At 68.0% G+C, this 53,349-nt stretch carries 57 protein-coding genes (2 of these 57 cut by a window edge); 30 read left to right on the top strand and 27 right to left on the bottom strand.

The annotated features are described in order from the left end of the window. Positions 1–199: the 5' portion of an SRPBCC family protein gene (locus tag ACP7AZ_RS13620; protein WP_426039173.1), read on the bottom strand. 305 nt of this gene lie to the left of the window's left edge; the window shows 199 of its 504 coding nt (coding positions 1–199); its start codon is at positions 197–199; its stop codon lies beyond the left edge, outside the window. Continuing rightward, on the bottom strand, positions 183–530 hold the full coding sequence (locus tag ACP7AZ_RS13625; RefSeq protein ID WP_426039174.1) for an ArsR/SmtB family transcription factor: 348 nt from the start codon (positions 528–530) through the stop codon (positions 183–185). Before ACP7AZ_RS13625 ends, ACP7AZ_RS13620 begins: the two co-directional genes overlap by 17 nt. 131 nt (positions 531–661) lie before the next feature. On the opposite strand from ACP7AZ_RS13625, the gene ACP7AZ_RS13630 reads away from it, so the two are divergent. The 3 genes from ACP7AZ_RS13630 to recO are packed head-to-tail and all read left to right on the top strand — an operon-like array spanning position 662 to position 2,537. Then, a complete protein-coding gene (locus tag ACP7AZ_RS13630; RefSeq protein WP_426039175.1) occupies positions 662–1,279 on the top strand; it encodes a flavodoxin family protein in 618 nt (205 codons plus the stop codon). Positions 1,280–1,311: 32 nt separating this feature from the next. Next, complete coding sequence (locus ACP7AZ_RS13635) at positions 1,312–1,806, top strand: nuclear transport factor 2 family protein (RefSeq protein ID WP_426039176.1); 495 nt, start codon at positions 1,312–1,314, stop codon at positions 1,804–1,806. Beyond that, a complete protein-coding gene (gene recO / locus ACP7AZ_RS13640) occupies positions 1,806–2,537 on the top strand; it encodes a DNA repair protein RecO (protein WP_426039177.1) in 732 nt (243 codons plus the stop codon). Before ACP7AZ_RS13635 ends, recO begins: the two co-directional genes overlap by 1 nt. 59 nt (positions 2,538–2,596) lie before the next feature. Here recO and ACP7AZ_RS13645 read toward each other — a convergent pair whose 3' ends face one another. Continuing rightward, positions 2,597–2,881, bottom strand: a complete 285-nt coding sequence (locus ACP7AZ_RS13645) for a VOC family protein (RefSeq protein WP_426039178.1) — start codon at positions 2,879–2,881, stop codon at positions 2,597–2,599. Between the two features lie 86 nt (positions 2,882–2,967). Here ACP7AZ_RS13645 and ACP7AZ_RS13650 point away from each other — a divergent pair, with 86 nt between their 5' ends. The 3 genes from ACP7AZ_RS13650 to ACP7AZ_RS13660 all read left to right on the top strand — a co-directional run bounded on the left by ACP7AZ_RS13650 (position 2,968) and on the right by ACP7AZ_RS13660 (position 5,761). After that, positions 2,968–4,500 carry an acyl-CoA carboxylase subunit beta gene (locus ACP7AZ_RS13650; RefSeq protein ID WP_426039179.1) on the top strand — a complete coding sequence of 511 codons (1,533 nt, stop codon included), beginning with the start codon at positions 2,968–2,970 and terminating at the stop codon, positions 4,498–4,500. Positions 4,501–4,746: 246 nt separating this feature from the next. Next, on the top strand, positions 4,747–5,094 hold the full coding sequence (locus ACP7AZ_RS13655; protein WP_426039181.1) for an endonuclease domain-containing protein: 348 nt from the start codon (positions 4,747–4,749) through the stop codon (positions 5,092–5,094). 151 nt (positions 5,095–5,245) lie between these two features. After that, positions 5,246–5,761, top strand: coding sequence for a hypothetical protein (locus ACP7AZ_RS13660; protein ID WP_426039182.1), 516 nt, complete (start codon positions 5,246–5,248; stop codon positions 5,759–5,761). A gap of 334 nt (positions 5,762–6,095) precedes the next feature. Here the strand turns inward: ACP7AZ_RS13660 and topA are convergent, their stop codons facing one another. After that, a complete protein-coding gene (topA, locus tag ACP7AZ_RS13665) occupies positions 6,096–8,741 on the bottom strand; it encodes a type I DNA topoisomerase (RefSeq protein ID WP_426039183.1) in 2,646 nt (881 codons plus the stop codon). A gap of 229 nt (positions 8,742–8,970) precedes the next feature. Here topA and ACP7AZ_RS13670 point away from each other — a divergent pair, with 229 nt between their 5' ends. Further along, positions 8,971–9,096, top strand: a complete 126-nt coding sequence (locus tag ACP7AZ_RS13670) for a hypothetical protein (RefSeq protein ID WP_426039185.1) — start codon at positions 8,971–8,973, stop codon at positions 9,094–9,096. On the opposite strand, the gene dprA is transcribed toward ACP7AZ_RS13670, so the two are convergent. Both dprA and plsY read right to left on the bottom strand, forming a co-directional pair. After that, entirely contained in the window at positions 9,093–10,175 is a 1,083-nt protein-coding gene (gene dprA, locus ACP7AZ_RS13675) for a DNA-processing protein DprA (protein WP_426039186.1), read from the bottom strand. The two genes, ACP7AZ_RS13670 and dprA, sit on opposite strands and share 4 nt — an antisense overlap. Continuing rightward, positions 10,172–10,810, bottom strand: a complete 639-nt coding sequence (gene plsY / locus ACP7AZ_RS13680) for a glycerol-3-phosphate 1-O-acyltransferase PlsY (RefSeq protein ID WP_426039253.1) — start codon at positions 10,808–10,810, stop codon at positions 10,172–10,174. Before plsY ends, dprA begins: the two co-directional genes overlap by 4 nt. 33 nt (positions 10,811–10,843) lie before the next feature. On the opposite strand from plsY, the gene ACP7AZ_RS13685 reads away from it, so the two are divergent. Then, positions 10,844–11,860, top strand: coding sequence for a glycerophosphodiester phosphodiesterase family protein (locus ACP7AZ_RS13685; RefSeq protein WP_426039187.1), 1,017 nt, complete (start codon positions 10,844–10,846; stop codon positions 11,858–11,860). A gap of 79 nt (positions 11,861–11,939) precedes the next feature. On the opposite strand, the gene gatB is transcribed toward ACP7AZ_RS13685, so the two are convergent. Beyond that, complete coding sequence (gene gatB / locus ACP7AZ_RS13690; protein WP_426039188.1) at positions 11,940–13,442, bottom strand: Asp-tRNA(Asn)/Glu-tRNA(Gln) amidotransferase subunit GatB; 1,503 nt, start codon at positions 13,440–13,442, stop codon at positions 11,940–11,942. Positions 13,443–13,543: 101 nt separating this feature from the next. On the opposite strand from gatB, the gene ACP7AZ_RS13695 reads away from it, so the two are divergent. Beyond that, positions 13,544–13,879, top strand: a complete 336-nt coding sequence (locus ACP7AZ_RS13695; RefSeq protein WP_426039189.1) for a hypothetical protein — start codon at positions 13,544–13,546, stop codon at positions 13,877–13,879. 763 nt (positions 13,880–14,642) lie between these two features. Here ACP7AZ_RS13695 and ACP7AZ_RS13700 read toward each other — a convergent pair. Beyond that, positions 14,643–16,151: a D-alanyl-D-alanine carboxypeptidase gene (locus ACP7AZ_RS13700; protein ID WP_426039254.1), complete on the bottom strand. Its 1,509-nt coding sequence runs from the start codon at positions 16,149–16,151 to the stop codon at positions 14,643–14,645. Between the two features lie 294 nt (positions 16,152–16,445). Between ACP7AZ_RS13700 and ACP7AZ_RS13705 the strand changes: the two genes are divergently transcribed. Next, positions 16,446–16,937: a phasin family protein gene (locus tag ACP7AZ_RS13705; protein ID WP_303694318.1), complete on the top strand. Its 492-nt coding sequence runs from the start codon at positions 16,446–16,448 to the stop codon at positions 16,935–16,937. A 219-nt stretch (positions 16,938–17,156) separates the two neighbouring features. Here ACP7AZ_RS13705 and ACP7AZ_RS13710 read toward each other — a convergent pair whose 3' ends face one another. After that, positions 17,157–17,831: a hypothetical protein gene (locus tag ACP7AZ_RS13710; RefSeq protein WP_426039190.1), complete on the bottom strand. Its 675-nt coding sequence runs from the start codon at positions 17,829–17,831 to the stop codon at positions 17,157–17,159. A gap of 91 nt (positions 17,832–17,922) precedes the next feature. After that, the gene (locus ACP7AZ_RS13715) at positions 17,923–19,221 is read right to left on the bottom strand and encodes a S8 family serine peptidase (protein WP_426039191.1); all 1,299 of its coding nucleotides are present in this window, start codon (positions 19,219–19,221) and stop codon (positions 17,923–17,925) included. Positions 19,222–19,327: 106 nt separating this feature from the next. Between ACP7AZ_RS13715 and ACP7AZ_RS13720 the strand changes: the two genes are divergently transcribed. The 4 genes from ACP7AZ_RS13720 to clpA all read left to right on the top strand — a co-directional run bounded on the left by ACP7AZ_RS13720 (position 19,328) and on the right by clpA (position 23,306). Continuing rightward, complete coding sequence (locus ACP7AZ_RS13720) at positions 19,328–19,831, top strand: RNA polymerase sigma factor (protein WP_426039192.1); 504 nt, start codon at positions 19,328–19,330, stop codon at positions 19,829–19,831. After that, complete coding sequence (locus tag ACP7AZ_RS13725) at positions 19,828–20,577, top strand: hypothetical protein (protein ID WP_426039193.1); 750 nt, start codon at positions 19,828–19,830, stop codon at positions 20,575–20,577. Before ACP7AZ_RS13720 ends, ACP7AZ_RS13725 begins: the two co-directional genes overlap by 4 nt. A gap of 71 nt (positions 20,578–20,648) precedes the next feature. Then, entirely contained in the window at positions 20,649–20,981 is a 333-nt protein-coding gene (clpS, locus tag ACP7AZ_RS13730; protein WP_426039194.1) for an ATP-dependent Clp protease adapter ClpS, read from the top strand. 12 nt (positions 20,982–20,993) lie between these two features. After that, entirely contained in the window at positions 20,994–23,306 is a 2,313-nt protein-coding gene (clpA, locus tag ACP7AZ_RS13735; RefSeq protein ID WP_426039195.1) for an ATP-dependent Clp protease ATP-binding subunit ClpA, read from the top strand. Between the two features lie 217 nt (positions 23,307–23,523). On the opposite strand, the gene ACP7AZ_RS13740 is transcribed toward clpA, so the two are convergent. After that, positions 23,524–23,832, bottom strand: a complete 309-nt coding sequence (locus tag ACP7AZ_RS13740; RefSeq protein ID WP_426039196.1) for a CsbD family protein — start codon at positions 23,830–23,832, stop codon at positions 23,524–23,526. 152 nt (positions 23,833–23,984) lie between these two features. Between ACP7AZ_RS13740 and ACP7AZ_RS13745 the strand changes: the two genes are divergently transcribed. Next, positions 23,985–24,347 (top strand): phage holin family protein, encoded by a 363-nt coding sequence (locus ACP7AZ_RS13745; RefSeq protein ID WP_426039197.1) that lies wholly within the window; start codon positions 23,985–23,987, stop codon positions 24,345–24,347. Here ACP7AZ_RS13745 and ACP7AZ_RS13750 read toward each other — a convergent pair. Next, a complete protein-coding gene (locus tag ACP7AZ_RS13750) occupies positions 24,344–26,047 on the bottom strand; it encodes a hybrid sensor histidine kinase/response regulator (RefSeq protein ID WP_426039198.1) in 1,704 nt (567 codons plus the stop codon). The two genes, ACP7AZ_RS13745 and ACP7AZ_RS13750, sit on opposite strands and share 4 nt — an antisense overlap. A 216-nt stretch (positions 26,048–26,263) precedes the next feature. On the opposite strand from ACP7AZ_RS13750, the gene ACP7AZ_RS13755 reads away from it, so the two are divergent. Beyond that, positions 26,264–26,818 carry a DUF2239 family protein gene (locus tag ACP7AZ_RS13755; RefSeq protein WP_426039199.1) on the top strand — a complete coding sequence of 185 codons (555 nt, stop codon included), beginning with the start codon at positions 26,264–26,266 and terminating at the stop codon, positions 26,816–26,818. A 352-nt stretch (positions 26,819–27,170) separates the two neighbouring features. Here the strand turns inward: ACP7AZ_RS13755 and cobS are convergent, their stop codons facing one another. From cobS to ACP7AZ_RS13770, 3 genes are all read right to left on the bottom strand, one after another. Continuing rightward, positions 27,171–28,181, bottom strand: coding sequence for a cobaltochelatase subunit CobS (gene cobS / locus ACP7AZ_RS13760; RefSeq protein ID WP_426039255.1), 1,011 nt, complete (start codon positions 28,179–28,181; stop codon positions 27,171–27,173). A 53-nt stretch (positions 28,182–28,234) separates the two neighbouring features. Continuing rightward, positions 28,235–28,663 carry an organic hydroperoxide resistance protein gene (locus ACP7AZ_RS13765; RefSeq protein ID WP_426039200.1) on the bottom strand — a complete coding sequence of 143 codons (429 nt, stop codon included), beginning with the start codon at positions 28,661–28,663 and terminating at the stop codon, positions 28,235–28,237. Between the two features lie 169 nt (positions 28,664–28,832). Further along, positions 28,833–29,507, bottom strand: coding sequence for a J domain-containing protein (locus ACP7AZ_RS13770; protein ID WP_426039201.1), 675 nt, complete (start codon positions 29,505–29,507; stop codon positions 28,833–28,835). Between the two features lie 45 nt (positions 29,508–29,552). Here ACP7AZ_RS13770 and ACP7AZ_RS13775 point away from each other — a divergent pair, with 45 nt between their 5' ends. The 7 genes from ACP7AZ_RS13775 to ACP7AZ_RS13805 all read left to right on the top strand — a co-directional run bounded on the left by ACP7AZ_RS13775 (position 29,553) and on the right by ACP7AZ_RS13805 (position 38,285). Continuing rightward, positions 29,553–29,852 carry a BolA family protein gene (locus ACP7AZ_RS13775; protein WP_426039256.1) on the top strand — a complete coding sequence of 100 codons (300 nt, stop codon included), beginning with the start codon at positions 29,553–29,555 and terminating at the stop codon, positions 29,850–29,852. Between the two features lie 78 nt (positions 29,853–29,930). Next, the gene (locus ACP7AZ_RS13780) at positions 29,931–31,766 is read left to right on the top strand and encodes an ATP-binding protein (protein WP_426039202.1); all 1,836 of its coding nucleotides are present in this window, start codon (positions 29,931–29,933) and stop codon (positions 31,764–31,766) included. A 95-nt stretch (positions 31,767–31,861) separates the two neighbouring features. Beyond that, the gene (locus ACP7AZ_RS13785) at positions 31,862–32,365 is read left to right on the top strand and encodes an RcnB family protein (RefSeq protein ID WP_426039203.1); all 504 of its coding nucleotides are present in this window, start codon (positions 31,862–31,864) and stop codon (positions 32,363–32,365) included. A gap of 231 nt (positions 32,366–32,596) precedes the next feature. Then, the gene (locus tag ACP7AZ_RS13790; RefSeq protein ID WP_426039204.1) at positions 32,597–34,291 is read left to right on the top strand and encodes a cisplatin damage response ATP-dependent DNA ligase; all 1,695 of its coding nucleotides are present in this window, start codon (positions 32,597–32,599) and stop codon (positions 34,289–34,291) included. Positions 34,292–34,334: 43 nt separating this feature from the next. After that, on the top strand, positions 34,335–35,324 hold the full coding sequence (locus tag ACP7AZ_RS13795; RefSeq protein ID WP_426039205.1) for a mechanosensitive ion channel family protein: 990 nt from the start codon (positions 34,335–34,337) through the stop codon (positions 35,322–35,324). 6 nt (positions 35,325–35,330) lie between these two features. Then, complete coding sequence (locus ACP7AZ_RS13800) at positions 35,331–36,347, top strand: threonine aldolase family protein (protein WP_426039206.1); 1,017 nt, start codon at positions 35,331–35,333, stop codon at positions 36,345–36,347. Between the two features lie 27 nt (positions 36,348–36,374). After that, positions 36,375–38,285 (top strand): ABCB family ABC transporter ATP-binding protein/permease, encoded by a 1,911-nt coding sequence (locus ACP7AZ_RS13805; protein ID WP_426039207.1) that lies wholly within the window; start codon positions 36,375–36,377, stop codon positions 38,283–38,285. On the opposite strand, the gene ACP7AZ_RS13810 is transcribed toward ACP7AZ_RS13805, so the two are convergent. From ACP7AZ_RS13810 to ACP7AZ_RS13845, 8 genes are all read right to left on the bottom strand, one after another. After that, a complete protein-coding gene (locus ACP7AZ_RS13810) occupies positions 38,270–38,755 on the bottom strand; it encodes a chemotaxis protein CheE (RefSeq protein WP_426039208.1) in 486 nt (161 codons plus the stop codon). The two genes, ACP7AZ_RS13805 and ACP7AZ_RS13810, sit on opposite strands and share 16 nt — an antisense overlap. Then, positions 38,752–39,273: a response regulator gene (locus tag ACP7AZ_RS13815; protein ID WP_426039209.1), complete on the bottom strand. Its 522-nt coding sequence runs from the start codon at positions 39,271–39,273 to the stop codon at positions 38,752–38,754. The genes ACP7AZ_RS13810 and ACP7AZ_RS13815 overlap by 4 nt, the downstream gene beginning before the upstream one ends. Positions 39,274–39,574: 301 nt before the next feature. Further along, on the bottom strand, positions 39,575–40,525 hold the full coding sequence (locus ACP7AZ_RS13820; RefSeq protein ID WP_426039210.1) for an acetyl-CoA carboxylase carboxyltransferase subunit alpha: 951 nt from the start codon (positions 40,523–40,525) through the stop codon (positions 39,575–39,577). A 60-nt stretch (positions 40,526–40,585) separates the two neighbouring features. After that, on the bottom strand, positions 40,586–41,248 hold the full coding sequence (locus ACP7AZ_RS13825) for an ATP-binding cassette domain-containing protein (RefSeq protein ID WP_426039211.1): 663 nt from the start codon (positions 41,246–41,248) through the stop codon (positions 40,586–40,588). Beyond that, a complete protein-coding gene (locus ACP7AZ_RS13830) occupies positions 41,233–42,195 on the bottom strand; it encodes an ATP-binding cassette domain-containing protein (protein ID WP_426039212.1) in 963 nt (320 codons plus the stop codon). The genes ACP7AZ_RS13825 and ACP7AZ_RS13830 overlap by 16 nt, the downstream gene beginning before the upstream one ends. Positions 42,196–42,280: 85 nt before the next feature. Then, positions 42,281–42,514: a type II toxin-antitoxin system HicA family toxin gene (locus ACP7AZ_RS13835; protein ID WP_426039213.1), complete on the bottom strand. Its 234-nt coding sequence runs from the start codon at positions 42,512–42,514 to the stop codon at positions 42,281–42,283. Between the two features lie 81 nt (positions 42,515–42,595). Beyond that, positions 42,596–42,820: a DUF1902 domain-containing protein gene (locus ACP7AZ_RS13840; RefSeq protein WP_426039214.1), complete on the bottom strand. Its 225-nt coding sequence runs from the start codon at positions 42,818–42,820 to the stop codon at positions 42,596–42,598. 18 nt (positions 42,821–42,838) lie between these two features. After that, on the bottom strand, positions 42,839–43,741 hold the full coding sequence (locus ACP7AZ_RS13845) for a tyrosine recombinase (RefSeq protein ID WP_426039215.1): 903 nt from the start codon (positions 43,739–43,741) through the stop codon (positions 42,839–42,841). 98 nt (positions 43,742–43,839) lie between these two features. Here ACP7AZ_RS13845 and ACP7AZ_RS13850 point away from each other — a divergent pair, with 98 nt between their 5' ends. Genes ACP7AZ_RS13850 through ACP7AZ_RS13860 form a run of 3 tightly spaced genes read left to right on the top strand, consistent with a single transcriptional unit; the run spans position 43,840 to position 46,090 of the window. Then, positions 43,840–44,409 carry a shikimate kinase gene (locus tag ACP7AZ_RS13850; RefSeq protein WP_426039216.1) on the top strand — a complete coding sequence of 190 codons (570 nt, stop codon included), beginning with the start codon at positions 43,840–43,842 and terminating at the stop codon, positions 44,407–44,409. Beyond that, entirely contained in the window at positions 44,406–45,509 is a 1,104-nt protein-coding gene (gene aroB, locus ACP7AZ_RS13855) for a 3-dehydroquinate synthase (protein WP_426039217.1), read from the top strand. The genes ACP7AZ_RS13850 and aroB overlap by 4 nt, the downstream gene beginning before the upstream one ends. Then, positions 45,506–46,090 carry a GNAT family N-acetyltransferase gene (locus ACP7AZ_RS13860; protein ID WP_426039218.1) on the top strand — a complete coding sequence of 195 codons (585 nt, stop codon included), beginning with the start codon at positions 45,506–45,508 and terminating at the stop codon, positions 46,088–46,090. The genes aroB and ACP7AZ_RS13860 overlap by 4 nt, the downstream gene beginning before the upstream one ends. Here ACP7AZ_RS13860 and ACP7AZ_RS13865 read toward each other — a convergent pair. Both ACP7AZ_RS13865 and ACP7AZ_RS13870 read right to left on the bottom strand, forming a co-directional pair. After that, complete coding sequence (locus tag ACP7AZ_RS13865) at positions 46,087–46,491, bottom strand: MliC family protein (RefSeq protein ID WP_426039219.1); 405 nt, start codon at positions 46,489–46,491, stop codon at positions 46,087–46,089. The genes ACP7AZ_RS13860 and ACP7AZ_RS13865 overlap by 4 nt on opposite strands. Positions 46,492–46,512: 21 nt before the next feature. After that, positions 46,513–46,971 (bottom strand): nucleoside deaminase, encoded by a 459-nt coding sequence (locus ACP7AZ_RS13870; RefSeq protein WP_426039220.1) that lies wholly within the window; start codon positions 46,969–46,971, stop codon positions 46,513–46,515. Positions 46,972–46,983: 12 nt separating this feature from the next. On the opposite strand from ACP7AZ_RS13870, the gene ACP7AZ_RS13875 reads away from it, so the two are divergent. Further along, complete coding sequence (locus ACP7AZ_RS13875) at positions 46,984–48,504, top strand: pseudouridine synthase (RefSeq protein ID WP_426039221.1); 1,521 nt, start codon at positions 46,984–46,986, stop codon at positions 48,502–48,504. Here ACP7AZ_RS13875 and ACP7AZ_RS13880 read toward each other — a convergent pair. After that, positions 48,481–49,425: a CPBP family intramembrane glutamic endopeptidase gene (locus tag ACP7AZ_RS13880; protein ID WP_426039222.1), complete on the bottom strand. Its 945-nt coding sequence runs from the start codon at positions 49,423–49,425 to the stop codon at positions 48,481–48,483. The two genes, ACP7AZ_RS13875 and ACP7AZ_RS13880, sit on opposite strands and share 24 nt — an antisense overlap. Before the next feature lie 45 nt (positions 49,426–49,470). On the opposite strand from ACP7AZ_RS13880, the gene rsmD reads away from it, so the two are divergent. Further along, positions 49,471–50,037, top strand: coding sequence for a 16S rRNA (guanine(966)-N(2))-methyltransferase RsmD (gene rsmD, locus ACP7AZ_RS13885; RefSeq protein WP_426039223.1), 567 nt, complete (start codon positions 49,471–49,473; stop codon positions 50,035–50,037). A gap of 34 nt (positions 50,038–50,071) precedes the next feature. Then, complete coding sequence (locus tag ACP7AZ_RS13890) at positions 50,072–50,863, top strand: MerR family transcriptional regulator (protein ID WP_426039224.1); 792 nt, start codon at positions 50,072–50,074, stop codon at positions 50,861–50,863. 272 nt (positions 50,864–51,135) lie between these two features. On the opposite strand, the gene mutL is transcribed toward ACP7AZ_RS13890, so the two are convergent. After that, positions 51,136–52,977, bottom strand: coding sequence for a DNA mismatch repair endonuclease MutL (gene mutL, locus ACP7AZ_RS13895; RefSeq protein WP_426039225.1), 1,842 nt, complete (start codon positions 52,975–52,977; stop codon positions 51,136–51,138). Positions 52,978–53,097: 120 nt separating this feature from the next. On the opposite strand from mutL, the gene ACP7AZ_RS13900 reads away from it, so the two are divergent. Further along, positions 53,098–53,349, top strand: partial view of a hypothetical protein gene (locus ACP7AZ_RS13900; RefSeq protein WP_426039226.1) — the 5' portion only. It continues 99 nt past the right edge of the window; the window shows 252 of its 351 coding nt (coding positions 1–252); it begins with the start codon at positions 53,098–53,100; the stop codon falls past the right edge of the window.

The following is a 53,349-nucleotide window of genomic DNA, read 5'->3' on the forward strand; positions in this document are numbered from 1 at the left end:
GGCCGCCGACGCGGGCCTCGATGATCGGGTCGACGATCTTCCAGGGCTTGGGCGCGAACCACTGGGCTAGGATCGCGGGGTCCGTGTAGGCCCTGAAGACCTTCTCCGGCGGCGCATCGATAATGCGTTCCAGCATCAGGTCGAAGGCGTGTGCCGCGCCGTCCGTGTCGCAGGGATTGGTCTCAGTTTCTTTTGCCATCGTCGTTTCCTTTCTGAATCTTGCGCAAATAATCTTCCAGGCGGTCGAAGCTCTGGTCCCAGTAGCGGCGGTAGTGTTCCAGCCACTCGGCCATGCCCTTCATGCCCATCGGCTCCAGTCGGGCAGGGCGCCACTGGGCCTCCTTGCCGCGAGAGATCAGGCCGGCCTTTTCCAGCACCTTCAGATGCTTCGAGACCGCCGGCAGACTCATGTCGAACGGTTCCGCTAGGTCGCTGACCGAACACTCGCCCTCGGTCAGCCGGGCCAGGATGGCCCGACGGGTCGGGTCGGCCAGGGCGGCGAACTTGGCGGAGAGGGGATCGGTCTGCATGGCGGGTTTCGTGTTGAACTGATCGGTTAAATGAACCTGTCGGATCGCGTTGTCAACCGTCCGGTTAAATAAAGGAACGGAACGACGCAGGGGCTCGTATCGTTGGTGCAATCCGCAGCCCGGAGAACACCATGCGCGCCGTCGTCCTGAACTGCACCCTCAAGCCTCCGCCCAAGACCTCATCGACCGAGGCGCTCGCGAAAGTGGTCATCGCCGAGCTTGAGAAGGGCGGCGCCGAGGTCGAACTGATCCGCCTCGTCGACCTGAACATCAAGCCCGGCGTCAGCGCCGACGAGGGGGACGGTGATCAGTGGCCGGGCGTGGACGCGAAATTGAAGGCTGCCGACATCGTCGTCTTCGCCACCCCGATCTGGCTGGGCCAGATGTCCAGCATCGCCCTGCGCGCGCTCGAACGCATGGACGCCTGGTTCGGAGAAACCGACGACACGGGCCGTCCGGTCGCCTTCGGAAAGGTCGCAGGCATCGTCGTCACCGGCAACGAGGACGGCGCGCACAATGTCGTTGCCACGATCTGCCAAGGCCTGATCGACATGGGCTTCACCATCCCGGGGCAGAGCTGGACCTACTGGCACCTCGGCCCGGGACCCGGCGCCGACTACGTCGATACCGACGAAGGCCACGACTATTCCGATCGCGTGGGCCGCAACGCCGCCCGCAACCTGATCGCCCTGGCGAAGGTGCTCAAGCCGACCACCTATCCGGTTCCGGAAAGCGGCGATCGGGGTTAGGACTGGGGTTCATCCCGCTGGAGGCCTCCGCCATGTTCGCAGCCCTCGCCCTCGCCGCCGCGCTACAGGCCACGCCGGAGGCCCAGGTCGCCGCCGTTCTCGATCAGTTGAACGTCGCCTCGGCCGCCGCCGACGCCGACGCCTATTTCGCCCTCTATACGCCGGACGCCCGCTTCGTCGGCACTGACGCCGGCGAGCACTGGACCATCGCGGAGCTGCGCGAATACGCCACGCCGCACTTCAATCGAGGCAACGGCTGGTCCTATCCGGCCACTGAACGGACCATAACCATCGCCCCGATCGAATGCCGCTGCATCGCCTGGTTCGAGGAACAGCTGACCAACGACATCTACGGCCGCACGCGCGGTTCGGGCGTCATGCGGCTGACCGACGGCGGCTGGAAGATCGAGCAATACGTCCTCAGCCTCGCCGTTCCCAACGACCTCGCCAGCCCCATCGCCCGCATCATCACGACCTTCGAGGCGGCGAAAGAGACGCCGGCGCCGGCCGCGGCCCCCGCCGACTGATGGAGTTCCACGAAGAGGCCTTCGTCCTGTCGGCGCGGGCCCATGGCGACACCGGGGTGGTCGTCGACCTGCTGACCGAGACCCACGGTCGTCACTCGGCCTATGTCGCCGGCGGGGCGTCGCGCCGCATGAAGCCCTTCCTGCAGCCCGGCGCCCGGGTCATCGCCGACTATCGCGCCCGGACCAGCGACCACCTCGGCTCGGCTCGTCTGGAGCCCGTGGGGGAGGGGCCCAGCGTCCTGTTCGACGACGGGCTGGCCCTGACCGGCCTCGCCGCTGCCGCCGCCGTGGCGCAAGGCGCCCTGCCCGAACGCGAGCCCCACCCCGGCGCCTTCCTGGCCTTCGAGGCCCTGATGGCGGCCTTCCAGATCCCGTCCGTCTGGCCCGCTATCTTCGTGCGTTTCGAGGCGGGCCTGCTGGAGGATCTCGGCTTCGGCCTGGACCTGTCGCGCTGCGCCGTCACCGGCACGATGGACGACCTGATCTGGGTCAGCCCCCGCACCGGCCGCGCCGTCTCCCGCGAGGCCGGCGCCCCCTATGCCGACAAGCTGCTGAAGCTACCGCCCTTCATGCTGGGCGCCCAGGCGGGTCTGGACGAGGGCGACGTGCGGTCGGGCCTCGACCTGACCGGCCATTTCCTCGAGCAGTTCGTCTTCCACCCCCAGAACAAGCCGATCCCGTCGGCCCGCGTCTGGATGATCGACAAGCTGGCGGAGCAGCGGCGGCTCTAGCCCCCGTGCGCGGTCGGGTGGCGCGGCTCATAGAGCGCCAGCATCCGCCCGCCCGGCCCCTAGATCTCGCAGACGACGCCCCAGCCCCGGTCGGCGCGCGGTCCGCACTTGCCGCCGCGTCCCTCGATCTCCTTCACGGTCGCCTCGATCTCGTCGCACTGGAAATAGAAGGCGAAGCTGCCTTCCCCCTCCGTCTCGTGCACCGCGAGCTCGGTGGGCGGGACCTTTAGCATCCAGCGCCCGCCGCCCACGTCCACACCGGTCAGCCCCAGCACTTGGCGCAGGAAGTCGTTCATCGCCTCGGTGTTGCGGTCGTAGATCATCACGTGCCCGCCGTTGATCATCGTCTTCCCCTCCCAAGTGGCCGACGACCTTGCCGCCCGACGCTTCCCCTTCTAATCCCGAGGGGCAAGACACGGAAGCGAACGCCATGAAACCCATCCTTGAGCAGCTCGAAGCCCGCCGCGAAGCCGCGCGCCAGGGGGGCGGCCCCGCCCGCATCGCCAGCCAGCACGCCAAGGGCAAGCTGACCGCCCGCGAGCGGATCGAGGTCCTGCTGGACGAGGGCAGCTTCGAAGAGACCGACATGTTCGTCGAGCACCGCTCGCACGACTTCGGCATGGAAACCCAGCGCGTCCCCGGCGACGGCGTGGTCACCGGACGCGGCACGATCGGCGGTCGTCTGGTCTATGTCTTCTCCAAGGATTTCACGGTTTTCGGGGGCTCTCTTAGCGGCGCGCATGCCGCCAAGATCGTCAAGCTCCAGACCATGGCCCTGACCAACGGCGCCCCGATCATTGGCCTGTTCGACGCCGGCGGCGCCCGCATCCAGGAGGGTGTCGAGAGCCTCGCGGGTTATGCCGACATCTTCCTCCAGAACACCCTGGCCTCGGGCGTCATCCCCCAGATCAGCGTCATCATGGGCCCCTGCGCCGGCGGCGACGTCTATTCCCCCGCCATCACCGACTTCATCTTCATGGTGAAGGACACGAGCTACATGTACGTGACCGGCCCCGACGTGGTGAAGACCGTCACCAACGAGGTCGTGACGCATGAGGACCTCGGCGGCGCCCGCGTGCATTCGCAGAAGTCCGGCGTCGCCGACGGCGCCTTCGAGAACGACCTGGAGGCCCTCAGCGAGGTCCGCCGCCTGATCGGCTTTTTGCCCTTGTCCAACCGCGAGAAGCCGCCGGTCCGCGACAGCTACGACGATCCCGACCGCGACGAGGCCTCGCTCGACACCCTGGTCCCGGCCAATCCGAACCAGCCCTATGACATCAAGGAACTGATCCTGAAGACGGTCGACGAGGCCGAGTTCTTCGAGATCGGCACCGACTTCGCCCGCAACATCGTCTGCGGCTTCGGCCGGCTGGATGGCCAGCCGATCGGCATCGTCGCCAACCAGCCCCAGGTGCTGGCGGGCGTGCTGGACATCGACTCCAGCCGCAAGGCCGCCCGGTTCGTGCGCTTCTGCGATGCCTTTTCCATCCCGCTGGTCACCTTCGTCGACGTCCCCGGCTTCATGCCCGGCACGCGCCAGGAATACGGCGGCCTGATCAAACACGGCGCCAAGCTGCTGTTCGCCTATGCCGAGGCCACCGTGCCCAAGCTGACGGTGATCACGAGGAAGGCCTATGGCGGCGCCTATGACGTGATGAGCTCCAAACACCTGCGCGGCGACGTCAACTACGCCTGGCCCTCGGCCGAGATCGCCGTCATGGGCGCCAAGGGCGCGGTCGAGATCATCTTCCGCAAGGAAGCCGGCGATCCCGAGGCGCTGGCCGCCCGCGAGGCCGAGTACAAGGCCCGCTTCGCCAATCCGTTCGTGGCTGCAGGCCTGGGCTATATCGACGACGTGATCATGCCGCACGGCACGCGGCGGAGACTGATCCGGGCGCTCCGGACGCTGAAGAACAAACAGCAGACGAACCCGTGGAAGAAGCACGATAATATTCCGCTCTGACCCACCGCCTCTTCCTCTTCTCGCCGACCCACGGGCACGGGGGTGGACACGGCGTGGGCCGCTCACTCCGGCCTTCTCCCCTTGCGGGAGAAGGTGGCAGCCGAAGGCTGACGGATGAGGGGTCACGCCGGCGGTCGGAGTGAGGGGTTGGAGCAGAGCTGACGTTCGATGTCGGCGCGACCCCTCATCCGACCTCGCTTCGCTCGGCCACCTTCTCCCGCAACGGGAGAAGAGCTATCATAACCTATGGATGAATGGCTCCAGGGGCGAGCGAAGGCGATGCGGCGTCAGCCGGTGCTCTATGAGCGCCGTCTGTGGAGGCTGCTGCGGGACCGTCGTCTGCGAGGGCTGAAGTTCAGGCGGCAGGTCGTCATCGGCCGCTACGTCGCCGATTTCGCCTGCCTGCGTCACCGTCTGATCGTCGAAGCGGACGGCCCGACGCATGACGCCAGCCTCCACGATGTCGAGCGCGACGTCTTCCTGCGCGAGCAGAATTTCTGCGTCCTGCGCTTCGCGAATGCAGACATCGAGAACCGGCGGCACGAGGTGGTCGCCGCCATCCTCGCCGCATCAGCCCCGATGACGAACCCGTGACCCCCGGCCCAACGGGTTGAAAATACGGCCCCGCTTGCCCATCTAAGCCCTATCCTGAACCCTTTTTCCGCCCGCCGACGCCCCCCAGCGCCGGCGCGTTCTTGCTTTCGCGGACAAGCCCTCAGGACCCGACAATCCTGAAGGAGACGCCTTGTTCGCTCAACGCAAAGCCCCGTTCGCCCCCCGCTCCAACCCCGGTTCGCGCTACGGCTATCACCCCGCGCCCATCCGCGCCCGCGTCGGTCTGGCCATGCGCCGCGCCATGAATTTCGGCGAAATGCCCGAGGCCGAGGCCACGCTCCGCTCCAGCGGCCTGTCGCTGGCTCCGATGTCGATCGGTGAGGCTGATCTGAATCTCGGGGGGACCAGCGTGCTGGCCACCGCCGGCGTCGCCGACCTCGATAACGGCGCGCTGAAGGCCCTGGTCGTGCCGGGCGGATCCAGCGACGCCGCGTCCCGCGCCGCCCTCGATGACGCCATCACCCGCGCCTGGTCCAAGGGCGCCCCCGTGTTCGCCTTCGGAGACGGCGTGGTCCTCACCCTGGATGCGCTTGGCATGAACAGCGCCCCCTACGCCGATGCCCCCGCCGTCATCGTGACCGGCGACACGGTCGAGACCCTGGCTGACCAGAACGCCGTCGCCGCCGCCGCCGGCCGCGTGGGCTGACGTCCGTCTTGATGCGGCCAGCCTCCCTCTCTCGTTGCGGGCGAGGGAGGCTCCGTTCTGGCGCCATACCCATCAACGGATCGTCCGAATCCGCCTTTGAAATCAAGGCCCGGCTCTAACGAGAGGCCTTTTATCCATCACCCGCTGAAACGCCCCCATACTGATCCCTTTCGTGCGGAAGGGATCATCATGAGCGAACGCTTCGGACGCATTGGACACTTCGCACGGTGTTTTCGCGTTCGGGCCAGCCGGACTCAGTGGACGATCTGTACTGAATTCTCCGGAGTCCGGAAGGCCCAGACCCGCCAGCCGGAGCCGGCGGGGAATCCGGCGACTACTCCGCCGCCTTCTTCGCGGCGGGGGCCTTCTTCGGGGCGGCCTTCTTCGCGGCCGGCTTCTTGGCTGCGGGTTTCTTCGCCGCGGCAGCCTTGGGCGCCGCCTTCTTCGCCGGGGCCTTCTTGGGCTTGGGCGCGACTAGGGCGCGGGCGGCCAGCAGGGGCACGGCGACATCCATGGTCATGTCCTCGGGCGCCGTGCCCTTGGGCAGCGTGGCGTTGATCTTGCCCGACTTCACATACGGCCCGAAGCGGCCGGCCATGACGTGGACCGGCTCGCCCGTTTCGGGGTGGGCGCCCAGGTCCTTCAGCGGCGCTGTGGCGGCGCCCCGGCCCTTGAACCCGCCGGCCCGCTTCTCGGCCAGCAGGACCACGGCGCGGTTCAGGCCGATCTCGAACACCTCGTCGATGTCGGCGACATTGGCATAGGTGCCGGCGTGCAGGATGAAGGGGCCATAGCGACCCAGACCCGCCGTGATCGGCTTGCCGTCCTCGGGGTGGTCGCCCACCTCGCGCGGGAGGCCCAGCAGGCGCAGGGCCTGCTCCAGCGTCAGCGACGCCGGGCTCCAGCCCTTGGGCAGGGAGGAGCGTTTGGGCTTCTCCTCATCCGGCACGGCGGTTTCGACATAGGGGCCGAAGCGGCCGATCTTCAGATGTACCGGCAGGCCGGTCACCGGATCGACGCCCAGCTCCCGGTCACCGCCCTCGGCGCCGCCGTCGGCTGCATCGGGGGCCGCCACCGGCCGGGTGAACTTGCAGTCGGGATAGCGCGAGCAGCCGACGAAGGCGCCGAAGCGGCTGGTCTTCAAACTCAGCTGGCCCTGTTTGCACAGGGGGCATTCGCGCGGGTCCGAGCCGTCTTCCTTCATCGGGAAGATGTGCGCCCCCAGGCTCTCGTTCAGGGCGTCCAGGATGGCCGTGGTGCGCAGTTCGCCCGCCGCCTGGGTCGCGACATGGAAGTCGCTCCAGAACTCGCGCAGCAGCACCTTCCAGTTCAGCTCGCCGGCCGAAACCTCGTCCAGCCGGGTCTCCAGCGCCGCAGTGAAATCGTATTCCACCCATTTGCGGAAGAACTGCTCCAGGAAGGCCGTGACCAGCCGTCCCTTGTCTTCGGGATAGAAGCGGTTCTTGTCCATCCGGACGTATTCGCGGTCGCGCAGGGTCGTCAGGATCGAGGCATAGGTCGAGGGCCGGCCGATGCCGAGCTCTTCCAGCTTCTTGACCAGGGTGGCCTCGGAGAAGCGGGGCGGCGGCTCGGTGAAATGCTGTTCGGTGCGGATCGCCTCGACCTTCGCCTTCGCGCCTTCCTTCAGCGCGGGCAGGCGGGCGGTGTCGTCGTCCTCCTCGGATTCGGCGCCCTTCTGCTTCTCGTCGCGGCCTTCCTCGTAGACGGCCAGGAAGCCGTCGAAGGTCACGACCTGGCCGGTGGCGCGCAGGCCCGTCTGGCCGTCGGGCGTCTCGACCTCGACCGTGGTCCGGTCCAGACGCGCGGCCTCCATCTGGGAGGCGACCATCCGCTTCCAGATCAGTTCGTAGAGGCGCTGCAGGTCGCTCTCGAGCCGCAGACTGTCGGGGCGGCGGGCGATATTGGTCGGGCGGATCGCCTCGTGCGCCTCCTGGGCGTTCTTGGCCTTGGTCTTGTAGTAGCGGGCCTCGGCCGGGACGAAGGCCGGGCCGAAGGTCTCGCTGATGACTTCGCGCGCCTGGGCGATGCCCTCGGGCGTCGTCTGGACGCCGTCGGTCCGCATATAGGTGATCAGGCCGCCGGTCTCATCGACGCCCTCGTACAGCTTCTGGGCCGCGCGCATGGTGCGCTGGGCGTCGAAGCCCAGCTTGCGCGACGCCTCCTGCTGCAGGGTCGAGGTGGTGAAGGGCGGGGAAGGGAAGCGGCGGACCGGCTTCTTCTCGATCGACTTGATGGTGAAATCGCCGGCCTTGATCGCGTCGCGGGCGGCGAACGCAACAGACTCAGAGGGGATGTCCAGACGCTGGATCCGCTTGCCTTCGTGCTTGACCAGACGCGTGGTGAAGGGCGGGCTGTCGGCGGCCAGGTCGGCCTCGATCGACCAGTACTCCTGGGCCTTGAACCGCTCGATCTCCATCTCGCGGTCGACGACGATGCGCAGGGCGACGGACTGAACCCGACCCGCAGAACGGGCGCCGGGGAGCTTGCGCCACAGGACCGGAGACAGGGTGAAGCCGACCAGATAGTCCAGCGCGCGGCGGGCCAGATAGGCCTCGACCAGTTCCATATCGAGCTGGCGCGGATTGGCCATGGCTTCGAGCACGGCCGACTTGGTGATGGCGTTGAAGGTGACGCGCTCGACGTGCGTGTCCTTCAACACCTTCTTCTTGGTCAGGATTTCCAAAACATGCCAGCTGATCGCCTCACCCTCGCGGTCGGGGTCGGTGGCCAGGATGACGCGGTCGGCGCGCTTGGCCGCCTCGGCGATCTCCGAGAGACGCTTGGACGCCTTGGCGTCGATCTCCCAATCCATCGAGAAGTCGTCGTCCGGCTTCACCGATCCATCCTTGGACGGCAGGTCGCGAACGTGCCCGTAGGACGCCAGAACCTCGAAGTCCGGGCCGAGGTATTTATTGATGGTCTTGGCCTTCGCGGGGCTCTCGACGATAACGAGATTCATTACGGCTCAGTCTGGGAGGAGGGGGGCAGAACGTGGTTGGGGTTGCGAACCCTGTCAACCGGGCGAGACATTGCAGCTCATTCTCTCGTTAAGGTTGCCAAGATACCCAAGGTTGTATCCAATGGCTCCGGTGGCTATGGAAAGGGCTATGGCGATGCAGCGCGCGAGTGAAACGGCAGGAGCGACCCCGATCAGGGCCCCGCAGGACGAAGCAACGACGGATTTCCCCGTGCGTGAATACATCAGCGCCATGGCGCTGGGACGGTTGCTGGAAAGCGCAGCGGCCCTGGCCGGCGAGCCTTTGAGGCGCTCCGGGGCGCAACGCGCCGAGCCGGGCCGGCGTCGCCCGGCCTAGATCGAGGCCGATCCGCCCGGCAGCAGGGTCGCCCGCCCGGCGAGGCTGAGCTCCAGCAGCGCGGCGGCCACTTCGCCGATCGGCGCGTCAAGGGCGCGGGCGATCTCGTCGCGCGGCGTCGGCGTCGGCGAAAGGAGGTCTGCGACCCTGTTGAGGAAGGCAGCGTCGATGTCGTCCGGAGCCCCCTCGAAGGGATGATCGACCGGAGGTTCGCGGAGTGTCCTCAGCGTCTCGAAGGCGCGGCGGACATCGTCGATCCCTTCGCACAGGATGGCGCCCTGCCGTAGCAGTTCGTTCGGCCCCTTCGAGCGGGGATCCAGTGGTGAACCCGGTACGGCGAAGACATCCCGTCCCTGCTCGTTGGCCGGGCGCGCGGTGATCAAGGACCCTGAACGAAGTTCGGCCTCGACCACGATCACGCCGCGCGACAGGCCGGAGATAATCCGGTTGCGCCTCGGGAAATCCCTCGCCTGGGCCCGCGCGCCCATCGGGCTTTCAGACACGACACAGCCTCGCTCGACAATCTGGTCATAGAGGCCGGCGTTCTCGGAGGGATAGACGTCGTCGACCCCGCCGCCGAGCACCGCAACCGTGCCCGTCGCGATCGCCCCGGCATGAGCCGCTGAATCGATACCGCGCGCCAGGCCCGAGACAACGACGAACCCCGCCTGTCCCAACTGCTGGGCGAGGCCGCGCGCGATCCGCTGACCGCCCGCCGAGGCGACCCGGGCGCCCACCACGGCGACGGATTCGCGCGAGAACAGGGCGACGTCGCCCCGAGTCCACAGAACCGGCGGCGGCGGATCGACGGCGGCGAGCATCGGCGGATAGGCGGCGTCGCCGAGCACCAGAAGCCCGGCTCCGGCGCGGTCGCCGGCCGCCAGCTCCTGTTCGATCTGCTCGACTGGCGGCAGGCTGTAGCCGTGGCCGCCGCCTTTTCGGATCAGGTCGGGCAGGGCGTCCAGTGCGCGCCCGGCGCCGCCGAACCGGTCCAGAAGCTGCCGGAAGGAAACCGGGCCGACTCTCTCTGCTCGCGCGAGGCGCAGGCGGGCGAAGCGCTCGGCTTCCGGGAGGCTCACGTTTTCGCGGCGCCGATACGGGGCTCGGTCCCCTTCAGCAGGCGGCCGATGTTCTCGTTATGCCGGATGTAGATCAGGACCGCCGTGACGATCGCCAGCCAGAAGATCGGCTGGGCGGCCGGCAGGGCCAAGGCGGGCAGGGGCAGCAGGGCATAGATCGGTGCTGCCGCTGCGGCCGCCAGCGCCGCCAGTGACGAATACCGCAGGGCGAAGGCGACGAGCAGCCAGGTGGCCCCGGCCATGAGGCCCAGTGGCCAGCAGGCGGCGATAAGGAGGCCGAAGAAGGTCGCCACTCCCTTGCCGCCCTTGAAGCCCAGCCAGACGGGAAACAGGTGGCCGAGGAAGGCCGCGCCGCCGGCGATGGCGCCCGCGACGTCCGAACCGAACAGATGCCGCGCGATCAGCAGGGCGGCGGCGCCCTTGCCCGCGTCAAGCAGCAAGGTGGCGAGCGCCAGATCCTTGCGGCCGGTGCGGAGCACATTGGTCGCGCCGATGTTGCCGGAGCCGATAGTGCGCACGTCGCCGGCTCCGGCGGCGCGGGTGATGAGCACGCCGAACGGAATGGAGCCCAGCAGGTAGCCGCCGACAGCCACCGCCGCGAGCGTGCCCAAGGCTGGAGCCACAAGATCCTGCAACCGATTCTCTCCCGACATTCGTTGGCCCCGAACATGCGTCGGTGGCGCGGCGCGGGCAAGGGACGCGCCTGTCTTACGCCAGTCGATCTGGAGGGCTATGAGGACAGCCTCGATCGTACAGGCCGCCCCATGACCCGCTTCCTCGCTCCCGCGCTGATGACCGCCCTTCTGGCTTCCGGATGCGCGGTGACGCCGATGCGAAACGCATCGGACGCGCCGGCCCTAGCAGCCTATTTCGACTGTGTGAGACAGAGCGGGGGTGTGGCCATCTCGGCGCACCGGGCGCAGTCGGCCGATGACCAGCCGGAAAACTCCATTGCCGCTATCGAGGCGACGGGGCGAGCAATTCCGGGCGCGATCGTGGAAATCGATGCGGTTCTGACCCGGGACGGCAGGCTGGTGCTGATGCACGACGAGACGATGGAGCGAACCTCGACGGGGACGGGCCGGGTCGCGGATCTGACCTTCGCCGAGGTTCGCGCGACGCGGCTTGAAGCGACCAACGGCGATGTGACCGACGCGCCGCCGCCGACGCTGCGCGAGGCGGTGGTCGCCGCCGGTCGTGCGGGAGCCATCGCCAGCATCGACCTGAAGCCTGCCGATGAGGCGGCGACGATCACCCTGGCGCGGGCCGTCATCTCCGAGGTGCGGGCTGCGGGCGCCGGGGACCGGGTCATCCTGATCACCTATTCGTCGGAGACGGCCCGCGCCGTGGCGGTCCTGGCGCCCGAGATGATGATCTCAGCCGGACTCGACGACGTCGCGGGTCTCGAGGGACTGAGCGTGCCGCAGATCCTGGCCTGGACAGGCACGCGGGAAGTCCGGCCCGCGCTTTGGCGGTCGCTCGCCGCGGCGGGCGTGGAGGTCCAGTTCGGCACGCTCGGCGCGCCGGGCCGGCGGCTGGACGACCAGTATGCGATGGACGGCGACCTGTCCGAATACCGCGCCCTGTTTGACCAGGGCGCGGTCGTGATCGCGACCGACGCGCCGCTCGCTGTGCAGTCGGTACTCGGCGTCCAGCTGGCTGCGGCGCAGCGATGCCCGCGCTGAGGCCCGCGTGTCTTTACGGTCTGCCAGCGGACCCATGATGAAGAGCCCGTCCGGAGCGATCCGGGCGGGCCTTTCGATGTCAGAGACCCAGCCTGGCCTTCAGGATCTCGTTAACCGAGGCCGGGTTGGCCTTGCCGCCGGTGGCCTTCATGACCTGGCCGACGAACCAGCCGAGGGCCTGGGGCTTTTCGGCGACGGCGGCGGCCTTGTCGGGGTTGGCGGCGATCAGTTCGTCGACGGCCTTTTCGATGGCGCCGGTGTCGTTGACCTGGACCAGGCCGCGCGCCTCGACGACGGCGCGGGGCGAACCCTCACCGTTCCAGACGTGGTCGAAGACTTCCTTGGCGATCTTGGAGGAGATCACGCCCTCCTCGATCAGGGCGACCAGTTCGGCGACCTGGGAGGCGGGCAGGGGGCTTTCGGAGAAATCCTTGTGGTCGGCGGCCAGACGCGCCGACAGTTCGTTGGTGACCCAGTTGGCGACCAGCTTGGCGTCACGCCCTTTGGCGGCTTCCTCGAAATAGTCGGCCTTGGCCTGTTCGGAGATCAGGACCACGGCGTCATATTGCGACAGGCCGTAGTCGGCCATCAGGCGACGGCGCTTGGCGTCGGGCAGTTCCGGCAGGTCGGCCTTGATGGCGTCGATCCAGGCCTTTTCCAGCTCCAGCGGCAGCAGGTCCGGGTCCGGGAAGTAGCGATAGTCGTTCGCCTCTTCCTTGGAGCGCATCGAGCGGGTCTCGCCGGCCGTGGGGTCGTAGAGGCGGGTCTCCTGAACGATCTTGCCGCCGTCCTCGAGGATCTCGATCTGGCGACGGGCCTCGTAGTTAATGGCCTGGGAGATGAAGCGGAACGAGTTGACGTTCTTGATCTCGCAGCGGGTGCCGAGGTGGCTGAAGTCGCCTGTGGCCTTGAATTTCTCGTATTGGCCGACGCGGCAGACGGAGACGTTGACGTCGGCGCGAAGGTTGCCCTTCTCCATGTCGCCGTCGCAGGTGCCGAGATAGATCAGGATGGTGCGGATCTTCTTGACGTAGGCGACCGCCTCTTCCGGCGAGCGGATATCGGGGCGCGAGACGATCTCCATCAGCGCCGTGCCCGCCCGGTTCAGGTCGACATAGCTCTCGGTCGGCGACAGGTCGTGGATCAGCTTGCCCGCATCCTGTTCCAGGTGCAGGCGCTCGATGCCGACGTTGAAGAAGGAGCCGTCCTCGGCCTCCACCTCCACGACGCCCTCGCCGACGATGGGGAAGTAGAGCTGCGAGATCTGATAGCCCTGCGGCAGGTCGGGGTAGAAATAGTTCTTCCGGTCGAACTGGCTCTTGCGATTGATCGCCGCGTTGAGGCCCAGACCCGTCTTCACGGCCTGTTCGACGCAGTGCCTGTTCAGGGTCGGCAGCATGCCGGGGAAGCCCGCGTCGATCAGCGACACCTGCTCGTTCGGGCCCGCGCCGAAGCCGACGGCGGCGCCGGAGAACAGCTTGGCCTTCGAGGCGACCTGGGCGTGGATTTCCAGACCCATGACGATTTCCCAGTCGCCGGTGCGGCCCTGGATCAGTTTCGGGGAGGAGAGGGTGTCGGTCATCCGGCTTTCCTAGCGCCGCGTGCGCCGCAGCGAAAGTTCCTGTCTTGAGCCCGTCGCGATTTGCGGGTCATTTGGGGTTCTTTACCTTCCGGAGTGTTGCCATGATCAAGTCCGTCCTCGCCGCCGCCGCCCTTGCGGCCGTTTCCACTGCCGCCTTCGCCCAGACCGCCCCCGCTCAGGATCACTCGGCCCACGCCGGCCACGCGGCTCCGGCCGCCGCCCTGCCGACCATCGACAGCCCGATCAAGGACCTGCTGGCCAATCCGGCGACCGCCGCCGTGGTCGAGAAACACCTGCCGGGCGTCAGCCAGCATCCGGCCCTGCCGCAGTTCCAGGACATGACCCTGGGCCAGGTTGCCCCGATGTCGGGCGGCGCGGTCACTCCGGCGATCATCACCGCCATCGACGCCGACCTGAAGGCCTTGCCGGCGGACTAGGCGGCTTCGGCTCTCCCTCCCCCTCGGGGGGAGGGGCGTCGCGCAGCGACGGGGCGGGGGCGGCAGGGCGATGCGGATACTGGGTTGCGGGGCTTTGCCTTGCCGCCCCCACCCGGTCTTCGCCTTCGGCTCCGACCACCCTCCCTCGAGGGGGAGGGAGAAGACTGGACGTGAGTCATCGCTCTTCCGCTGTGAACGGGTCGGGGAAGCCGACGGAGCCCGGGCGGTCGCCCGGAACCGATATGGCCCCCTGCTTTCGCGTTACGGGGACCGGATGAGCATTTTCGGCTCGCGCCGGGGCTCCGTCGCGACCGGTTCACGCGAGCGGCCGGTGACGGGCTTCGTGCAGCCTGCCGGGGTGGTGTCTGTTCGACCCCCGGACCTTTGCGCCGCTTAAACCCAGTCCGACCTAAGCCCACGACGGGCGGAGGGTGTCAGGTCCCTCCGGGCTCCACGGTTTGTCACCCCGCAGACAGTCCTGCATCAACGCCGGTTCGTGCCTCCACAGATCCAGGTCCTCGCCGGATCAGGGTCCTCGGCCGCGCGCAGCGATGCAGTTTCCCGCTCGATCGCGCCCCCTCGCACGTCCGGGTCCTGGGCCCAGGACGCCTTCCCCTCGCGACGGGACGGGAGAAGTGTACGCCCGGTTCGGAGAGCGCCTGCGATAAAGGCTCTAAATAAAGCCGGGTATTGATTTCAAAGGCGGATTCGGACGATCCGTTGATGGGTATGGGGCCCTTCCGCAGGATGCGAGGCGCCGGTGTCAGCCGCCGGGGCGGACGACCATGCAGGTGACGCGACGTTGGGCGAGGGCTTCGCAGGCGGACTGTGCGGCGGCCTCGGTCATGCCGGTGAAGCGTGAGCGATGCCAGCCGGCGGCGCTGGCGACGCTCCGTTCCGCGGCCGTGAACTGGGTGCGGAAGCGGCGATTGACTTCGGTCAGCCAGTTGCGGGCCACGGTTTCGTCGCGGAAGGCGCCGACCTGGACGGACCAGCGGCCGGCGGGCGGCGTCGCGGCTGGGCGAGGCGGATTGGCGACGGCGCCGCGGTTCAGGCTTGAGGTCGCGCCGGGGGGCGGGGCGACGCCGCCGTTGAGGCTGGCGGTCAGGTTCCCGGTTCTGGGAGCCGGGATCGCCTCGGCGCGGCGAACTGGCGGCGTTGCGGCGGGCGGGACTGGCGTCGCGCGGGTATAACCCGGCGGCGAGGCGGTCGGAGCCACCGGTTGGGATGCAGGCAGGGGCAAGGAGGCGTAGGCGATGCCGCTGGAGCCCTGGCCTTCCTCGACCTCGGCCGGGGCACCGTTGAGGGCCGCATAGGCGACGGCGCCGCCTGTATCTGGGCCGCCGATGCCGAAGCCGCGTGCCTCGAAGAAGGCCTGGGCCACCTGAATGCGCTCACCGGCGGCGCGGCGGTTCTCCACCTCGAAGCCGGTGTCCATCAGGGAGGCGACATGGGCGTTGCGCGTCGGGCTGGACCGGCCGCCGAGCACGATGGTGATGACCCGCTTGCCGTTGCGGACCGCCGAGGCCGCAAGATTGTAGCCCGAGGCGTTGGTGAAGCCGGTCTTGATGCCGTCATAGCCGGCGCCGCTCAGCAGCAGGCCGTTGGTGTTGCGGTACTCGCGGCCCTGATAGTTCCAGTCATGCAGGCCGAAGTAGCTGTAATACTGGGGGTAATCGCGCATGATGGCGCGGGCGAGGATGGCGAGGTCGCGGGCCGAGGTCAGCTGTCGACTGTCGGGCAGGCCGTTCGGATTGACGTAGCGGGTCTGGGTCATGCCCAGCTCCTCGGCCTTCAGCGTCATCATCGAAGCGAAGCGGGCCTGGGAGCCCCCGATCTCTTCGGCGAGGGCCATGGCCATGTCATTGGCCGAGCGGACGGCCGTGGCGCGCATGGCGTCGTCCATACGAATCGTCTGGCCGGCGGCGAGGCCCAGCTTGGATGGCGGCTGGGAGGCGGCGAGCGGCGAGACGGTGATGATGTCGTCAAGCGTCGCCGTACCCTTTTCGAGCGCCTCGAATACCAGATACAGGGTCATCATCTTGGTGATGGAGGCCGGATAGCGACGGCTGTCGGCGTGGCGGGCGAACAGGACCTCTCCGGTGCCGGCGTCGACGACGATGGCGGCGTAGCGGCTGTTCTCGCCCGACTGGGCCTGAACCCGGTTGAAGCCGAGGCCGGCCAGGCCGACCAGAAGGCTGAGTGCACACAGGCCTGCGACGACCCTGTGCAGGGTGGGGCGACGGAGTGGGGTCGATCCGGTACGCATCATCGCCAAGCGAAGCCTCTTACATCCGTGACGCGGCGACGGCCCCCCGGCGCGACGCAAGTGAAGAACCTAGCATGAGGACCGCAGGTTTCACGGTGGTTAAGCAGGTATCAACGCGGATTTGAACGAACCAGTCCTGACAGGCGAACAGGTGAACAGCGATAAGATGGTGCACTGCACAAAAAATCCTTGACCCTTGTTCGCAACTGCACCATAAAAGCCTCGTCGATCCGGGACTCTACCGGCGAGAGCACCATTCAGGCGGGGCAACCGCCACATCAGGTTCAGGAGACCACCATGGCTGACAGCACCGAAACCGTGAAGAAGACCATCGAACAGGCCACCGCGACCGCCAAGGTCCAGGGCGAGCAGTTCAAGGCCCAGGCCGAACAGCTCCAGGCCAAGGGCACGCAAGCCCTGCGCGAAGGCGTCGAGAAGACCTCGGCCACGATGGCTGAACTGTCGGCTCAGTCGAAGCAGAACCTGGAAGCCCTGACCGCCTCGGCCACCGCCGCCCAGAAGGGCGCCGAGGCCCTGTCGGCCCAGGTCGTTTCCTACAGCAAGACGAGCTGGGAAAACGGCGTCGCCGCCGCCCAGACCATCTCGCAAGCCCGTTCGATCCAGGAGCTGATCGAACTGCAGACCAACTTCGCCAAATCGGCGATGGAAACCTATCTTTCGGAAGTCACCAAGATGACCGAGACCCTGACCGGTTCGGTCAAGGACAGCTTCAAGCCCATCAACGAGCGCGTCACCGCCTCGGTCGAGAAGTTCCAGGCCGCCCGCTAGAGCCTGATCGCTTGAGATGGAAGCGCTGCGCGCTTCTGTCGAAAGCGTGAATCAGACTCTCGCTTAATATCTGGAGCAGGATTCACGGCATCAGCGGAATCGCGAAGCGATTCCTCCTCAGCCGATCCTGCTCTAAGGCGACCCGACCTTCCCGTCGCGTAACGAAAAGGCCCCCCGGAGCGATCCGGGGGGCCTTCTTCATGCGCGTCGCCGTGGGGATCAGTCGCGACGTGCAGAGCCGGAAGCGGTCGCGCCAGCCGAGACCGATGCGCCGTTGCGGTTTGCCGCGGTCGCACCGTTGAAGCCGCCAGCGCCGTTGAGGGCGCGTGTACGGGCCGGGGGATCATTGGCCACGGGCTGCGGATCGGCTGCGGGGGCTGCCGCCTGGTCCTCGGACACCGGGCTGGCGGCGTCTTGCTCGACAGCGGGGGCCGAGACGAGGCCGCCCTGGCCGTTGCCAGAGGCTGAGCCCGAGAGCGCGCCATCGGTGAAGGCGGCCGCGCCGTTCAGGACACCGGAACCCTCGCCCTGCAGCGACCCGGCGCGATTGAGCGTTCCGCCGAGGGCGCCCTGGCCGTTGGCCGCCGCGGTTCCGGTCCGGTCGCCGGCGCGGGAGGCCGCAGCGGCGGCGCGCGCCTGTGCGGCCTGGGTGCGGCGTTCGGCACGGGTCAGACCGTCCGTGGCCCGATCCCGCAGCCGCGACGCGTCGAGACCGCCGGTCAGGGATCCGGTCCCGCCGAAGGAACCGGCTCCGCCCAGCCCTCCGAGGCCGCCGCCTAGTCCGCCGCCGAGACCGCCGGTCAGTCCGCCCGATCCGCCGAGGATCTGGGCCTGGGCGCCGCCGGCCAGGGCCAGGCCGAAGGCGACGGTCGCCAGGGTGAGTGTCTTGTTCATGTCAGGATCTCCTGTGGCTCTTGGGGCGTGACGCCCGCACAGGGTCCAACGACCGGCCGTCCCGGTTTCATCCCGGGCGGGCGACGATTTTTCAGCGCGACAACCGGCCCCGGGCGCCCATGGCGTCCGGAGCGACGCGCGACCGGGCGCCGACCAGACCCGCGCCATAGACCGGATCCCGGCCGCGTTCGCCGAGGTCGACGGCTGTCTCCGCGAGGGCCGAGACGGTCTCCCGGGCCAGAAGACCCGCCACGATGGGGGCGGCGAAGGAGGAACCGCGCACGGTCGTCCAGCTTCCGGCCGAGCCGGCGGCGGCCATGTCGGCGCCCGGGGCGGCGAAATCGACCTGCGGCCCGCGCGCGGCCTCGGGCAGGGCCCGGTCGCGCGCGGTGACCGCGGTCACCCCGACCACATCGTCATAGGAGGCGGGGTAGAGGGGCGGGGCGGCGGGGCCGTCGTTGCCGACGGCGGCGACCAGGGTGACGCCGCGCGCCTGGGCCCCCGCGACGGCGCGTTCCACCAGGGCGTTGCGGGGGCCGACGAGGCTGACGTTCACGACGGTGGCGCGCTGTTCGACCATCCAGGCCAGGGCCTGGGCGAGGCCGGTGGCGGTGCCGCCCGCCGCCTGTCCGCCGTAGATGTCGGCCACCATGATGTCGGCGCCGGGCGACCCGCCCGCGAAGGCGCCGCTGCGGCCGATCATCAGGGAGGCGACGGCCGTGCCGTGGGCGCCGACCCGGGCGGGACCGGCGAAGCCGCGCTGGGTGACGCCGGACCCGGTGAAGGCCGGGTGGGTAACGTCGATGCCGGTGTCGATCAGACCCAGTCGGGCGTTCGTCGCCTGGGCACCTGTCGCGGCGAGGCCGCCGGTCGCGCCCGGGCCCTCCATGCTCGCCGGAACGTGGACATGGTTGAAGGCGACGTCCGTGTCGGGCGCGATCCGGCGCAGGCGGTCCACGGCGCGCTTGAGCGACGTCCGTCGCGGCGGCGAGAGGACGGTGGCGGAGAGGCCGAGCGCCTCCAGCGGCTCCTCGCGGAGGACGGAATACCCCGCTGCCAGGGCTAGGGCCCGGGCGTCGGGCGACAGGTCGATGGCGACGATCTCTCCGGCGGCGACCGGCCAGCCGAGCGGATCGGCCTGGAGCGCGCCACGCGAGCGGCGGATCAGGCCGTCCAGCCGGGCCGGCGCCTGAAGCGCGCGGTCCAGAGTGCGATCAATCAGATCATCGCCCCCGCGCGGCAGTCGATCCATGAGGGCGGACGGCAGGGTCGGCAGGGCGGGCCCGGGCAGGCCGCCCAGCTGCGCCCATGACGGGGTGGCGACCGCGAGGGCCGCCAGCGCCAGGCATCCCGCGATCCCCTTGGCTGTGATCCGTCTGGCCAGAGCCATCGTCTTCCTTTCATCCGTCGTGCGCGGCACGGCCTTACATTCGTCCTATGCCATGGATGAAACGAACGGGGCCGGTCGTTTCATCCGACATGGACGAGGTAGGGGTTTGGACGAATTTCAGACGGGGCTTGTGGAGCTGCTTCCGCGCCTGCGCCGCTTTGCACGTGTTCTGCGGCCCCACGATGCGGATGCGCAGGATCTGGTCCAGCAGACCGTCGAGCGGGCGCTGGCGTCGCGGTCGAAATTCAGGGACGGCACGCGGCTCGACAGCTGGACCTTCACAATCATGAGACGGATCGCGATAGACGAAGGCCGATCGATCCTGCGCTGGGGCAGGGTGGTGGCGGCAGAGGACGACGCCACCGTCCGGGTGGCGGACCTGAGCCAGGCCGACGAAAGCCTGCGTGCGGACGCCCTGGCGGCGCGCGACGCCATACATGCCCTTCCGGACGATCAGAGGCGCGCCGTCGCCCTGGTGCTGGTCGAAGGGCTTTCCTACGCCGAGGCGGCCAAGGTGCTGGGCGTGCCCGCTGGGACGCTGACGAGCCGGTTGGTCCGGGGCAGGCAGAGCCTGATCCAGACCCTGGCCGAACAAGGAGTGACCGGATGACCCGGCTGGACGACGAAATCCTGATGCGCCGGGTCGACGGCGAACTGGGCCCGACAGAGGCGGCTGCCGTGGATGCGGCGGCAGAGGCGGACCCGACGATCGCCTCCCGGATTGCGGCGCTGCGGAGGACGCGGACGGCGGCGGTGGGGGCCTTCCCGGCCGCGACAGATGCGCGCGACAGGGATCTGGCGCGGCTGATCGCGGCATCGAGGCGGCCGTCGCCGTTCGAAGGGATCGGCAGGGCTCTGGCGGAGGCGTTGGCGCCGCGCCGGGCGGTCATCTGGGGCGGACTGGCGACGGCGGCCTTCGTCGGCGGGCTGGCGCTGGGGCCGCTGCTGGACGGTCGTTCCGAGGATCTCCGCGTCGAAGGCGGGGCGCTGGCCGACCCAGGGCTGGTCCGGGTGCTGGACACGCGACTGAACGCCGACGGAGCTGACGGAGCGGGCCGATCCGTGGGGCTGACGTTCAGGGATGGGGAGGGGCGCTGGTGCCGGACCTTCCAGGCGGCTGAGGCCGGAGTGGCGGGCCTGGCTTGTCGGCGCGACCACGGCTGGGCCATGCAGGTGCTGGCGCCGTTGGCGCCCTCGTCGGGCGATATCCGGATGGCTGGGAGCGATACGCCCGAGGCTGTGCTGGACCTCGTCGATGCGACGATCGCGGGCGAAACTCTCGGCGCGGCTGATGAAGCGCAGGCGCGAAACGGTGGATGGCGCCAGCGCTCCGCGGGCGTTTCACGACAGCCGTGACTGGACGCGACTCCAAAACCGGCTGACACTTCCTACATAGCGTTTCGACTCCCCCGAAATGACGGACGACGATGCCAACCAAAAGGTCAGGTGAAGGACAGGATCAGGGCTTCGGCGCTGGCACCATCACCGAAACGAAACCGAAGCTTCAGAAGCCCTCGCTGTATCGAGTGCTGATCCTGAACGACGACTACACGCCGATGGAATTCGTCGTCTATGTGCTGGAGCGGTTCTTCCAGAAGAGCCGCGAGGACGCGACCCGCATTATGCTGCATGTGCATCAGCATGGCGTCGGTGTGTGCGGCGTCTTCACCTACGAAGTGGCCGAAACCAAGGTCGCCCAGGTGGTCGAGACGGCGCGCCGTCACCAGCACCCGCTGCAATGCACTATGGAAAAAGACTGAGAGGATCTCCCCATGCCCTCATTTTCACGTCCTCTTGAAGAGACCCTGCATCGCGCGGTCTCCTACGCCAACGAACGCCGCCACGAGTATGCGACGCTCGAACACCTGCTGCTGGCCCTCATCGATGACAATGACGCCAGCGGGGTGATGAAGGCCTGCAATGTCGATCTGGTCGCGCTGAAGACGGCGCTGACGCTCTATGTCGACACTGACCTGGCTGCGCTCGCCACCTCGGACGGTGAGGACGCCAAGCCCACCGCCGGCTTCCAGCGCGTGATCCAGCGCGCGGTGATCCACGTGCAGTCCTCGGGCCGCGAGGAAGTGTCCGGCGCGAACGTGCTGGTCGCCATCTTCAGCGAGCGCGAAAGCCACGCCGCCTATTTCCTGCAGGAGCAGGACATGACGCGCTACGACGCCGTCAACTACATCGCCCACGGCATCGCCAAGAAGGCGGGCATGAGCGAGCAACGTCCGGCCAAGACTGCCGGCCAGTCGCCGGAGGAGGCCGAGGACGCCGCCGCGGTGAAGTCGGGCGGTGAGGCGCTGGAAGCCTATTGCGTCGACCTCAACGAAAAGTCGCGCAAGGGCAAGATCGACCCGCTGATCGGCCGTCATGCTGAGGTGGACCGGGCGATCCAGATCCTGTGCCGCCGGACCAAGAACAATCCGCTGCTGGTCGGCGAACCCGGCGTGGGCAAGACCGCCATCGCCGAAGGCCTGGCGCTCAAGATCGTCAACCACGAGGTCCCGGCCGTGCTTGAAGGCGCGACCATCTACAGCCTCGACATGGGCGCGCTGCTGGCCGGCACCCGCTATCGCGGCGACTTCGAGGAGAGGCTGAAGCAGGTCGTCAAGGAGCTGGAGAACCACGAGAACGCGATCCTGTTCATCGACGAGATCCATACGGTGATCGGCGCGGGCGCGACCTCGGGCGGGGCGATGGATGCGTCCAACCTGCTGAAGCCCGCCCTGGCGTCCGGCACCCTGCGCTGCATGGGGTCGACGACCTACAAGGAGTATCGCCAGCACTTCGAGAAGGACCGCGCCCTGGTGCGTCGCTTCCAGAAGATCGACGTCAACGAGCCGACGGTCGAGGACACGGTGAAGATCCTCAAGGGGCTGAAGACCGCCTACGAGAGCCACCATAAGCTGCGCTACACCGATGCGGCGATCCGCTCGGCCGTGGAGCTGTCGGCCCGTTACATGACCGACCGCAAACTGCCCGACAAGGCGATCGACGTGATCGACGAGGCGGGGGCGTCGCAGATGCTGCTGCCCGAGAACAAGCGCAAGAAGGTCATCGGCCAGAAGGAGGTCGAGGCCGTCGTCGCCAAGATGGCGCGGATCCCGCCGAAGTCGGTGTCGAAGTCCGACACCGAAGGCTTGCGCGAACTGGAGAAGGACCTGAACCGGGCCGTCTTCGGTCAGGACTCGGCGATCGAACAGGTGGCCTCGGCCATGAAGCTGGCCCGCGCCGGCCTGCGCGATCCCCAGAAGCCGATCGGCTCCTTCCTGTTCGCCGGCCCGACCGGCGTGGGCAAGACCGAGGTGGCCAAGCAACTCGCCGCCACCCTGGGCATCGAGCTGCTGCGCTTCGACATGTCGGAATACATGGAGCGGCATACGGTGAGCCGCCTGATCGGCGCCCCTCCGGGCTATGTCGGGCATGACCAGGGCGGGCTTCTGACCGACGCCGTCGACCAGCATCCGCACGCCGTGGTCCTGCTGGACGAGATCGAGAAGGCCCACCCGGACGTCTACAACATCCTGCTCCAGGTCATGGACAACGGGATGCTGACGGACGCCGTCGGCAAGAAGGTCGATTTCCGCAACGTGGTCCTGATCATGACCACCAATGCGGGGGCGGCCGACAACGCCCGGGCTTCGATCGGCTTTGGCCGCGGCAAGGTCGAGGGCGAGGACGAGAAGGCCATCCAGCGCCTGTTCGCGCCGGAGTTCCGCAACCGTCTGGACGCGGTGGTCTCGTTCAAGGCCCTGCAGCCTGAGGTCATTCGTCAGGTGGTGACCAAGTTCGTCCTGCAGCTGGAAGCCCAGCTGGCGGACCGCAACATCACCATCGAACTGTCCGACGACGCGGCCGACTGGCTGGCCAAGAACGGCTTCGACGAACTGTATGGCGCCCGCCCCCTGGGCCGGGTCATCCAGGAGAACATCAAGAAGCCGCTGGCCGACGACATCCTGTTCGGACGCCTGACGCGCGGCGGCCATGTGAAGGTCGAGCTGAAGGACGGCAAGATCGTCTTCGACATCAAGGCCGCCTCGGGCGGTCCGGTGAAGGAAACGGTCGATGGCGAGACGGTCTAGGGACCGATGTCTCCTCCCTGTCGCGTAGCGATGGGGAGGTGGCTCGGAGCGAAGCGGAGAGACGGAGGGGTTCTTTCCGCGTGCGCCAAGAACCCCTCCGTCAGCTCGCGAAGAGCTCGCCGCCACCTCCCCATTCGCCAAGCGGCGAACAGGGAGGATTGAATTGCAAAAAGGCCCGGGAGCGATCCCGGGCCTTTCGTGTTCTGGCGGTCGAAGCCTAGTAGCGGCGGCGGCCCGAGCCGGCCATCAGGAAGGCGATGCCGGCGAGGATGCCGGTGGTCAGCAGGGGCTTGCGACGGGCGAAGTCGAGGCCGGTCTTGACCGGGCCGCGCAGGTCTTCCGGGGCGCGGTCGGACAGGGTTTCCAGCTGGTCGATGGCGCGGCCGTAGTAGTCGAGCGCCTTGCCCTTCACCTCGTCGAACCTGCCTTCGAGCTGCAGCTTCGTGTCGCCCGTGAGATTGCCGAGGCCGGACTTGATCTTGCCGCTGACGCCGTTGGCGGCGCCGTCGATACGTTGGTCAGTCATGCGAAAAATCCTTTCAGGGTGTGTGCCGGGGAGGCGTGTCCGTTTAGCGCGCGCGAACCGCCCGGGTTCCTCGCACATGGATGGTTGCGAGGGCGGTTATGCAGGACGATATCAAGCGTGAAAATAATGGCGAAACCGGGAGCAAGACCACGATGCTGAGATTCATCCTGCAGGCGGTGGTGACGGGGCTGGGGCTGTGGCTGGCGGCGTATCTTGTGCCGGGGGTGGCGTTCCTGTCGACGGGCTCGCTGATTGCGGCGGCGGTGCTGCTGGGGCTGGTCAACGCCATCGTGCGACCGATCCTGGTCTTCGTGACCTTCCCGCTTACGGTGATCACCTTTGGACTGTTCCTGCTCGTCGTGAATGCGGCGACCATCGGCCTGGTGGCCATGTTCCTCGGCGGATTCGTGGTCGAGGGTCTGTGGGCGGGCGTGGGCGCGGCGATCGTGACCGGCGTGGTCAGCTGGATCGCCGGCTCGGTGATCCCGGACGAGAGCCGCGTTCGAGAGATCTAGCTCGCCATCAGCAGCGGCGGGGCGTTCGCCTCGCTGACCTGGGCCAGGACCGCGTGCAGGGCCGGTATCTCGATGGGCTTCCTGAGCACCCCGTCGGCGCCGGCGGCCATGTAGCGGGCCACGTCCTCCTCGAACACGTTGGCGGTCAGCTTGTGGATCGGCACGGAGGCGCCCGTCGCACGGATTGCCTGCAGGGCCGCGACGCCGTCCATCACGGGCATCATCACGTCCATCAGGGTCAGGTCGTAGCTGTGGGCGGCCGCCGCCTTGACGGCCTCGGCGCCGTTCTCGACCAGGGTGGTCTCGACCTCCAGTTGGCCCAGAAAAAGGGCCAGCAATTTGCGGTTGGCGGGGTGATCATCGGCGGCCAGGACTGACAGGCGGCCGTTGGAGGGCGCATAGGCCGGCGCGACGGTCTGGACGACCGGGTCCGCGCGTTGGGCGGTGATCTGGAACCAGAAGACGGCGCCGCCGCTCTCGGCCGTGCGGACCCCCAGGGTTCCGCCCATGGCCTCCACGCTGGAGCGACAGATCGCGAGACCGAGACCGGCGCCGCCGGCGGCGCGGCCACCGTCCAGTTGTTCGAACGGTTCGAAGATGCGGGCGTGCTGATCTTCCGGCACGCCGGGACCCTGGTCCTCGACCTCGATGTCCAGGACGGTCGCGTCGTCGTTGGCCGCACGCGCGCGGGCGTGCAAGCGCACCGTGCCCTTCGGCGTCATCTTCAGGGCGTTGGACAGCAGGTTGATGACCACCTGTTCGATCCGGCCGGCGTCGGCCAGGACGCGGAAGTCGGCGGGGTCGCCCTCGCAATCGACCTGCAGATCCAGGTTCAGTTCCCCCGCGCGGTGCCGCCAGACGCGGCCTATGCCCTCGATGCCCTCCCGCACGTCGACGGGGGCGAGGCGGACGTCGACCTGGCCGGATTCGATCCTGGACAGGTCCAAGGCGCCGTTCAGCAGACGCAGCAGAATGGCGCCGGCGTCGCTCATGTCGGCGACCAGCTCGGTCTCGGCCCTGGCCCGCTTCTTGCGCTTCAGCATCTCAACGACGCCCATGATGATGCTCAGGGGCGTGCGCACATCGTGGCTGATCATGGCCAGGAAGCGGGACTTGGCCATATTGGCGCGGTCGGCCCGGGCGCGGTCGGCCTCGGCTTCGGTCAGGGCGGTCTCGAGGGCCCGTGACCGCTGGATCAGGTCGACCTGAAGCTCGACTGTCTGGCGGTCGCTTTCCAGCTGCCGCCAGCCCGCGCCGATGACGCCGGCGACGAACATGACGATGCTGGCCAGCAAAGCAGGGTCCCAATGCACCCGGTTCCAGACGATGAAGGCGAAGGCGATGATGGGCGGGACGACGGCGGCGGCGAAGCTCCGGCGGCTGATGTGAACCTGAAGGGCGCCCACCATCAGGTTGCCTATGATCAGCAGCAGCGCGTGCCTCAGGTACTGGGGGTGGTGCGTCAGCAGCATCAGGATGTAGCCGCTGGTGTGCAGGGCGAGCGTCAGGGCGACGGTCTCGGTCCACCGCTTCAATGCGACGAAGGCGCCCGGCGTTTCCGGATGCAGACGCGCCCGTTCGACCACCGACCACAGCAGGGCGTAGAGGCCGAGCTGGCAGACGGCGAAATTGGCGGCCCAGGTCCAGTCCAGGATCCAGACGGCCAAGATGCAGAAGGCCACGATGAACGCGATACGCACCGGGAATATGGCCCGGTAGCGTCCTGCAAAAGCGCGCACGTAATCACTGTTTCGGACCATGATCGCTCACTGTGACGCTTGACCAAGGTCGCGCTTAACCGTCGCAGTTTAAGGAGGGATCAACACGCGGGAATCACCTTTCCACAATTTAGCCCGGATTATATTGACGCGGACGTTTCGCCCGGGTAAATCTATCGCCTCGTTTGGGAGACGCCGATGTCCGCCGCCACAGCTCAGTCCTGCACCGCCTTCGCCGGCCACCGGTTGATCGCCTCGGGCGGGCCGCGCGATATCGCGGGGGCGGTTAAGGCGGCGGTCGAGGCGGGCGAGAGCGTGCTGGTCTTCGACGACGCCGACGCGCGACCGGTCGAGTTCGACCTGCGCGGCGACCTTGAGGCCGTACTGGCACGTCTCGCGCTGCCGGTCGAGGAGGAGAAGCGGGGGCCGGGGCGGCCGAAGCTGGGGGTAACGGCGCGCGAGGTCACCCTGTTGCCGCGCCACTGGGACTGGCTGGCGTCTCAGCCCGGCGGGGCGTCCGTGGCGCTGAGGAAACTGGTCGAAGGCACCCTGCGCGAGGCGGAGGGGCCGGATCGGGTGCGCAAGGGCCGGGAGGCGGCCTACCGCTTCATGACCGCCGTGGCGGGAGATCTGCCGGGGTATGAGGAGGCCACGCGGAGGCTGTTCGCGGGGGACGCGGCGGGGTTCGAGGCGGCGGTGGCGGGGTGGCCTGAGGGGGTCCGGGATTATGCGGCGGGGTTGGTCGTCGCCTGACCCACACTTCTCCGTTCACCCTGGCGAAGGCCGGGGTCCAGATGGAGCAGACATTTGGCTCTGAATAACAGTCAGGTGGCCCATCCCGGCGGCCTGTGTCCTTGATCTGGACCCCGGCCTTCGCCGGGGTGCACGGTGAGGGGGGGGACCCTCGAGATCGGGCCGGCTTTGGCGATGACTACGCCGAGAGCGGCTTAGGCGAGATTTCGCTCACAAGGCCTCTCTGGAAAATCATCAAATAACAACGAAGTCGGGTTCTTCCTGGTCGTCGCCCAGGTCCCAATCTCTGGAAAGAAGCTTGGCGGCGTCCTGCGTCCACTGACGTTGCCCCACGTCTTCAGTTCGGCAGTTGTCACCCCACCTTCACCCGCGTCGCCGCCTCGGGGAGATCCTCCCCGAACGCCCGCTGGTAGAACTCCGCGATGGTCGGCCGTTCCAGCTCGTCGCACTTGTTGAGGAACGTCAGCCGGAAGCTCAACCCGAGGTCGCCACCGAAGATGGTCGCGTTCTGGGCCCAGGTGATGACCGTGCGTGGGCTCATGACCGTCGAGATGTCGCCGTTCATGAAGGCGTTCCTCGTCATGTCGGCGACGCGGACCATGGCGGCGATGGCGCGCTTGCCGTCGGCGGTGTTCCACTCGGGCGCCTTGGCGACGACGATCTCGGCCTCAACGTCGTGGTCGAGGTAGTTCAGGGTGGTGACGATGTTCCAGCGGTCCATCTGGCCCTGATTGATCTGCTGGGTGCCGTGATACAGGCCCGAGGTGTCGCCCAGGCCGATGGTGTTGGTGGTGGCGAACAGCCGGAACCATTTGTTGGGGCGGATGACGCGGTTCTGGTCCAGCAGGGTCAGGCGGCCCTGGGCCTCCAGCACGCGCTGGATGACGAACATTACGTCGGGGCGGCCGGCGTCGTATTCGTCGAAACACAGGGCGATCGGGCGTTGCAGGGCCCAGGGCAGCATGCCCTCGCGGAACTCGGTGATCTGCTTGCCGTCCTTCAGGACGATGGCGTCCTTGCCAACCAGGTCGATACGGCTGACGTGGCTGTCCAGGTTCACGCGGATGGTCGGCCAGTTCAGCTTGGCGGCGACCTGTTCGATATGGGTCGACTTGCCGGTGCCGTGATAGCCCTGGACCATGACGCGACGGTCGAAGGCGAAGCCGGCGCAGATGGCCAGGGTCGTCTGGGGGTCAAACTTGTAGGCCGGATCGGTCTCGGGGACATGGCTGTCGACCGTGTCGAACCTGGGCACCATCATGTCGGAATCGATGCCGAAGACCTCGCGCACGGAGACCTTGCGGTGGGGTTCGAACGTCAGCAGCGGATCGGGGGTCGCGTCGAGGAGAGGAGCCATGGGCATCATCTAGAGGCGCCGCGCGCGCGGCTCAACACGCGCGCGGCCCGGTGCGTCAGTTATTCCGCCGACAGCTCCACCTCGACGTTGCCGCGGGTGGCGTTGGAGTAGGGGCAGACCTGATGCGCGGCCTCGATCAGGGCGTCGATGGTCGCCTTGTCGAGGCCGTGGTCGGTGACCTTGATGGCGATGTCGAGGTTGAAACCTTCGCCGCGCGTGTTCGGGCCGATGCCGACCGTGGTGTGAATCTTCGTGTCGGGGCCGACCGGCGTGCCCGCCTTGCCCGAGACCAGACGCAGGGCGCCCATGTAGCAGGCGGCATAGCCGGCCGCGAACAACTGTTCGGGGTTGGTGCCCGCGCCGCCCTTGCCGCCCATCTCGGCGGGGAGGGACAGCAGGACGTCGATCTTGCCGTCGTCGGTGGCCGAGCGGCCTTCGTCGCGGCCGCCGCCGGTCGAGGTGGCGTGAGCCTTGTAGAGGATGTTCATGGAGCGCTCCTGGGTGTGGGGACCGCTTACGTAGTGTCTCCTCCCTGTCGCGCCAGCGATGGGGTGGTGGAGACGGAGGGGTTCTTTGCGACGGCAACACCCCTTCCGTCAGCTCACAAGGGCTCGCTGCCGCGTCCCCACTGGTGTGTGGCAGGCAGGAGACGGGGTTTCAGCCGGCCAGACCGGCCTTCTTCAGTGTCTTGTAGGCCTTGATGACGCGCTGGAGCTTGGCTTCGGCGCCGCGGTCGCCCTGGTTGAGGTCGGGGTGAAAGCGTTTCAGCAGCTCATGATAGCGCGCCTTGATGCCCGCCTTGTCGGTACGGAGGTCCAGATCGAGGTCCGCCAGGGCCTGACGCTCCAGCTTGCCGATTCGCAGGGTGTCTTCCTCATTGACCGCCTGTTCGCGGACGCGGCGACCGAACAGGCCGAAACTGTCCTGCCACGAGCCGGCGGCGCCTTCCGCCCGGGTCGTACCCATCTTCGAGGCGAAGGCGGCGGCTTCGCGCGAATTCTTGCCGGCCTTCATTTCCCAGGTGGGACGGCCGCCGGTCATGGCCTCGTTTTCCTTGGCCGCGCGAACCTGGGCCTCGTTCATGCCGGCGTAGAAGTTCCAGCTCTTGTTGTACTCGGCGGCGTGCGGCTGGCAGAAATCATAGAAATCGTTCAGCCGCTCGCGCGACTTCGGCGCCCTCGCCGTCGCGGCTTTGAGACAATCGGGCCAGTCGCACGGCTTCTCGCCGGGCTTCAGGTGCAGGACATCGGCCGCGGCTTCGGCTTCGCCGGCCTTGGGCGGTTTGATCCGCATGTCTTTGAAACGGGGTTTGTACTCGAATGACGCTGGCATTGATCCCAGTGTAGGGTCGAATTGGTCACCATCAAGGAAACCGACATGCTGGAAGGCCCTATCGCGTCGATTATGCGGGAAAAACTCATATCCGCGCTCCTGCCGACACGGCTGGAGCTTGAAGATGACAGCGCCAGGCACGCCGGACACCATCACGAAGGCGGAATGGACGCCACGCCGGGCGGCGAGAGCCACTTCAACCTGACTATCGTGTCGGAGGCTTTCGCGGGCCTTGGGCGGGTGCAGCGTCAGCGGGCGGTGAACGCCGTGCTGGCCGATGAGCTGGCGGGGCCGGTCCATGCCCTGTCGATCAAGGCCCTCACCCCTGATGAAGCCGGGGGTTGAGAAGAAACCAGCGTTCACTTCGTCTTAGAAGGTTCGTCATAGCGTCGCTCCCGGGACTTTCAGGGATGGCGCGAACGTATGGTTGGATCCGAGGATATCGGCAAAAGCCTCGACTCGGGTCGCTCGGCGGGCGTCAGCGCCAGCGAGGCTGCGCAGGCCCTGACGGCGATCCTGCAAACCCAGTATCTGCGCTACATCATCATCGGCAGCTGGGCGATCGGCCTGCTGGGCACGGTCGGCTGGGTCGAGGCCATCATCTGGTTCATCGGTACGATCGGCGCCGGCGCGATCCGCGGCAAGGTCGAAAAGGGCATGGCGGGTCGGGTTGATGCGGGCTGGGGCCTGCTGTTCCCCGCTGTCGCCACCGTGACCACCGCCGCCTGGGCCTCCGCGCCCCTGATGGCGTGGTTCTCGCCTCATCCGTTCGGACATCCGCTGGCCGTGGCCCTGCTGGTCAGCGGCTATGTGCTCGTCTTTGCCCAGCTGAGAAGCTCGCCGAAACAGGCGATCGTGATCTCGTCGCCCTATACGGTGGCGGCGCTTATCATCGCGGCCAGCCTGTGGGGCGGGCCGCTGTTTTGGCCGTTCCTGGCCATCCTGCCCTTCACCTCGGCCGGGATGTTCGTTCTGGTGACCATGACCATGCTGCGCGAGGAGCGGATTCGCGCCTTCCAGGAGCATCAGGCCCACCTGATCGAGGAACTGCAGGGCGCCCGCGACAAGGCCGACGCCGCCAACCAGGCCAAGTCGAACTTCCTCGGCGTCATTTCGCACGAACTGCGCACCCCGATGAACGGCGTCCTGGGCGCGGCCCAGTTACTGGGCGCGACGCGGCTGGAGACGACGCAGAGGGAATATCTGTCGATCATCCGCAACTCGGGCGACAACCTGCTGAGCCTGCTGAACGACATCCTCGACATGACCAAGATCGAGGCCGGCAAGATGACCTTCGAGATCATCGACGTCTCGCTCGAGGATCTGCATCGCCGCGTGACGGGCCCGTTCGTCGCCCAGGCCGAGGCCAAGGGGCTGGAGTTCCGCTCTACCTTCGTCGGCGAAACCCCGGCCGTGGTGAAGGGCGATCCCTTGCGCGTGTGCCAGGTGCTCCAGAACCTGCTGTCGAATGCGGTGAAGTTCACCGACGCCGGCGTGATCGAATTCCGCACCGAATCAACCCGCATCAACGACCGCCGCGTGGCCTTCACCTTCTCGGTGACCGACAGCGGTTCGGGCATCGCCGAGGCCGACCTCGAACGTCTGTTCCAGCCCTTTACCCAGGCCGACGCCTCGTCGACCCGCCGGTTCGGCGGCACGGGTCTGGGACTGACCATCGCGCGGCGCATGGCCAACATAATGGGCGGCGACATTACCGTGACCTCCACGGTCGGGCAGGGCTCGACCTTCACCCTCGTGGTCGAGGCGGACGTTGTCGAATGGCAGGCCGTGACCGAGGCCGAGGCCATCGATGCCGAGGTCGGCGACGGGGAAAGCCTGAACATCCTTGTGGTCGAGGATCACCCGGTCAACCGCATGATCCTCGAAGCCTGGCTGGGTTCGGCGGGCCATGCGACCGTCACCGCCGAGAACGGTCAGATCGCCGTCGAAATGGCTGGCCAGCAGCGGTTCGACCTGATCATCATGGACGTCAACATGCCGGTCATGGACGGTCTGAGTGCCACGCGCCTGATCCGCACCAAGGGGCCGAACGCGGAGACGCCGATCGCGGTCCTGTCCGCCTCGGCGCGAAACGAGGACCATCAGGCGGGCCTCGAAGCGGGCGCCGACGCCTATCTGAACAAGCCGATCGACTTCGCCGCCCTGGCCCGGCTGATGCAAAAGGTGCACGGCGGCCGGACCGGCGTGCGCGCGGCGGCTGAGGTGGCCGAATTGGGCGAAACGGCGGCGGCCGCCTGAACCTGAGGTGAGCGGCGTCGTTCAGGCCCGGCTCAAACGTGGGATCCTAATGTGGGGGGAAAGTCGGAAGTCCCCGACCATTAGGAGAGTTCGCCGTGGAGAAGTTCACCACCGTCGCACTGGCCGCCCTGATCGCGGCGGGCAGCATGGGTGTCGCCTCGGCCGCCGACGCCCAGTCGCGCCACGACCGTCAGGATCGTCAGGAACACCGTCAGGACCGTCACGATGATCGTCGTGACGACCGACACGATGATCGCTCAGATCGTCGTGACGACCGTCGGGAATGGCGCCAGGACAACCGCGAGGACCGTCGCGAGTACCGTCAGGACGTCCGTGCCTATGACCGTTGGCAGCGGTCGGAGCGTCGTTACAACGCCGGTCGCTATGCCCCGCCGCGCGGCTATCAGGTCCGCCAGTGGAGCTATGGCCAGCGGATGCCGAGCTACTATTCGCGCGGCTATGTCGTGAACGACTACAACCGTTACGGCCTGCGCGCGCCTCCGCGTGGATACCAATACGTCCGCTCGGGCAATGACGTGGTGCTGGCCGCCGTCGCCGGAGGTCTGATCACCGCCGTGATTGCGGGTCTGTTCAACTAGTTTGATCCCCGCTTGATGATTGCGCCCCGGAGGGAAACTTCCGGGGCGTTTTCGCACGATCAATCACCGTGCACCCCCACAACGGCCGGGGTCCAGATCGCGGATTAGATGTTGGTCGTGAGTAGGCATTCCGGAGACCAATCGGCATCTTCGGAGTTTGCATCTAGACCCCGGCCTTCGCTGCGGTGCACGGAGTGGTGAGAGGTCTCAGGCTTCTTCCCGTGGAGAACAATGCGCGCCTTCGCCGAATTGCTCGACCGCCTGGCGCTGACCGGGTCGCGGAACGCCAAGCTGGTGTTGCTGAGAGACTATCTGCGCGCCACGTCCGATCCCGACAGGGGCTGGGCCCTGGCGGCCCTGACCGGTGAGTTGACCTTCAATGCCGCGAAGCCGGCGATGATCCGCAAGGCTGTGGAGGCTCGGGTCGATCCGGTGCTTTTCGGCTGGTCCTACGACTATGTCGGCGACCTGGCGGAGACGGTGGCCCTGATCTGGCCGGGGAGCCCCGACCATCGGCCGAACCGGGAGCCGGAGCTGGGCGAGGTGGTCGATGCCCTGGCCCTGGCGAAGCGCGGCGAGGTGCAGGGGCTGATCGAGGGCTGGCTGGACGCTCTGGCCCCCAAGGGGCGGTGGGCGCTGCTGAAGCTGGTCACGGGCGGGATGCGGGTCGGACTGTCGGCGCAGCTGGCGCGGACGGCGGTGGCGATGATGCGGCCCGGGACGGTCACCGGGGCGCCGGAGCCGGGGGGCGGGGAGGCGACGCAAGCCCTTGAGCCGCTGACCGCCGCCGACATCGTCGAGGTGTGGCATGCCGTCGAACCGCCCTATGCCGAACTGTTCGCCTGGGTCGAGGGTCGGCAGGAACGGCCGGACACCGAGGCGCCCGGGCGATTCCGGCAGGTCATGCTGGCCGTAGCCATCGACGAGGCCGTGGATTTCAACAAGCTCGACCCCGCCGACTATGCCGCCGAATGGAAGTGGGACGGCATCCGGGTCCAGGCCGTGCGCGAAAATGGTGTGGCGCGGCTTTACTCCCGACATGGGGATGAGGTGACCGCCGCCTTCCCCGACCTGATGAGCGCCCTGACCTTCGAGGGCGCGATCGACGGGGAGCTGCTGGTCATGCGCGACGGCGTCGTCGCGCCGTTCGGGGACCTGCAACAGCGCCTGAACCGCAAGACCGTGGATGCGAAGCTGATGGCCGCCTATCCGGCGTCGCTCTATGCCTACGACCTGCTGGGGGAGGCGGGGGAAGATTTGCGCGGTCTGCCGCTGCTCCAACGCCGCGCGCGGCTCGAGGCGGTGGTGTCGGGCCACACCGGCGAGCGGCTGCACCTCTCGCCGGTGGTGGCGTTCGACAGCTGGCAGGGGCTCGGCGTTTTGCGGGCGGATCCGCCAGTGGGGGCGGCCGCCGAGGGGCTGATGCTCAAGCGCTGGGACAGTCCCTATGTCGCCGGGCGTCCCAAGGGGCCGTGGTTCAAGTGGAAGCGCGATCCGCACACGGTCGACTGCGTGATGATGTACGCCCAGCGCGGGCACGGGAAGCGATCGAGCTTCTATTCCGACTACACCTTCGGCGTCTGGACGTCCGAGGGGACGCTCACCCCGGTGGGCAAGGCCTATTTTGGCTTCACCGACGAGGAGCTGAAACAGCTCGACAAGTTCGTGCGCGACCACACGGTCGAGCGGTTCGGACCGGTGCGGTCGGTCCGGGCCGAGCGGGACTTCGGCCTGGTGCTGGAGATCGCGTTCGAGGGCCTGCAGCGGTCGCCGCGGCACAAGTCAGGGGTGGCGATGCGGTTCCCCCGCGTCAGCCGCATCCGCTGGGACAAGCCGGCGCGGGAGGCCAATACGCTGGACGACGTGATGGACCTGCTGGACTCGCTGGAGAGCGGCGGTGGACGGGTGGCGAAACAGAGTTCCTGACAGGCGGGGTTCCAAATCGGGACCAAGGCGTTAGACCCCGCTCATGTCTTCGACACTCGATACTTTCGACACACTCCTCGCCACGGGACAGCAGGCGGTCGCCGTCGATGCGGTGATGCTGGCCAGGCTGACCCAGATCGCGGGCGACTTCGCCGTCAATCTGTCGGTCGCCCTGATCATCCTGGTCGCCACGGTGTTTGCCGCGCGCTGGGCCTCGTCTGCGACTCGCAAGGCCCTGGGTCGCGTGCGCGGATTCCGCCACGACCCGACGGTGCTGAGTTTCGCCGTGCAGGTTGTGCGCGTGCTCGTCTATCTGATCGGCTTCATCGCCGTGCTGCAGCGGCTGGGTGTGCAGACGACCTCGATCATCGCCGTGCTGGGCGCGGCCTCCCTGGCCGTCGGCCTGGCGCTGCAGGGGACGCTTTCGAACGTGGCGGCCGGGGTGATGCTGCTGGTGCTGAGGCCCTATCGTGTCGGCGATCTGGTCAATATCGGCGGCAACGTCGGCAAGGTGCAGAGGCTGGACCTGTTCTTCACCCAGCTGTCGGACGCCAACAATGTGAAGATCATGGCCCCGAACGGGAAGGTGTTCGGCGACATCATCCTGAACCTCTCGGGCCAGAAGAACCGGCGGATGGAGCTGAAGCTCGGGGTCGGCTACGGCGACAACCTGAACATCGCCAAGGAGGCGCTGGTCGGTGCGGCGAGCGGTATTGATGCGGTCCTGCCCGATCCTGCGCCCTGGGCCGGGGTGACCGACCTGCTGGACAGTTCGGTGGAGATGACCCTGACCGCGTGGACCACGTCCGATGACTACTGGCAGGCCCGGGCCGATGTCTTCCAGGCGGCGAAGGAGGCGCTGGATGCGGCGGGTATCGAGATCCCGTTCCCGCACCAGGTCGCCGTGCCCTATGGCGACGACTATGCGCCGTTGCCTCTGGCGACGGAGGGCGTCCAGGGTTTGCGCGGCCGGACGAATCCCCGCAGCGCGGGGTTCGACACCCGTCCCGACGACGACCAGAACGAGGCCTGATCCGCGATGCGCTACGACTTTGGATCGGACAACACGGCCGGTATGGCCCCCGCCGCCCTGCAGGGGCTGATCGACGCCAATGCCGGGTTCGCCCGGGCCTATGGGGCGGATGATGTCACCGCGCGCGCGGCCGAGCAGATCCGGGCGAGGCTGGATGCGGACGCCGAGATCCGGTTCGTCTTTTCCGGCACGGCCGCCAATGCCATCGCCCTGTCCATGCTGGCCTATCCGCACGAGGCGGTGCTGGCGCACAACGCGGCTCACATCTGCACGGACGAAACCGGCGCGCCGGGATTCTTCGGCCAGGGCCTGGGCCTGATCGGCCTGCCGGGCCCGTCGGGCAAGATCGATCAGAAGGCGCTGGAAGCCGCGCTGGAGGAGCCGGAGGTCGGACACCGCCAGCCGCCGGCCGCCCTGTCGCTGACCCAGTCGACCGAATACGGCACGGTCTATACCGAGGAGGAACTGCGCCACCTGATCGAGCCGGTGAAGGCCAGGGGTTATGGCGTTCATCTTGACGGCGCGCGGCTCGCCAACGCGGCGGCGGCGGGGTTCGACCTGACCCAGATCGCGCGGCTAGGCGTCGATGTCCTGGTGTTCGGCGGAGCCAAGGCCGGCGGCCTCTGCACCGAAGCCATCGTGATGTTCGACAGGACCCTGGCCCGCAGGGTGGACAACCGGCTGAAGCAGGCGGGGCAGACCGCGTCCAAGGCGCGTTTCCTGGCCGCGCCCTTTCTGGGGATGCTGGAGTCCAACGCCTGGGAGGACGGCGCCGCCCACGCCAATCGGATGGCGTCACGCCTGGCAGAGGGCATCGCGACGCGCTCTCCCTTTGTCCTGGCCCATCCGGTGGATGCCAACGCGGTCTTCGTGCGCATGCCCGTAAAGGCGCATGCGCGTCTCAACGAGGTGGGCTGGGCCTGCTACCGCTTCGACGACGGCTCTGTGCGGTTTGTCTGCTCATGGGCCACCGAAGAGGCGGCGGTGGATGAAATCATCGAGGCGATCGCGGGCCTTTCGTGAGACCCCGGCGCAGTCCATATCGGTCGCATGGCGCGTGGTGAACGATCGGGACAGCGGGGTGGGGGCGGCATAGAGGCCAAGGCGCAGAACGCCGGCGCCGCGGCCGAGGCGCCCGTCGATCCCAAAACCATCCCCGCTCTGATGGATCTGATCCGGCTGGTGGCCCGATCCGGCGCACCGCAGCTGAAGCTGCGTCTGACCGTGTCCATCCTGCTGACGATCGCGGGCAAGGGGCTGGGGGTGCTGGCGCCGCTGGTGCTGGGCGCGGCGGTCAACCATCTGGCGGCGGATCAGCCGGCGGGCGTTTCGGTCGGACTGGGCTTCGCGGGCTTCGCGGTCGGCTGGGCGATCGTGCGGTTCCTGTCGTCGAGCGCGCCGCAGCTTTCGGACGTGGTCTTCGCGCCGGTACGGGCGGCGGCGCAGCGGACAGCGGCGACCGAGACCTTCGCCCACGCCCTGAGTCTGTCGCTCGATTTCCACCAGACAAAGCGGTCTGGCTCCTTGTCGCGGACGGTCGACCGCGGGTCGCGCTCGGTCGACTTCCTGTTGAGGATTCTCGCGTTCAACCTCGCGCCGACCGGGCTGGAGCTGATCCTGGCGGCGGCGGTCCTGGGCGGGAAATACGATTGGCGGTTCGCGGCCGTCGCGGTGGTCGTGGTGGTCGTCTACTCGATCCTGACCTTCTCGATCTCCAACTGGCGGATCGAGCATCGGCGGACGATGAACACGGCCGATACCGAGGCGGCAGGCCAGGTCGTCGACGCCCTGATCAACTATGAGACCGTGAAGTCGTTCGGCGCCGAGACGCGGGCGGCGCTGGGCTACGACCGGGCCCTTGGCGCCTATAACGACGCCGCGCTGAAGGCCAACAGTTCGCTGGCGCTGTTGAACGCGGTGCAGGCCCTGATCATGAATATCGGTCTTGGCGTCATGGCTGTCATGGCCGGGTTTGAGGCGGCGGCCGGGCGGATGGGGCCGGGCGACGTGACGGCGGCGGTGCTGATCCTGATCTCGTTGTATGCGCCCCTCAACATCCTGGGCTTCGCCTATCGGGAAATCCGCCAGTCCTTCATCGACATGGAGGAGATGCTGAAGGTTACGCGCCAGACGCCGCAGGTGGCCGATGCGCCGGGCGCCGCGGATCTCGTCCGGCCCGAGGGGCAGAGTGGTGGGGCGCTGGCCTTCGAGGACGTGTCCTTCCGTCACGACGCGCGCGCAAACGGGCTGGAGGATGTGTCCTTCACCGTCCAGCCGGGCACGACGACGGCCCTGGTCGGGCCTTCGGGATCGGGCAAGTCGACGATCGTCAAACTGGCGCTGCGGCTGCTGGACCCGCAGGTTGGACGCGTGGTGATCGACGGGGCAGACGTGCGCGATGTGACCCAGGCCTCGCTGCGCCGCGCGGTTGCCCTGGTGCCGCAGGACGTGGCTCTGTTCAACGACACACTGGCGGTCAACATCGCCTTCGCCCGCCCCGAGGCGGACGAGGCGGCTGTCTGGGCGGCGGCGGAGGCGGCGGAACTGGCGGAGTTTATCCGCAGCTTGCCCGACGGGATGGAGACGCGTGTCGGCGAGCGGGGTCTGAAGCTGTCCGGCGGCGAGCGTCAGCGGGTCGGCATCGCCCGGGCCCTGCTGGCCGATCCCTGTATCCTGATCCTGGACGAGGCGACCAGCGCGCTGGACAGCCGCACCGAGGCCGCGATCCAGAAGACCCTGCGCAAGGCCAAGGCGGGTCGGACGACCCTGGTGGTGGCTCACCGGCTGTCGACCATCGCCGATGCGGAGCAGATCCTGGTGCTGAAGGCCGGCCGGATCGTCGAGCGCGGGGCGCACCATGAGTTGGTGGCCCGGGTTGGCGGCGAATACGCGGCTCTGTGGAAGAAGCAGACGCGCGGCGCGCGGATAGGCCTCGACGCGGACCGTCAGTCGGCGGGTTGATCTGCCGCCGGAATCTTGCGCGCCACCATCTGGTGCAGATTGGCCAGGATGTCGGTGCGGGTCTCCTCCGCATCCTCAGGCAGGCCGAGGATCAGTTGAAGCGCCTGGGCGTGGACGGTGATGATACGCCAGTCGAAAGGCGCGCCGGGGAGGGCCGCGTCGATCAGGTCGCACAGGCCGGCGGCGGCCTTGCACAGGTCGTCGCGATCGAACGGGCCGGCCGCGTCAATGATCGCGCTGCCGATCTCATAGGCCTCGTTCAACCGCAGAACCGGGTCCTGATCCGCGGGCGGGGCCTGAAGGGCGGAGAGCCTTGCGATCCGTTCGGCGACGATGGACTGGCTTTCGGCCTTCAGGTTGTCGAGATTGGCGCGGGCCTGGGCCATGGCGACGCCGACGCTGAGGCCGCCGGGCTGATCGATGATGGTCGACAGGCGCGAAGAGCGCGGCTTCCACATCACGGCGGTCATGATGACAGCGCCTCGGCGGAAGCGGCGGCCGCACTGTCGGCCAGGTGAGAGATCAGGCGGATCATATCGGCGCGCCGTTCGCCTTCGTCACGCGGCGCCGCGGGGGCAAAGCGGCGGTCCGGGCCGGAAAAGTCCCCGGCCTCCAGGAACGGCCGGTTGTCACGCGCGACCCAGATAATGCGTTCCAGAACCACGGCGGGGCTGAAAGGCTTGGTGACGAGGAAGTTGGCGCCGCAGTCGCGCACGTCCGCCACCTTTGAGCGTCGTACATGGCTGGCGGTCATGATCACTGGGACGAAGGCGTTCGGCTCCAGGCCGGAGCGGCGGAGCCAGCGGACAAGGCCGTGACCGTCGGAGCCTTCCATTTCGCAGTCGATGAACAGGAGATCGATGGAGTGGAACTTCAGCAACTCCATCGCCTGGGCCGTGCTGCGTGGCGCGTGATGCGTGCGAATGCCGAAGCCCTGGAGCGCCTGGATGGTCACCTCCATGCTGAACGGCGAATCGTCGACGACCATCGTGACCGCCTCGGTCAGATTGAAGACCGCGCTTTCGCGCAGTGGCTCGTCGGCAGCGCTCATGGACGACGCTGGGTCCGGGCAATCAAAGGGGACATGGAGTGGCCTTGGTCGCGGAGGGCCGAAAATGACAATTTCTTCTCTACGACGCGTTAACGCTAGAGTCCGGTTCCCAAAATGGAACGTGGCAAAGCGCCGCCGCCAGATTGTCCTGGAGCAGGATCGGCATCAGATCTTAGAAAGAGCCTGGTTCACGCTTTCGACAGATTCGCGAAGCGCTTCCGTGTCAATCGATCAGCCTCTAGGCCTGACGACCGATGGCGTAGAACCGGTCCGAGCGCTGCTTGCGTAACTCGACCGCGGTCAGGGGCATGAGCTGCTGCAGTTCGTCCCAGACGGCGTCACCGACGGACTGCATGGCGGCCTCGCGGTTCGCGTGCGCGCCGCCGAGCGGTTCGGGGATGATCCGATCGACGATCTTCATCGCCAGCAGGTCCGGACCGGTGATCTTCATGGCGTTGGCCGCGTCCCTGGCCCGCGCGCCGTCGCGCCAAAGAATGCCGGCGGCGCCCTCCGGCGAGATCACCGAATAGATCGAGTGTTCCAGAATCAGCACGCGGTTGGCTGCGGCCAGGGCGATGGCTCCGCCCGATCCACCTTCGCCCGTGACCGTGGCGATCATCGGTGTTCCCAGGATCAGGCCGCGCTCCGTCGAGCGGGCGATGGCCTCGGCTTGGCCGCGCTCCTCGGCGCCCAGGCCCGGATAGGCGCCGGCGGTGTCAACGAAGGTCAGGACCGGCAGGCCGAAGCGGTCGGCCATGTCCATCAGGCGCACGGCCTTGCGATAGCCCTCGGGCCGCGCCATGCCGAAATTGTGGGTTAGGCGGGTGGCGGTGTCGTGGCCCTTCTCATGGCCCATGACGACCACGGCCTGGCCGCGGAAGCGGGCGAGACCGCCCAGGATGGCCTGATCGTCGCCGAACTGCCGGTCGCCGCGCAGCTCGACATAGTCGGTGAAGAGGGCGTCCAGATAGTCGATGAAGTGCGGACGCTGGGGGTGGCGGGCGACCTGGGTCTTCTTCCACGGGTCCAGCTCGGCATAGGTCTTCTTGCGAAGTTGCTCGGCCTTGCGGCGCAGGCCGTCGATCTCGGTCTCAAACGAGCCGGAGGTGGCCGAAAGCAGACCGAGTTCCTCGATCTTGGCCTCCAGATCGGCGATCGGCTTTTCGAATTCGAGATAGTGGGTGGCCATGAGGCGTCCGGAAGGGGCGGGCGAAACGGCCCTGTCGCAAGGCGCCGGAACCTAGAGAGGTCAACGCACGGGGGCAAGCGGGGGTTCGGGAGAACAGAGGTCGATACGGCGCGTTATCCCGATCGCGTCGAGGAAGGCCTCGTCGTGGCTGACCACCAGAAGGGCTCCGTCATAGGCCCGCAGCCCTGCCTCCACCGCCTCGATGGAGTCGATGTCGAGATGGTTGGTCGGCTCATCGAGAATGAGGAAGGGCGGAGGCGCCGGGCCGGCGAGCACGCAGGCCAGGCCGGCGCGGAGTCGCTGACCGCCCGATAGATCGCCGACGATCTGGAGCGCGGCGTCGGCGCGGAACATGAAGCGGGCCAGGGCGGCGCGGCAGGCGTTCTCGTCGACCTCGGGGTGCAGGCGGCGGAAATTGTCGCGGATCGACAGGGCAGGATCGAGGACGGCGACCTGCTGGTCCAGCATGGCCGCAGGCGTCGAGAGCCGCACCCTGCCCGACGTCGGGGCCAGGGCGCCGGTGATCAGGGCGAGCAGGGTGGTCTTGCCGGAGCCGTTTGGACCGGTGATCGCGACACGTTCGGGACCCGCGATGCGCAGGGACAGGCCGGTCAGGACGGGGTGTCCAGGGACATAGCCGGCGGACACCCTCTCGAGGGCCAGGATTTCTCGACCGATGGGCAGGCCGGTCGGGGGCAGGGTCACGGTCAGCGGCTGGAGCACTCGATCCGTTCGCGGGCTGTCCTCGCCGCCCCTTCCGCCTGGTCCAGGCGGCGCTCGGCGAGACGGGATTGCTCGCCGCCGGTGTCCTCGGCGCGGTCCTTCCTGGCGCCGAGCAGGATCTTGGGCTGATCGCCGCGTGCGGCCGAGGCGCGACCGGCGCTGTCGGAGCGGGCCTTGCGTTCTGCGTTCCGCTGGGCCGTGCGGGCGAGGTCGGTCAGGCGTTTGTCGGCGTCGGCGAGGTCGCGCCGGGCAGCCTCAAGCTCCAGCGTCTTGCGGGCGCGCCAGGCGCTCCAGCCGCCGCCGTAGCGGGTCGCGCCGAGAGTGGTCAGCTCGACGATGGCGTCCATCATCTCCAGCAGTTCCCGGTCGTGGCTGACCAAGATGGCTCCGGAGCGCCACTCGGCCAGCAGGTCGATCACCGCCTCTCGCCCTTCGCGGTCGAGGTTGTTGGTGGGCTCGTCGAGGATCAGCCAGTCCGGCTCTTCGAACAGCAGGGCGGCGAGGCCGGCCCGGGTGCGCTGGCCGCCGGATAGGCTCGCGACACGGGTGTCCGGGGTGGCGTCGAGGCTCAGCCGCCCGAGCGCCGAGGTTATACGCGCCTCTAGCGTCCAGTCGGCGCGGCCCAGGTCGTCGGCGTCGGCCAACCCCGCTTCGGCGCGGCCGAGGAGGGCGAGGGCGTGCTTTGCATCGAACAGGTCGGCTATGGTTTCGCTCCCATCGACCTGAACGGTCTGGCGCAGAAGAGCGACGCGGCCTTTGACGGTCACGGTCCCGCCTTGTGGCGTCAGGCGGCCCTCGATGAGGCGCAGCAGGGTGGTCTTGCCGACGCCGTTGCGACCGACGAGCCCGGTGCGCTCAGGCCCGAAGGCGAGGTTGAGGTCGGAGAATAGAGGCGATCTGCCGGGCGGGGCCCAGGCGAGGTCGTGCAGAACGATGGAGGCGGACATGGCTTTCCCGATGCAAGGCTTTGAGAGGCGGTTGCGGTCGGGAGGGGATCACATGGTCGGCGCGGGCCTTCGTTCGGGGTGAGCGTCAGAGGCTAGGGGAGGGCGTCGGCGGGATCAAGGCGATCAGAACGCCTTGTATAAACCCGGCCTGTTTCAGAACTTCATTGGCGGTGTGTCGGCTTTTTGAGCGAGGCACGATGATCGCATGGGCCTTGTCGGGATGCCGCCACTTCTCGTGGCTACCCTTGGCGCTTTCCGCGCGACGCCAACCCGCAGCGGAGAGCAGACCCGTCAATTCAGCGTAAAAGTCATGTGGCATCGAGTGGTGTCCAATGGTGTTCGCTATCGATGAAGCCAACCACCGGGGCCGTTCAACGCACGGGCGGGATCGATAGCGTCATCAGGCTGCGATGACGTCGAAGCCGCCGACGGCCTCAAACCGGATCGGAACCTGACCATGAACGCCCAGATTTTCCGCAAGAAGCTCAGGTGCGAAATGACGCGCCAGGTTTTCAAACTCGCCGAGCGTTGCCGTTTCGAGCACCAGACCCTGAATATTGGACTCACTGGTCCAGACCTCGGCCTCGGGGTCCCAGATCGCCTTGACGTAGAAGGACTGGCTCATGAGCTTGAGTATGCGCGCCTAGTCGTCCCGCGCCAAGGGATGGTGCCGGTTGACCACCTGGGTCAGGCGGTCGGTCGCCAGGTGTGTGTAGATCTGGGTCGTGGCGATGTCGGCGTGGCCGAGCAGGGTCTGGACGACGCGCAGGTCGGCGCCGCCCTCGAGCAGATGGGTAGCGAAGGCGTGACGCAGGACGTGGGGGCTGACGCGGGCGGGGTCGATGTTCGCGTCCAGAGCCGCCTGATCCAGCATCTGGGCGAAGCGACGGGGGGTCAGATGGTTGGCGGTCGTGCCTGACGGGAACAGCCATGGGCTGTCGGGGGCCTTTTCCGGACGAGCGGCGTCGCGCACGATCAGCCAGGCCTTCACCGCTTCCCGCGCCGAGGCGTTCAATGGCGCCAGCCGCTCCTTGCCGCCCTTGCCGCGCACGATGAGGTAGGCGGGATCGCGGCGCACGGCCTCGACCCGCAGGGCCAGCAGTTCCGAAACCCGCATCCCCGAGGCATAGGCCAGTTCGACCAGGGCGATCATGCGCACGCCCGAGGCGCCGTCGCGGGCGGCGGAGGCGGTCAGCAGCCGCACGACCTCTTCGCGGCTCAGGGTGCGGGGCAGGGAGCGGCCCTGTTTCGGGGCGTCGAGGCGCCGGGAGGGGTCATCGGCGCGCCAGCCCTCGCCCATGGCGAAGCGGTAGAACTGGCGCACGGCCGAGCGACGGCGCGCGGCCGTGGCGGCGGACAGGCCCCGAAGCGAGAGCCCGGCGAACCAGGCCTCGATCGCGGTCTCGTCCGCGGCCATCAGGCCCAGCGCACCGAGGGCCGCCTCCGCATCCGAGAGATCACGGGCGTAGGCCGACAGCGTGTTCGGCGAGGCGTCCCGCTCCACAGCCATCATCTCCAGGAAGGCTTCGACCTGGGGCGTGGTCATTGTCGGGCGCCGTCAGACGGGCGCTGGCGAGCGGCGGCGCTTGGTGTAGAGACTGGAACGACCATGCCTTGCCGTAACTCCTCCCGCCGAGACCGACCGTGAGCGCACGCGCCTCGGCCGCCGCGATTCCCGCGCCGACCCGCACCATAGCGCTGGTGGGGCTGATGGGCGTGGGCAAATCGACGGTCGGGCGTCGCCTCGCCAACCGGCTGGGCCTGGCCTTTGTCGATGGCGACGAGGCCATCGAGGCGGCGGCCCAGATGACCGTGTCCGACATCTTCGCCCGGATGGGTGAGGCCGAGTTCCGGGCCGGAGAGGCGCGGGTCATGCGCCGCCTGCTGGAGGGGCCGCCGATCGTGCTCGCCACCGGCGGCGGGGCGGTGCTGAATCCCGACACGCGGGAGCTGATGAAGGCCCATGCGACCTCGGTCTGGCTGAGAGCCGATCTGAAGATCGTGGCCCAGCGGGTGCAACGGCGTGACACCCGGCCCCTGCTGCGCGGCAAGGACCCGCTCGTGGCGCTGAAGGCGATGGCCGAGGTGCGTTACCCCGTCTACGAGGCGACGGCCGATCTGACTGTGGACGTCGGCGCAGGCGCTCATGCCCAGGCGGTGGACGCGATCGTCGCGGCCCTGAACCACTACTGGGCGAACGGAGCCTCGGCATGACGGTGATTGCGGTCTCCGGCGGATCGTTCGCCGCCTATGACGTGGTGGTCGGGCGCGGGCTGATGGCCGAGGCGGGCGCGCGGATCGCGCCGCTTGCGCGCGGTCGGACGGTGATCGTCTCGGACGAGACCGTGGCGGCGCTCCACGGGCCGGCGCTGCAGGCGTCGCTGGCGGCAGCGGGCGTGCGGTCGGAGATCGTGGCCGTGCCGGTGGGCGAGGCGTCCAAGTCCTTCGCCGAGTTGGAACGGCTGATGGACCGGCTGCTGGCGGCGGGGCTGGATCGCAAGGACGTCGTGGTGGCCCTAGGCGGGGGAGTCGTCGGCGACCTGGCCGGTCTGGCGGCGGCCCTCTACATGCGCGGCATCGATTTCGTGCAGGTTCCAACGACCCTGCTGGCCCAGGTCGACTCCTCCGTCGGAGGCAAGACGGCGATCGATACGCCCCGGGGCAAGAACCTGGTCGGGGCCTTTCACCAGCCGCGGCTGGTGCTGGCCGATATCGACGTGCTGGCGACCCTCCCGGATGTGCAACTGCGGTCGGGTTGGGCCGAGGTGGTGAAGCACGGGCTGATCTGCGATGCGGACTTCTTCGACTGGCTGGCGGGAGTCGGGGCAGCGGGGGCCAGGGGCGATCCGGCGGCGCTGGAGCGGGCGGTGATTCGCTCGGTCGAGATTAAGTCGGCCATCGTCGGCGAGGACGAGAAGGAGGCGGGCCGTAGGGCCCTGCTGAACCTCGGCCACACCTTCGGCCACGCCATCGAGGCGGAACTGGGCTTCGAGGAGGCGGCGCTGGCCCATGGCGAGGCCGTGGCGCTCGGCTGCTGTATGGCGTTCCGGTTCTCGGTTTCCCAGGGCCTGTGCACGGCGGCGGAGGCCGAACGGGTGGAGACGGTGATCGCGGCGGCCGGCCTGCCGACCCGGCTGATGCAGGCGAGTCAATTTTCGGCCGAGGCGTTGCTGGCGCGTATGGCGGGGGACAAGAAGGCGGAGGCCGGGGGCGTGACCCTGATCCTCGCGCGTCGGATCGGCGACGCCATTGTGCAGCGATATGACCACACCGCGCCGATCCTCGACTTCCTGAAGAGTGAAGGCGCGGCGTGATCCCGATCGTTCCGCTGGAAAACGCCTGCGTGCGGCTGGAGCCCTATGCGGCCGGGCTGGAGGAGGAGGTGCGGGCGGCGCTGAACGTCGATCCCGACAGCTGGGCCGTCATGGTCGGGACGGCGCACGGCGAGCATTTCGACCCGTTCTGGACCTCGGCGCTGCGGGACATGCAGGCCGGGACCAAGGTGGCCTACGCTGTGCGGCGGTTATCGGACGGCGTGGTGGTCGGCACCTCCAGCCTCTATGAAATCCGGCCTGAGCACCGGCGCTGCGAGATCGGGGCGACCTTCTATCGGCCGGACGCGCGAGGCAGCCTGGTCAACCCGGCCTGCAAGCGGCTGATGCTGGAGCAGGCGTTCGCCTCGGGCATCGTGCGGGTCGAAATCCTGACTGACGCGATCAATGCCCGCAGCCGTGCGGCGATCACCAAGCTGGGCGCGCGGTTCGAGGGCGTGCTCGGGAATCACAAGATCACCTGGACCGGCCGGGTGCGGGATACGGCGCTCTACGCCGTTCTGGACCGGGATTGGCCGGATGTCCGGAGCCGCCTCGACCTTCGGCTGGCGGCGTCAGCCTAGTCGATCGCCCGGCACTCCGTCGGCTGGCGGCCGTCGGCGGACCAGGTGGCGAGGATGCCTTTGCCGCGCAGTTCATAGGCGCTGGCCTTGTACCAGATGCCGTCGGCGGCTCTTTCCTGATACAGATCAACGGCCTCGCCGTTCGAGTTACGGACTGTCGCCATGGCGCGGGGGTTGTCGAAATCGACCGACAGGCGTTCACCGTTGTCGCACAGATAGACGGTTCGGATGACGCGGTTGACCGCGCGATCCTGAAGCTCGGCGCCCGTGCGACGACGCGCGGTCTGGGCGTCGATCGCTCGCTGGCGCACGGCCTCGCCGTCAGTCGGGGCCTTGGCGGGCTTGGGGCCGCAGGCGGCGAGGGCCGAAGTCGCGGCCGCAATCAGGATCAGGTGACGCATCAGTCTCTCTAGGCGTTGCGGTCAGGCTTGGCTAACGGGCCGGACGGACCGGCGTTCCCGGAAGAAGCTGCGCAGCAGCGCCGCCGCTTCTTCCCCCAACAGGCCGCCCTCGGTCGTCGGACGCGAATGCAGGGTCGGCTGTTCGAACAGGCGGGGACCGTGGATGACGGCGCCGCCCTTCGGATCGTCCGCCGCCCAGACGACGCGGCCGATTCGGGCATGGCTGATGGCCCCGGCGCACATGGCGCAGGGCTCCAGCGTCACATAAAGCGTCAGGCCCGTGAGACGATAGTTTCCGGTCGCCAGTGCCGCCGCGCGAATGGCCTCGATCTCTGCGTGAGCCGTGGGATCAAGGCCTCCGATGGGGCCGTTGGCGCCGACGGAAACGACGGATCCGGTCGCTTCATCGACCACGACGGCGCCAACAGGCACCTCTCCGGCGTCCGCCGCCGCTTGCGCCAGGTCCAATGCCATGCGCATGAACCGCTCATCATGGCCCGCCATACAGACGACAACGACAAGAAGCCCCGGCCCAGTCAAGCCCCGAGGGCGCATAAGCCCGGCGACCGCCCGAAAAGCGGCTCCGCGCGCCCCGGCTCGGCCTCCGCCGCCCTGTTCCAGTCCAGCACCAAGGCCCCTGAAGGCGGCCGGAGCTCGGGCAGCGGACGCGCCTATGCGCCGGACAAGGGCGCACGCCCGGAACCGAAGCCGAAGGGCCCGCGCGCCGGTGGCAAGCCGGGCGGCAAGCCAGGCAAGGATACCGCGCCGGTCGAGCCGAAACGCAGCGAGCGGATCGCCAAGGCCATGGCGCGCGCCGGCATCGCCTCGCGCCGCGAGGTCGAGCGGCTGATCGGCCTGGGCAAGGTAGCGGTCAACGGCCGCATCCTTGACACTCCGGCGACCCTGGTGACGCGCGACGACGTCATCACCGTGGACGGCAAGCCGATCGCGGCGGCCCAGGCCACGCGGGTCTGGCGCTACAACAAGCCGGTCGGCCTGCTGACCTCGCACAACGATCCGCAAGGGCGGCCGACGGTGTTCGACGCCCTGCCCAGCGGCCTGCCGCGGGTGATCTCGGTCGGGCGTCTGGACATCAACACCGAAGGCCTGCTGCTGCTGACGAACGACGGCGAGCTGTCGCGCGCCCTGGAGCTGCCGGAGACGGCGCTGGTGCGTCAGTACCGGGCGCGGGCGCGGGGTCGGATCACCCAGGCCGAGCTCGACAGGCTGAAGGACGGGGTCACCGTCGACGGCGTCCGCTACGGCCCGGTCGAGGCGACCATCGACAAGGCCACGACCAAGGAGGACGGCTCGCAGGCCGCCAACCTGTGGATCAGCGTCCAGATCGCCGAGGGCAAGAACCGCGAAGTCCGCAAGGTGCTGGAATCGGTCGGCCTGACCGTCAACCGGCTGATCCGCCTGGCCTACGGACCCTTCCAGCTGGGGACCCTGGCGACCGGCTCGGTCGAGGAAATCGGCCCTCGCGTGATCCGCGAGTTGCTGGGCGAACACATCCGCCCCGACAATCTGCCCGAGGGCAACACCGTCGCCACGCCGGCGCCCGTGCCGGGTCGCCGCACGAGCACGCCGAAGGTGGCGGGCGTCTCGGGCTCGGCCATGTCGGACCCGTCGCGCAAGCCCAGCCGCGTGCGCGCCGCCGAGACCGCTCATGTCCAGGGCGTCGAACGCGCCAACCGGCCGCCGAAGAAGGCCGGCTGGGCCAAGGCCGGCGCGCCCAATCCGCGCGGTCCCTCGATCAAGAAGCCGTGGCAGCCTCGCGAAGAGGGCGCTGCGGGCGGCGAACGGCCCGCCCGGGTGTTCAAGCCGCGCGAGGACAAGATCATCGGTCCGAAATCGGCGACCTGGGCTCGCGACGGGGATAAGCCCAAACGCGACTTCAAGCCGCGCGACGGCGCCGGCGCGCCGCGTTCCAGCGGGCCTCGCTCTGGCCCGGGTGGTCCTCGTCCTACGGGCGGCAAGCCCGGCGGATCACGCGGCCCCTCGCGGGGCTAATCGCGCCAGTCGCCAGTCGCGAGGTCCGTCGGCCAACCGCTCTATGACGACCAGCATGACGATGGCCACGAAGACCTCCGGCGCCAGCTCGATCCAGTCCGAATCGCGTCCCACCTCGCTCGCGGAGAGGGGCTGCCAGAACAGGCAGATCATCAGGTTGTTGGCCAGGTGGGCGCCGATGGCGAATTCCAGCCCGCCCAGCCGAATCGCGGCCCAGGTCCAGATCGCGCCGGACAAGGCCCGCGCGACATAGGCCACGGGCTCGGGGTCGAGATGCAGGGCCGAGAACAGCAGGCCGTTGATCAGGCACAGGACGACGGGATGCCGCGTCAGCTGGGTCGTGAGACGCAGCAGGACGCCGCGACAGACGACCTCCTCCGCCGCCGCCGCGCCGAGCAGGCCGACGATGCTGGCTACGACGAAGACCGGCCGTGTCCAGTCGGCATAGGTCGGGCTGAGAAGCGGCGGGGTCCATTGTGCGCCCATCACCAGATAGAAGGGGAACAGGATCACGCTGACACAGGCCATCGCCAGGAAGCCGACGCCGAGATCCCCGGCATTGAACCTGCGGCCGGGCCACAGGAAGTCCGCCAGTGGACGCAGGTAGATCATGGACGCCGCGGCGAGAATGGCCACGGCCAGACTGCCCAGTATCGCCGCCAGCAGCAGGGTGCTCACGCTCTCGCCGATCAGCCGGAGGGGCGTCTCCGGCAGGGGCCCGGACAGGCCTAGTTGATCGGTCGCCCCGGGAATGATGCGGACGATGATGGCCAGGACGATCGTGACGACGACCATCAGCAGCATCGCCAGGGCGATGAAGCCGCCCAGCTTGAGCCAGGGCCGTTGCGGTTCGAAGCCGGTGATCATCGGCGACCGGCGCGCGAGGGGAACGGCACGGACGAGCGCTTCATACGGGGACATGACTTACCGTTGCATTGCGTCGCGGTTTCGGTCCAGAGGCAGGCCATGAGGATCGTCGCCGGAAAGCTCAAAGGTCGCGCCATCGTGGCGCCTGAGGGACAGGGCACGCGCCCGACCTCCGATCGCGCGCGTCAGGCCGTGTTCAACGTCCTGGAACATGCATCATGGGCCGAGCCGCTGCAGGGTGCGCGGGTCATGGACCTGTTTGCCGGATCGGGGGCGCTGGGCTTCGAGGCGATGAGCCGGGGCGCGGGCTTCTGCGTCTTCGTGGAGATCGACGACGAGGCGCGCGGGGCCATCCGCGAGAACGCCGACGCCTACGGCATCATGGGCGCGACGCGCGTGCATCGGCGCAGCGCCGTCGAGATGGGCGTGCGGCCGGGATCGGACGGCGAGGCCTTCGACTTCGCCTTCCTCGACCCGCCCTACGGCAAGGGGCTGGGCGAGCAGTCGCTGCAACGGCTGTTGGACGGCGACTGGCTGAAACCCGGCGCCATCGTGGTGTTCGAGCGCGGCTCGGACGAGCCGGACATCGACACGCCCGGCTACGACAGGCTGGACGCGCGCGACTACGGCGCCGCGCGGGTGCTGTTTCTCAGACGGAGCGCTTGACCCTCACGCCGCGTGAGGCCCCATAGGTCTGTCCATGCGGAACGACGCGCGCCACACGATCCATACCGTCAGCCAGCTGGCGAAGCTGTCCGGGACCTCGGTCCGGACGCTGCACCACTATGACGACATCGGATTGCTGAAGCCCGCGACGGTCGGCGAGAACGGATACCGCTACTATGGGCGAACGGAACTGCTGCGCCTGCAGCAGATCCTGATCCATCGGGAGTTCGGGGTCGCGCTCAGCGACATTCCGGCCCTGCTGGACGCCGAGGACCCCGACCGGCTGACGGCGCTGCGCGAGCAGCGGTCGCGGCTGGAACAGGAAGCGGACCTCTATCGCCGTCTGGCCCGGACGATCGACCGCACGATCGCCGAACTGGAAGGACGAACGACGATCATGGACAAGCAACTGTACGAGGGCTTCAGCCCGCAGAAACAGGCCGAATACGAGGCCTGGCTGATCGAGAAATACGGCGAACCGGCGCGCGAACGGATCGAGATGGGTCGCGAAGCGATGGCGGCCATGTCGGCGGACCAGCGTGAGGACTGGCGGGCCGAGTCGATGGCGTTACGGGACGATTTCGCCCTGGCGATGGGGCAGGGGACGGCGGCCGACGATCCGGCGCTGGATCCGCTGCTGGCCCGGCATCATGCCTGGGTAACCAAGAGCTGGAAGACGTCGCCGACGGCGGAGGCCTATGCCGGTCTGGGGCGGCTGTATGTCGAGAACGCGGAGTTCAAGGCGTTGTATGATGCGGCTCGACCGGGCCTCGCGGAATGGATGGCCGAGGCGATGGCGGGCTACGGGAAGCGCAATCTGGTCTAGTCCCTCTCCCGAAAGGGGAGAGGGTCAGTGCCCCATACCCATCAACGGATCGTCCGAATTCACCTTTGAAATCAAGGCCCGGCTCTAACGAGAGGCCTTTTATCAACCACCCTCAGAAACGCCCCCATACTGGTGTGTCGTGAACTGCAGCCCGTAAAGGATCGAGAACTCCCACGCAGACAGAGTCGCCGGGGCGAATGGACTCATTGGACTCTTTGGACGGTGTTTTTTAGAGTCCAGTTCCCCGGCCGCCGAGGGCCGTACAAGCGTTTTCAACGTCTTCCGAACAACTTCTCAAGGTCGTTGAGCTTCAGCTCCACATAGGTCGGGCGGCCGTGGTTGCACTGACCGGAGTGGGGCGTGGCCTCCATCTGGCGGAGCAGGGCGTTCATCTCGGGCGCCGACAGGACGCGGCCGGCGCGCACCGAACCGTGGCAGGCCATGGTCCCGCAGACCTCGCCGAGCCGTTCCGACAGAGCCAGGGCCGCGCCGTGTTCGGCCAGGTCGTCGGCGATGTCGCGGATCAGGCCCTGGACGTCTGTGTCGCCGAGCAGGGCCGGGGTCTCGCGCACCAGCACGGCCCCGCCGCCGAAGGGTTCAACGATGAGGCCGAGCTGGGCCAGTTCGTCGGCGCGGGCCAGGACGCGGTCGGCCTCGGCGGGGTCCAGCTCAACCACCTCGGGCGTCAGCAGGGCCTGGCGTGTCACCGATCCCTCGGCCATCTGGGCTTTCATCCGCTCGTAGACGAGCCGTTCGTGGGCCGCGTGCTGGTCGACCACGACGATGCCGTCGCGGGTCTGGGCGACGATATAGGTTCCATGGACCTGGGCCCGGGCGGCCCCCAGCGGCTGGTCGATCGGGTCGGCGGGGTTGGGCGCGCCGGACTGTTCGGGCCAGTGCTGGAAGTCGGCGGGCGGGGCCTCGACGCGGACGGACATCTCCGACAGGCCCGGGATGTCCTGATTGGCGGCGACAGGCCGCTCCCAGCCGGTCCAGCCGCTGAAGCCCCGGGCGGTTGGAGACGAGGGACTCCAGGCCGGGCCCGTGTGCGCCGTGAACCCGGCCAGCACATTGTCGGCGACAGTCGTCGAGGCGCGGTGGCCGGCGGCATGCAGGGCGTGACGCAAGGCGCCGACGATCTGGCCGCGCACCATGGCCGGGTCGCGAAACCGGACCTCGGCCTTGGCCGGGTGGACGTTCACATCGACGAACAGCGGGTCGATCTCGAGGAACAGCACCGCCGCCGGATGTCGGTCGCGGGCGAGGAAGTCGGCATAGGCGCCCCGCAAGGCCCCCTGCAGCAGCCGGTCGCGCACCGGGCGGCCGTTGACGAACAGATACTGGTGCCCGCCGTTGCCGCGCGAATAGGTCGGCAGGCCGGCATAGCCCGACAGCCGTATGCCCTCGCGCGACTGGTCGATCAGCAGGGCATTGGCCTCGAAGTCACGGCCCAGCAGGGCGGCGAGACGTTTCAGCCGGCCTTCGTCACCGGGGTGTTCGGCGGGCAGCCTCAGCGTGGTCCGGCCGTCGAGGTCGAGGGTGAAGGCGACGGTCTCATGCGCCATGGCCTGGCGCTTGATCTCCTCGGAGATGGCCATGGCCTCCGACCGCTCGGACTTCATGAACTTCAGCCGGGCCGGGGTGGCGTAGAACAGGTCGCGGACCTCGACCCGGGCGCCGTGGGGGCCGGGGAAGCCGGCGGGCGCGACCGGACGCTGGTCGCCGCCCTCGACCGTGATCTGGTGGGCGTCGCCGTCTTTCGCGCGGCTGGTGATGGTCAGGCGGGCGACCGAGCCGATCGACGGCAGGGCCTCGCCCCGGAAGCCCAGGGTCGAGATACGCAACAGGTCGACGTCGCCCGCGTCGTCAGGCTCCAGCTTCGACGTCGCATGGCGTTCGACGGCGAGGGCCAGCTGGTCCGGGGCCATGCCATGGCCGTCGTCGGCGATCAGGATGCGCGACAGGCCGCCGCCGTCGGCCTGGATCTCGATCCGGGTCGCCCCGGCGTCGAGGGCGTTCTCGACCAGCTCCTTGATGGCGCTGGACGGCCGTTCGACCACCTCGCCGGCGGCGATGCGATTGACGGTCTCGGGCGGGAGGCGGCGGATGGGCATGGGATTCGCGATCCTAGCGCCGAATGCGCGCGAGGTCGTCAGATTGCGTGGCTTGCTCGCTGCGAAAACCGGTGTAGCCATAGGCGCCAGGGTCCGCGTCGGGCCTGGGGAGACCTGTTCATGACCATCAAACTCCTGTCGGCGGCCGCTGCGCTCGCCTTCACCTTCGTCGCCTCCAGCGCCTCGGCCCAGACCGGCCCGCTGGACTTCACCCTGAACAACGGCACCAGCGAAGTCGTCGTCCAACTGTTCATCTCCATCCCGTCGACCAACGACTGGGAAGAAGACATCCTGGGCGACCAGGTCGTCGGCAGCGGCGACAGCGTACAGGTCACCATCGATGACGGCCTTGAAGACTGCGAATACGACATC

The organism is Brevundimonas sp. DC300-4 (genome assembly GCF_049897365.1).
Classification (GTDB): Bacteria; Pseudomonadota; Alphaproteobacteria; order Caulobacterales; family Caulobacteraceae; genus Brevundimonas.

Bases quoted from the DNA above. Each gene is read 5' to 3' on its own strand.
- ACP7AZ_RS13625 (WP_426039174.1), bottom strand. From the start codon at position 530: ATGCAGACCGATCCCCTCTCCGCCAAGTTCGCCGCCCTGGCCGACCCG.
- ACP7AZ_RS13630 (WP_426039175.1), top strand. From the start codon at position 662: ATGCGCGCCGTCGTCCTGAACTGCACCCTCAAGCCTCCGCCCAAGACC.
- ACP7AZ_RS13635 (WP_426039176.1), top strand. From the start codon at position 1,312: ATGTTCGCAGCCCTCGCCCTCGCCGCCGCGCTACAGGCCACGCCGGAG.
- recO (WP_426039177.1), top strand. From the start codon at position 1,806: ATGGAGTTCCACGAAGAGGCCTTCGTCCTGTCGGCGCGGGCCCATGGC.
- ACP7AZ_RS13645 (WP_426039178.1), bottom strand. From the start codon at position 2,881: ATGATCAACGGCGGGCACGTGATGATCTACGACCGCAACACCGAGGCG.
- ACP7AZ_RS13650 (WP_426039179.1), top strand. From the start codon at position 2,968: ATGAAACCCATCCTTGAGCAGCTCGAAGCCCGCCGCGAAGCCGCGCGC.
- ACP7AZ_RS13655 (WP_426039181.1), top strand. From the start codon at position 4,747: ATGGATGAATGGCTCCAGGGGCGAGCGAAGGCGATGCGGCGTCAGCCG.
- topA (WP_426039183.1), bottom strand. From the start codon at position 8,741: ATGAATCTCGTTATCGTCGAGAGCCCCGCGAAGGCCAAGACCATCAAT.
- ACP7AZ_RS13685 (WP_426039187.1), top strand. From the start codon at position 10,844: ATGCGTCGGTGGCGCGGCGCGGGCAAGGGACGCGCCTGTCTTACGCCA.
- gatB (WP_426039188.1), bottom strand. From the start codon at position 13,442: ATGACCGACACCCTCTCCTCCCCGAAACTGATCCAGGGCCGCACCGGC.
- ACP7AZ_RS13695 (WP_426039189.1), top strand. From the start codon at position 13,544: ATGATCAAGTCCGTCCTCGCCGCCGCCGCCCTTGCGGCCGTTTCCACT.
- ACP7AZ_RS13700 (WP_426039254.1), bottom strand. From the start codon at position 16,151: ATGATGCGTACCGGATCGACCCCACTCCGTCGCCCCACCCTGCACAGG.
- ACP7AZ_RS13705 (WP_303694318.1), top strand. From the start codon at position 16,446: ATGGCTGACAGCACCGAAACCGTGAAGAAGACCATCGAACAGGCCACC.
- ACP7AZ_RS13710 (WP_426039190.1), bottom strand. From the start codon at position 17,831: ATGAACAAGACACTCACCCTGGCGACCGTCGCCTTCGGCCTGGCCCTG.
- ACP7AZ_RS13715 (WP_426039191.1), bottom strand. From the start codon at position 19,221: ATGGCTCTGGCCAGACGGATCACAGCCAAGGGGATCGCGGGATGCCTG.
- ACP7AZ_RS13725 (WP_426039193.1), top strand. From the start codon at position 19,828: ATGACCCGGCTGGACGACGAAATCCTGATGCGCCGGGTCGACGGCGAA.
- clpS (WP_426039194.1), top strand. From the start codon at position 20,649: ATGCCAACCAAAAGGTCAGGTGAAGGACAGGATCAGGGCTTCGGCGCT.
- clpA (WP_426039195.1), top strand. From the start codon at position 20,994: ATGCCCTCATTTTCACGTCCTCTTGAAGAGACCCTGCATCGCGCGGTC.
- ACP7AZ_RS13740 (WP_426039196.1), bottom strand. From the start codon at position 23,832: ATGACTGACCAACGTATCGACGGCGCCGCCAACGGCGTCAGCGGCAAG.
- ACP7AZ_RS13745 (WP_426039197.1), top strand. From the start codon at position 23,985: ATGCTGAGATTCATCCTGCAGGCGGTGGTGACGGGGCTGGGGCTGTGG.
- ACP7AZ_RS13755 (WP_426039199.1), top strand. From the start codon at position 26,264: ATGTCCGCCGCCACAGCTCAGTCCTGCACCGCCTTCGCCGGCCACCGG.
- cobS (WP_426039255.1), bottom strand. From the start codon at position 28,181: ATGCCCATGGCTCCTCTCCTCGACGCGACCCCCGATCCGCTGCTGACG.
- ACP7AZ_RS13765 (WP_426039200.1), bottom strand. From the start codon at position 28,663: ATGAACATCCTCTACAAGGCTCACGCCACCTCGACCGGCGGCGGCCGC.
- ACP7AZ_RS13770 (WP_426039201.1), bottom strand. From the start codon at position 29,507: ATGCCAGCGTCATTCGAGTACAAACCCCGTTTCAAAGACATGCGGATC.
- ACP7AZ_RS13775 (WP_426039256.1), top strand. From the start codon at position 29,553: ATGCTGGAAGGCCCTATCGCGTCGATTATGCGGGAAAAACTCATATCC.
- ACP7AZ_RS13780 (WP_426039202.1), top strand. From the start codon at position 29,931: ATGGTTGGATCCGAGGATATCGGCAAAAGCCTCGACTCGGGTCGCTCG.
- ACP7AZ_RS13790 (WP_426039204.1), top strand. From the start codon at position 32,597: ATGCGCGCCTTCGCCGAATTGCTCGACCGCCTGGCGCTGACCGGGTCG.
- ACP7AZ_RS13795 (WP_426039205.1), top strand. From the start codon at position 34,335: ATGTCTTCGACACTCGATACTTTCGACACACTCCTCGCCACGGGACAG.
- ACP7AZ_RS13800 (WP_426039206.1), top strand. From the start codon at position 35,331: ATGCGCTACGACTTTGGATCGGACAACACGGCCGGTATGGCCCCCGCC.
- ACP7AZ_RS13805 (WP_426039207.1), top strand. From the start codon at position 36,375: ATGGCGCGTGGTGAACGATCGGGACAGCGGGGTGGGGGCGGCATAGAG.
- ACP7AZ_RS13810 (WP_426039208.1), bottom strand. From the start codon at position 38,755: ATGACCGCCGTGATGTGGAAGCCGCGCTCTTCGCGCCTGTCGACCATC.
- ACP7AZ_RS13815 (WP_426039209.1), bottom strand. From the start codon at position 39,273: ATGGTCGTCGACGATTCGCCGTTCAGCATGGAGGTGACCATCCAGGCG.
- ACP7AZ_RS13820 (WP_426039210.1), bottom strand. From the start codon at position 40,525: ATGGCCACCCACTATCTCGAATTCGAAAAGCCGATCGCCGATCTGGAG.
- ACP7AZ_RS13830 (WP_426039212.1), bottom strand. From the start codon at position 42,195: ATGTCCGCCTCCATCGTTCTGCACGACCTCGCCTGGGCCCCGCCCGGC.
- ACP7AZ_RS13835 (WP_426039213.1), bottom strand. From the start codon at position 42,514: ATGCCACATGACTTTTACGCTGAATTGACGGGTCTGCTCTCCGCTGCG.
- ACP7AZ_RS13840 (WP_426039214.1), bottom strand. From the start codon at position 42,820: ATGAGCCAGTCCTTCTACGTCAAGGCGATCTGGGACCCCGAGGCCGAG.
- ACP7AZ_RS13845 (WP_426039215.1), bottom strand. From the start codon at position 43,741: ATGACCACGCCCCAGGTCGAAGCCTTCCTGGAGATGATGGCTGTGGAG.
- aroB (WP_426039217.1), top strand. From the start codon at position 44,406: ATGACGGTGATTGCGGTCTCCGGCGGATCGTTCGCCGCCTATGACGTG.
- ACP7AZ_RS13865 (WP_426039219.1), bottom strand. From the start codon at position 46,491: ATGCGTCACCTGATCCTGATTGCGGCCGCGACTTCGGCCCTCGCCGCC.
- ACP7AZ_RS13870 (WP_426039220.1), bottom strand. From the start codon at position 46,971: ATGCGCATGGCATTGGACCTGGCGCAAGCGGCGGCGGACGCCGGAGAG.
- ACP7AZ_RS13875 (WP_426039221.1), top strand. From the start codon at position 46,984: ATGGCCCGCCATACAGACGACAACGACAAGAAGCCCCGGCCCAGTCAA.
- ACP7AZ_RS13880 (WP_426039222.1), bottom strand. From the start codon at position 49,425: ATGTCCCCGTATGAAGCGCTCGTCCGTGCCGTTCCCCTCGCGCGCCGG.
- rsmD (WP_426039223.1), top strand. From the start codon at position 49,471: ATGAGGATCGTCGCCGGAAAGCTCAAAGGTCGCGCCATCGTGGCGCCT.
- ACP7AZ_RS13890 (WP_426039224.1), top strand. From the start codon at position 50,072: ATGCGGAACGACGCGCGCCACACGATCCATACCGTCAGCCAGCTGGCG.
- mutL (WP_426039225.1), bottom strand. From the start codon at position 52,977: ATGCCCATCCGCCGCCTCCCGCCCGAGACCGTCAATCGCATCGCCGCC.